This is a genomic window from uncultured Muribaculum sp. (genome assembly GCF_910583865.1).
GTDB lineage: Bacteria > Bacteroidota > Bacteroidia > Bacteroidales > Muribaculaceae > Muribaculum.
This window is the reverse complement of the sequence record NZ_CAJTYX010000021.1, coordinates 1-49416: the sequence shown is the minus strand read 5'-3', so window position 1 is coordinate 49416 and position 49416 is coordinate 1. Positions and strand designations below refer to the sequence as shown.

Sequence of the window (49416 nt, the reverse complement as noted above, 5' to 3'; positions counted from 1 at the left end):
GGAATCGGTCCTATTTTTCAATCGCCCTCTAAAGTTTAGCGGACAGTAATATATGGCAATTGTATTAAAATAGCCGGGGCTGATATCGTGCGATATCAGCCCCGGCTATATGGTTGGATGTCAGTAGACTTCCGCAATTACTTCTTCTTGCGGTTGCCGTAGCGGCTCATGAACTTGTCGACGCGGCCTGCGGTGTCGACGAGCTTCTGCTTGCCGGTGAAGAAGGGGTGGGATGAGCTTGTGATTTCAAGCTTTACCAGAGGATAGGTTACGCCGTCTACCTCGATGGTCTCCTTGGAGGCCACGGTCGAGCGAGTGATAAAGATCTCGTCGTTAGACATATCTTTGAACACTACTTCGCGGTAGTTGGAAGGATGGATGTCTGCTTTCATCGTGATGTCTGTTTTGTTGTGTACATTATTAGTTACGCCGTCAAGCGCCGGAGCGCCCACAGATAATGAGCTCCGATTCGTAATGGCGCGGCAAAGTTACGCATTAATCTCCGCTCCCACAAACTTTTTCACGCCTAATTTTCAGAATCAATAGCCGGTGTAGGTGTGGGGGGAGAGGCGGTGCAGCTCGGCCTTTACCTCGGGGGAGACGGCGAGGGTGTCGATGAAGGCGGCGATGCTCTCGGCGGTGACGGTGGTGTTGACGCGTGTCAGCTCCTTCAGGGTCTCGTAGGGCTTTGGGTAGCCTTCGCGGCGCAGGATGGTCTGTATGCCTTCGGCCACCACGTTCCACATGCCGTCGAGGTCGCGGTCGATGGCCTCCTTGTTGAGCAGGAGCTTGCCGAGGCCCTTCAGGGTCGATGCGATGGCGATCATCATATGGGCCATGGGCACGCCCACGTTGCGCAGCACGGTCGAGTCTGTGAGGTCGCGCTGGAGGCGGCTTACGGGGAGCTTGGCGGCGAGATGCGCGAGTATGGCGTCGGCTATGCCGAGGTTGCCCTCCGAGTTCTCGAAGTCGATGGGATTGACCTTGTGGGGCATCGCCGAGGAGCCTACCTCGCCTGCCTTGATCTTCTGCTTGAAGTACTCCATGGATATATACATCCACATGTCGCGGTCGAGGTCGAGGATGATGGTGTTGATGCGGCGCATGGCGTCGAAGATGGCGGCGAGGTTGTCGTAGTTGGAGATCTGCGTGGTGTACTCCTCGCGCTCTATGCCGAGGCGCTCGCTGAGGAAGGTTGCGGCAAACTTGCGCCAGTCGATACCGGGATATGCGGTGAGGTGGGCGTTGAAGTTGCCGGTGGCTCCGCCGAACTTGCCGCTGACGGTGGTGGCGTCGAGTATTTCGAGCTGCTTGCGCAGGCGGTAGCTGAACACGCGGATCTCCTTGCCGAGGCGTGTGGGCGACGCGGGCTGTCCGTGGGTCTTGGCGAGCATGGGGAGGTCGGCCCACTCGTCTGCGCGCGCCTCAAGGTGTTCGATAAGCTCCACGAGCATAGGACGGTAGGCCTCGGCTATAGCCTCCTTTATCGACATGGGCACGGAGGTGTTGTTGATGTCCTGCGAAGTGAGTCCGAAGTGGATGAATTCCTTCACGGAGGTTAGTCCGAGCGCGTCGAACTGCTCCTTGAGGAAGTACTCTACGGCCTTGACATCGTGGTTGGTGACCGACTCGATCTCCTTGATGCGTGCCGCCTGCTCCACGGTGAAGTCCTCGTAGATGGCGCGCAGCGCCGGGAAGATGGCGTGGTCGACTCCGGCGAGCTGGGGCAACGGAATCTCGCAGAGGGCGATGAAGTATTCCACCTCGACGCGCACGCGGTAGCGGATAAGAGCGAATTCTGAGAAATAGCGGTCGAGCTTCTCGCACTTCGAGCGGTAGCGTCCGTCGACCGGGGATATGGCTGTGAGCTGTGAAAGTTCCATTTTGTGATGTGATTGAGTGGAATGTTATTTGCGGGCGAGGTAGATGGTGCACACGCCGAAGGTGAGCGGCCGGAAAGAGGCAGAGGTGAATCCCGCCTCGCGCATCAGCGAGAGCATGGCATCGCCCTGCGGCACTGCCGCGATGCTCTCCGGCAGGTAGCTGTAGGCCCTGACGTCGCGGCTCACCAGACGTCCGGCGAGCGGGATGACATGGCGCGTGTAGAACTTGTAGAATGGCTTGACAAGCGGCGATGTGGGGGTGGAAAGCTCTATCACGCAGAGTGTGCCACCCGGTCGGAGCACCCGGTACATCTCGCGGTATCCTTCGAGCAGGTGCTCGAAATTGCGCACTCCGTAGGCGGCTGTCACTATGTCGAAGCTCCCCTCGGCCATCGGCAGGTCCAGGCAGTCGGCGCGCAGGAAATCGAGGCGCGTGTGGCCTTGCGGCTGCGCCTCGACGGCCTTGCGGCGCGCCACTTCGAGCATGCCGTCGCTGAGGTCGATGCCTGTCACCGTGTCGGGCCGCAACGAGCGTGCCAGCAGCAGGGCGAGGTCGCCGGTGCCGGTGGCCACGTCGAGGATGTCGGCGTGGGGCATGCGCGAGAGCATGCGCACGGCCTTGCGACGCCACAGCTTGTCGATGCCCAGGGTCATCATGCGGTTCATGAAGTCGTAGGCGGGGGCTATGGAGTCGAACATGTCGCGCACCTGCTCGGTCTTGCAGCGCGTGTCGCCGCGATAGGGATTGACGCGTTCGGCCTTTACGTCCATCTTACGGGATGTTTTATTTGCGGGCTTCGAGCCATGCGGCCACCGACTTTTCGATGCGCGCGGCAAGGTCGGAGGTGTCGGTGTCGCGGTTGAACTTCTCGCCGGTGATGTGCTCGTAAAGCTCGATGTAGCGGTCGCTCACGGAGTCGCAGTAGGCGTCGGTCATCTCGGGCACCTGCTGGCCCTCCTTGCCCATAAACCCGTGTTCGATGAGCCACTGGCGCACGAACTCCTTGGAGAGCTGTTTCTGCGGCTCGCCATTGGCGAAGCGCTCCTCATAGCCGTCGGCATAGAAGTAGCGCGACGAGTCGGGGGTGTGGATCTCGTCGATGAGGTAGACCTTGCCGTCGCGCTTGCCGAACTCATACTTGGTGTCGACCAGTATCAGACCATGCTTGGCTGCGATTTCAGAGCCGCGCTTGAACAGTTCGCGGGTATAGCGCTCCATCTGCTCGTAGTCGGCCTTGTCGACGATGCCCTGCGCGATGATTTCCTCGCGGGAGATGTTTTCGTCATGTCCGGCCTCGGCCTTGGTGGTGGGGGTGATGATCGGCTCGGGGAACTTCTCGTTCTCTTTCATACCGTCGGGGAGTTTCACGCCGCACAGCTCGCGGCATCCGGCCTGGTATTCGCGCCATGCGCTTCCGGTGAGGTAACCTCTGATAATCATCTCCACGCGGAATCCCTCGCACTTGAGTCCGACGGTCACCATCGGGTCGGGAGTGGCGAGCTTCCAGTTGGGCACGATGTCGGCTGTGGCGTCGAGGAACTTGGCTGCGATCTGGTTGAGCACCTGTCCTTTGAAAGGTATCCCTTTGGGGAGGATCACGTCGAATGCGGAGATGCGGTCCGTGGCCACCATCACCATGATGTCGTCGTTGATGTCGTAGACGTCGCGTACCTTTCCGTGGTACACGCTCTTCTGGCCGGGAAAGTTGAAATCGGTCGATGTAAGTGTCTTTGCCATTGCTGTATATTGTGATTGTTGTGATTGATTCCGGGGAGGGTAGGGTCAGTCGGACAGGTCGGACATGTCTGACCCGTCCGACGGGACTGACGAGGCCGTGCGGTCGGTCGCGGCGGCTTTCATCTCGTCGTCGTATTGCTGGTATGCTTCGACGATGCGCTGCACAAGATGGTGGCGCACTATGTCCTTCTTGCCGAACTCCACCATACCTATCCCGTCGACTCCTTTCAGAACGTGGAGCGCCTGCACGAGTCCGGAGCGCACGGAGCGCGGCAGGTCGATCTGTGTGATGTCGCCGGTGATTATCATCTTGGCGTTCATGCCCAGGCGGGTGAGGAACATCTTTATCTGGTGGGTAGTGGTGTTCTGTGCCTCGTCGAGGACGATCACCGCGTCGTTGAGCGTGCGTCCGCGCATGAAAGCGAGCGGGGCTATCTGGATCACGTTGTTGTCCATGTATTCCTTTAGCTTCACGGCGGGAACCATGTCCTCCAGGGCGTCGTATAGCGGCTGCAGGTATGGGTCGATCTTGTCCTTCATGTCGCCGGGGAGGAATCCGAGCTTCTCGCCGGCCTCCACAGCCGGACGCGAGAGGATGATTTTGCGCACCTCGCGGTTTTTCAGCGCGCGCACGGCCAGGGCGATGGCTATGTAGGTCTTGCCTGTGCCGGCGGGTCCGAGTGCGAATGTGAGGTCGTTGTGGATGAAGGCGTCGACGAGCTTCTGCTGGTTGGGGTTGCGTGCGGCTATGGGCTTGCCGTTTATGCCGTAGATTATCACGTCGTCATGCTTCACCTCCTTCGGGGAGTTGCCTTTCACGATGTCGAGGATCACGTCCTCCGGCAGGCTGTTGTAGCGCGCGCAATATTCTTCCAGCTCCTTTACGCGCTTTTCAAAGGCGGCGGTCTCCTCCTCCTCGCCGATGACTTTGATTACCTGTCCGCGTGCGGCCATGCGCAGTTTCGGGAACAGGTTCTTGATAAGGTGCATGTTGCAGTTGTTCACCCCGTAGAAGCTTACGGGATCCACGCTGTCGATAATTATTATACGCTCAATCATCCGGAATCGTGAAATATGGTTACAAAGTTACAACAAATCTATGATACCGGATGGTTTTTGATGGGGCAAATTTAGGGGAGGGAGATTAGGGCGGATAGGGAGATTAAGGAGATTAGGGATATTAAGGAGATTAGGGAGGATAAGGTCATTAAGGAGATTAGGGACAGTAGGGACATTAACGGGATTAGGGAGATTAAGGGCATCGGGGGCGCTAAGCTCCTTAATGTCCTTAATCTCCTTAATCTCCCTAATGTCCTTATCCTCCTTAATCGTTATCTTGGCTGTTATTTGGTAAGGGCGATGCCCCGGCGTATGGCCTGCTCGTTGAGGGGGAGCAGGTTGTGATGGCGCTCAGGAAGGGTCTTTTTGAGGCCACGGAGCACGGCATCGACGTCGACCACGGGCTTCATGCCGAGGATTGCGCCAAGCACGATCATGTTGTAGGTCTTGGAGTTGCCCATCTCCACGGCGGCATCCATGGCGGGAATCTCGCGCACGGTTATGTCGGTGCGCACGGGGCGGCGGTGTATGCCGTAGGCGTCGTAGATGAGGAGTCCGCCCGGTTTCACCTTAGGCTCGAACTTGTCGAGGCTCTGCTGGTTGAGCACCACGGCAGTGTCGTAAGTGTCGAGCACCGGCGAGCTGATGGGCTTGTCGCTCAGGATTACCGTCACGTTGGCGGTGCCTCCTCGCTGTTCCGGCCCGTAGGCTGGCATCCATGTCACTTCGAGGTCGTTCATCAGCCCTGCGTAGGCGAGAATCTTCCCCATCGACAGCACTCCTTGTCCGCCGAAACCCGATATGATGATTTCTTCTGTCATTTTTGCAATGGATTATTTTTCGACATTCGGGGTCAGTTCGTTCTTCAGGTCGCCAAGCGGATAGGCGGGGAACATGTTCTGCTCCATCCATTCGTTGGACTTCGCGGGCGACATCTTCCAGCCGGAGTTGCATGTGCTCACCACTTCGATGACCGATGTGCCACGTCCCTCCATGGCGGCGGCGAAGGCCTTGCGCAGGGCCGCTTTTGCCTTGCGGGTTGCTGCCGGGGTGTGTACGGCCTGGCGTGTCACGTAGCATGTGCCCGGCAGGAGCGCAAGCAGGGGGGTGATGTTGAGCGGATGCCCGTTGAGGTCGACGCGGCGTCCGTAGGGTGTGGTCGATGTCACCATCCCTTCGAGCGTGGTCGGCGCCATCTGTCCGCCCGTCATGCCGTAGATGCCGTTGTTGATGAAGATTATCACGATGTTCTCTCCACGGTTGGCGGCATGTATTGTCTCGCATGTGCCTATGGCGGCGAGGTCGCCGTCGCCCTGGTAGGTGAACACCATCTTGTCGGGGCTGAGTCGCTTCACGGCGGTTGCCACTGCGGGCGCACGTCCGTGGGCCGCCTCTATCCAGTCGATGTCTATATATCGGTAGGCGAACACGGCGCAGCCCACGGGGGCTATGCCTATGGTCTTTTCCTGAAGGCCGAGTTCTTCCACCACTTCGGCCACGAGCTTGTGCACGACACCGTGGCTGCAGCCGGGGCAATAATGCATGGTCTCGTCGGTGAGGAGCGCCGGACGCTTGTAGACGCGGTTCTCTTCCTTGATTATGTCGTTGAGTTCCATAATGTCAGTTCTGTGGAAAATGGTTGAAGAATGAATCAAGCACTTCCTGCGGGTTGGGCACGATACCTCCGAGGCGTCCGAAGTGGTAGACGGGCACAGAGTCGTGGCAGGCGAGGCGCACGTCCTCGATCATCTGTCCGGCGTTAAGCTCCACCACCATTATGCCTTTCACGCGGGCGGCGAGGCGTTCGATCTCAGCCGACGGGAAGGGCCAGAGCGTGATTGGGCGGAGCAGCCCGATCTTCACGCCCTGCTCGCGGGCAATCTCGATGGCTTTCTGCGAGATGCGCGCTATTGAGCCGAAAGCCACGATCAGATAGTCGCAGTCGTCGAGCCCGTAGGTGGCGAATCTCACTTCGTTGTCCTCGATTATCCGGTATTTCTCCTGGAGGCGCACGTTTATCTCCTCCATGGCCTGGGGCATGAGTTCGAGGGTGGTCATGATGTTGCGTTGGCGCGATGCGGGCTTTCCGGTGATGGCCCACGGGCACTGCTCGGCGATCTGCTCGGGTGTGCGGCGCGGACGCTGCGGGGGGAGCACCACTTTCTCCATCATCTGGCCCACGATGCCGTCGGCGAGGATTATGGCCGGAGTGCGGTATTTGAAGGCGAGGTCGAAGCCGAGGGCCACGAAGTCGGCCATCTCCTGCACGGTGGCGGGAGCGAGGGTTATCAGGCGGTAGTCGCCATGGCCTCCACCCTTGGTGGCCTGGAAATAGTCGGCCTGCGAGGGCTGGATGGTGCCCAGTCCGGGTCCGCCGCGCATCACGTTGATGATGAGCGCGGGCAGTTCGCCGGCGGCGATGTAGCTTATCCCCTCCTGTTTGAGCGACACTCCCGGCGACGACGATGATGTGAACACTGCATTTCCGCAGGCGGCGCCGCCGTAGACCATGTTGATTGCGGCCAGCTCGCTCTCGGCCTGGAGCACCACCATTCCGGTGGTGTCCCACGGCATCAGCTCCTCGAGGGTCTCGAGCACCTCGCTCTGAGGGGTTATCGGGTAGCCGAAATATCCGTCGGCACCGTAGCGTATGGCGGCATGGGCGAGTGCCTCGTTGCCTTTCATCAATTTAACTTCTTCGCTCATAAATGTGTAAGGGTAAGGTCAAGATTCGACATGAAAACGACACTACTTCTCGATGGCGCGATATACCTCGATGCACCCGTCGGGACACACCGTGGCGCAGTTGGCGCATCCGATGCACGCCTCGGGACGCGCGGTGTAGGCGAAGTGGTATCCACGGTCGTTTACATCTTTGCCCTGAAGCGCGAGCACGTCGACGGGACATGCCACCACGCAGAGGTCGCACCCCTTGCAGCGGTCGGTGTCGATAATCACAGCTCCAAATACTTTTGCCATATCTTTGATTATGTTTTATCCTTTCACGGGAAGCCTGTATGGCTTCCGGAATTCCGACAGCAAATATAATTAAATAATCGCATGGTAAATATATTTTAACATATACTTAACCTATGGCACATATACGTGCGAAATGTGCCAAAAAAACCGCAATAACGACAAATTGCAGTATGCGGGCGTGAAATGATTGCATATTCAAACCGAGGCGTGCTTTATGGCGATATGTTGGCATCGCCGACGCTCATGGCTGTCAGTATATGCGCCGGGGACGTGGGCGTCCGATGGCCGACAGGTCGACAGGCTCGGGAATCTGCGCCGCCACCCACAGGCCTATGGCCCGCGTCATCACGATGTCATCGTGGCAGCCCTGACGCGCGCCGTAGCGCCCTGACGGGTCACGCTCGTAGACGGCCAGCTCGTTGCAGGCGTCGGCGTCGCGCTCCACGTATGCCCCGTCGCGGACGAGGCTTATCAGATGGCTTATCACCATCGCCTTGGTGTGGCGGTTGGTGTGGAACCCGACGCGCTGCTCCAGCGAGCGCGTGGCCGAGTCGGGCGAACGGCGCCGGTAGAGGTTGGGGTAGTGGCGGTTGAGGGCCGACAGGAGTGTAAGGGAGTTGTCGGCATCCGGGCAGTCGGAGCTTTCAAGCGAGTTGCTTTCCACCACAAGAAGTGCGTTGCCGTACCATGCGGCTATGGCGGCGGCCTTGGCGGTGAGCAGGTCGTGGTCGATATGCCCGCGCCACTGGGCGGCTATGGCAGGGCGTCCGTCGGGAGCGCCCCGGTCGATGACGGCTATCACGGAGAAGTCGGCGCGGTCGGTGCGTCCGCCGATGTCGACCGCCACCACGTAGCGCTCCGGACCGGGTCCGGGTGGCGACCACACCTTGAAGTGTCCGCATGGGTCGTCGATGAATCCGCCGACCCGCATGGCGCCGGGCAGCAGCGGCGAGGCGGTGGAAAGCTCGCCGAGGCGGTAGCTGTCGGAACACCCCTCGCGCAGGGCCTCGATACCCTCGGTGGAGAACACACCCGAGCCTGTGTTGGCGAAGGCCTCGGCGGCGGTGGTGGGGAATTCGGCCTGCATCAGATGGTGGGAGGAGTATTCGCGCATCTTCTCGCGGTACCACTGTATCTGCTCAAGCGTGCATCCGAGCCGCCAGAGCCGCTTCTCGTAGTCGGAGAGCGTGGCCCACAGCTCCGCCGGGTCGGGCACGGGGGCTGCGTAGATGTCGATCTCGTACCAGGGGACGAATACCGCCACCTTGTCGGAGAGTCCCGCTTCGGAGCGCAGCCACTCGGAGTGGAAGTAGTTGCCAACGCCGTTGGCGGTGCTTTCGAGCACGATGAGCGTGTCGGGCTGCCGGGCGATACCGCCGCAGATGGCGCGGATGAATCCTTCCGGTGACTGCGACGGCGTGGCTCTCCAGAATGCCACCTCGCTGAGATGGGCCATGGCGAAGTCGGCTCCGCGCACCGCCTCCTGGCATTCGGAGGAGCCTACGGTGACGCGGCAGTCTCGCCCGGTGATGACGCGCGTGTTGGTCGAGCGCTCGAATGGGCGGAATTCGAGCGCCGTGTCCTCCTCGCGGTATTCGTCGGGGTAGGAGGCGAGCATCTTCGTGTACATGCCGCGTATGGTGGCGGCGGTGTCCTTGACGTGGGCGCAGATGAGCGAGTGCCAGTTGCGGTGGTGAATGCACTGGATCCAAGCCATGTACATCTGCACGAGGGTAGAGCCTCCCCACTGGCGCGCTTTCAGCATGATGAGGCGCACGGGACGCTGTGACAGGCGCATCCGCTCCAGTGTGGCGAGCACGCGGCGCTGCGGGCGGTTGAGCGTGAAGGGTATGTCGCGCCCGGTGAGCTTGTCCTTGATCCTGACGCATGTGGCGGCCCAGAACTCGAAATCGTGGCGGAAACGCAGCGAACACCATGCGTGGCGGTCGCGGATGGTGGTCGGGAGCGCCGGGTCGTCGGCCATCGCGGCGGGTATGCGGCAGAGGTTGCCGTCCGGGTCTGTGGCGGGAAGTCGTGTAAGCGGGCTTCCTTCGCCGGTGACCGGGTCGTAGGGGCATCGCGCGGCGGCTGTGCGCCGTGCGTTTTCGGCGAGTACGGCGGTCATGCCGCCGGGGTTGTCGTCGATGTCGGAGGCATTCATAGGAAGAATGATTTGGTGGTGAGCATGCGGAACGAGGTTATCGACGCGTCGGCCGACACGCGTCCGGAGAGGCGCAGGGTGACGTAGCGGTGGGGGTGCGCTATGACGGGGAGATAGAGCGGGGCGGTGATTTCTCCGGCCACCGACAGTCCGGCGAACCGGTGGGGCTTGGGTACGCCGTTGTCGCCGAGCAGGTCGATGGATATTTCGGCGTCGTCGGCGGCCATGAGAGCCGTCATGGAATGGACGCGCGGCACCGGAGCGTCGGGCATGCATATGCGCCGGCTCCAGACCACGGCAATCTCCTCGAAAGGGCTGTCACTCTCTACTGATGCGTCGGCGATGCCTTCGGCGTCGGCGACGAGGAGTGTCGATGCCGTGCGCGAGAAGGCCAGGGGGAGGATGTCTGTGCGTGTGTAGACGCCACCGTCGCGGGTGATTATCACCGGACGGGGCTTCGCCGCTCCGGAGGCCGGGAGGCACCACAGCTCGCGGAACGCCGGGGAGTAGCCGATGGCGGCGAAGCGGCCGGGGTGGACGGTTGTGGCGTTGATGCCGTTCATGCGTATGACGCCATGGCCGGTTGCCGCGTACACGCCGTCGTGGCCGGTGGCCACTGCCTCGGGCGATGTCACTGCCTCGCGGGCGACAAGCGATACGGCGAGGCGCATGGAGGCGCTGACGCTGACGGTATGGATGCCCTCGGAGGTGAACGCGTAGAGGTGGCGTCGTCCGAAAGCGAGTCCGGCTGTGGAGCGCGGGGCCTCGGTGATGGCTGCGACGGATCCTGAGCCTACGTTGCAGCAGCCGGAGGGTGAGAACGGCGACGTGGCGTCGGCCACGACCATCGTGGAAGGATGGCGCACGGGTTGGCGTAGGGTGGCGGGGCGCATCGTCGAGGATACCGGGGCGAATGTCGATATGTCGATCGGCGCGAGGGAGTCGGTGATGTGGCATGCCCAGAGCGATGCGGGCGTGGAGGTTAGCGGGAACGAGCGCTCTACCGTGCCGGCGGGTGTGGTCAGCTCGATGTCGATGCGGAATGCGCCGGGATGGGGGTAGGCCAGCAGGGGCATCAGGGCTGTGGGGAGTGGCCCTTCGCCTGCCGATTCGGAGCAAAGCTGCTCGGTGGATCCGTCGGCGGCGAGGAGGCTGACGCGCATCTTCGCGCGCCATGCGCCGTAGCCGTTGCCGGTGAGCCACAGTACGTGGGGCGCGGCGGGGAGGGCATGGACGGGGGTGATGTCGGCGAACGCGACGATGTCGCCTGCGAGCAGTGCGCGGGCCGCCGTGAAGGAGTGGGGAAGCGATGTCTCGCGGATTATCCCGGGTGTGGATGTGGCTTGTGGCGCACGTTTCAGTGCCCGCAGGATGATGGCCTGTGCCTGTTCGGGCGACAGGTCTGCGGAGATGTCCGGAAGGTGTGGCGACTCGGCGGCGAGCGGGCCGTCGGGGTCGAACGGGTCGGGCACCACGGCTACCGTCTCCGACAGTTCATCGAGGCGGTCGAGCAGCGCGGGCAGTATGGTCCGGTGGCGTGGAAGGCGCGGCATTTCGATGCGCAGGCTACCCTCGGTGGCGGTGTGCGACGGGCGGGTGATGTAGGGTGTGCCGGTGTAGTCGACGAGATCGAGTGGAGGGGTCATGAGCAGTTCGAGCGACGCGGCATGGCGGTGTGCCGCGAGGATGTCGGCGCGGTTGACGTGCAGGCTGATCCGGAAGCCGGTGACGCTTACCGGGACGGAGGCCACATGGCGGAAGGCGCCTGAGTCGACGCTCACTTTGGTGTCGACATGCTCCGGGCCTTGGAGGCCTCCGGTGGTCACGAGCACGGGGACGGAGCGGTGGATTTCATTGCCGGCACTGTCGCGCAGACGATACCATGCTATTATTGGTGCGGCGCAGCATCCGTCGGCGATGGTGTCGGCTTCGGCCCGGCGGAGGGTGTCGAGGAGGGCGTTGCCGAGCATGGCTATGTCGCTCTTGTCGAGCGGGCCGCTCCATGCGGGGTATGTGCCGCGGAGCGTCATGGCCGGGGTGTAGGCTGTGTATGTGCGTGCGGAGGAGGGGGCTATGGCCACTGCCGGATAGTCGGCGGCGGCGGGTGAGAGCGACCATGCGCCGTCGGTGGTGGGTCGGCAGATTATAGTGCCTCCGGGTGTGAGGATGCAGATGCCGCCGGGGATGGCGATGGCGGCTGTGGCGCGTCCCGGGAGCGGGCCGACGGTAGTCGGTGAGCCTCCGGAGGCGGGAATCGTGTGGAGCACGAGCGAGTCGGTCTGGAAGAAGTGGGTGACGGAGCCGTCGGCATGCGTCCACGACGTGAGCGGCATGCCGGTGTCGGGACAAAGGCGTTCGGGAGGGCCTACTGGCGTCAACGGTGAGCCGGGCGAGGATTGTCGCAGGTTCTGTGCCGAGCACTGCTCGTCGCGCGGCCCAGGCAGCGTTGCCTCGATTATGTGTTTTTTCATAAGTGTGATAAGATAAAAGTAGTTTTGTTTTTTTTGACTTTGCAAATATACAATAATAACAATCATGTATGCAAGTGAAATATCATGATTAACATGTGTTAAACTTGTAAGGGATACAAAAATCGCGTAGCCATGAAAAAAATAGTAGAAAAAATTTGGAGGATGAGAAATAATGCGTACCTTTGCAGTGTTGAAAGCAACAAACAAAACAAATGGTGATTTAGTGTAGTGGCCTAGCACGCCACCCTCTCACGGTGGAGACCCGGGTTCGATTCCCGGATTCACTACTCACCCAAGGCATCCCGCTCGACTGAGCGGGATGCTTTTTTATAGGAAAAGAACCGTCCTTCCGGTGCGCGGATGCACCGTGGAGCACATTATAAACCATCATATATAAGTAAGTCGTGGATATTGGTTTATATCAAGATTGGAGGTTGATATGGATGAGATTCCGGCTTACGACAAGGCGCATAGCCGTAGCTCTGTAACTGCGGAGTAAGGCGAAATATCGCCATAGCAACGACAAGATTGGTATAAACTAATATTTCACGACTTACTTATGTCAGTATCGCTTAATATGCCGGCGAAAGACCGTGTGGTTGCGTTCGTCTGGCAACATGTTCTACTGTTGTTCTCTCTTTTCCTTATGACTCTGGGAGTCGCGTTGTGCATAAAGTCGGATCTCGGCAGCAGCGTCATCTCGTCGTTGCCGCTGTCATGCTCGATAGCGGGCGCCGACGGTATCATGCCACCTCTTTCGGTGGGCGGCTACACCATAGTGATGAATTTCATATTCGTGTTCTTGCAGTTAGTCGTACTGCGTCGCCGGTTTGAGGCCGTGCAGCTGTTCCAGCTGCTGATAGGGTGGGTTTTCGGGTGGCTCATCGACCTCAACATGCGGCTGACGTCGGCTCTGGCGTGTGACACTCTGGCGGCATGCATACTCACCCAGCTGGCCGGGTGCACGGTGATGGGTATAGGTATAGCGTTTGAAGTGAGGTGCGGCTCGGTCACGATGCCCGGCGAGGGGCTGCCGGTGGCCATCAGCCGTGTTTCGGGCCGACAGTTCGCGCAGATAAAGATTTATGTCGACACCACCCTCGTCGTGTTGGCCGTGGCGAGCAGCTACCTCTTTTTCGGGCGCTGGGCATGGAATGTGATCGGCCCCGGCACGCTTTTCGCCATGGTCTATGTCGGCCTGGTCGTTAAGTTCGTCTGCTCCCACACGCCATGGTTCGACCGCGTGCTCGCCTACCGTCCCGGCTTCCGCCGCTACATCTTCGGCCTCGCCCGCTTCATCTACCGCCGCCGCGACTGACCCCTACGTAGCCACGGCAACTCTATTGCTCAAATAAAGAATTGTAATGTTTTTATACGGCATAGGCTACAACCTCAAAAAGATTGTAGCCTATGCCGCTGTGTAATAGGATTATAATATCGGTCTATAGCTTGACGACTTTTTTCACTATAGATTGGCCATTCGTTTTAACATTCAGGATGTAAACACCGGGAGTCAGAAATCCTACCTTCAAAGAAACTTGTTTTTCAGATTTATCTGAATGCAATATCATCTTACCATTTATGTCAAACATGGATACGGAATCAATCGCGATATCTCCGTTGGAAATATTCAGGTATTCGCCCAATGGCAGAGGATATATGCTTAAGTCGTTGTTAATTTGAATATCTCCAATTCCAGAGGGATTAACTGTATATTGGTATTCGGCGATTTCGCTTTCAATCATTCCGTCGGCTTCGGCGATGACTTTTAGTGTTACGTCCGTAGTTATCACAATGGGGGCACCGGTATACAATATCCTGTCGACATCGCATGGGCATGAACCATCGATTGTATAATATATCGATGCGTTTTCTGTCTCGCAGGACAAATAAACTTCTGTTCCGACCATAACTTCTCCTGATTCGATTGACGCACGGGGTGTCGCTACTTGCGGCTCCTCGCGAGGAGTCATTACGTTGACTCCGATCGTTACATCAATGTCATAATCTTCAATGGATAATTTGATTCCGGTACTTCCGATAATCAGTCCTGAGATATCAAAAGATATGTTTCCATTCCCACCTATTTCAACCTGCTCTATTGAAACAGTGGCAATAAGAGGATTCAGGGATTCGATAGTGACGGTTTTGCCTTGTGCTGCCGTGCTTGGGAGGATTGAGGCATCCACCGTCACTGTGGAGCCGCTATACACATCTATGTTCCTAATCACCTCAATATCGGAAATGCGAGGCTCAATTGAGAATGTCTGCATAAAATCCTCGCCCATATTTATGTTGGCATAGCTCTTGACTGCCTTGCTGACAAAAACGGTCGCGATTCCTTCTGCAAACGGTGTTGCCGGCTTGTATTCGATTTTTGAACAGAACGAATTTCCGTTAATATCCATCTCGATGTCTGAAGCGACAATGTTGCCGTCAATCATACGTCCATCTTGTGTGACAATGATGTTTCCTAAAGTCATTGTTGATGGCAGCATGAATTTATCAAACTCAATAGTCACGCCATCAGAATAAGCATGAACGGCTTTGACTTCCGGCTGCTTTGCTTGTGTCATGGCAATGTTCACATCAAGTTGAGGTGGCGGAACTGGCAACCACTCAGATTGAGCTGCCTCATAGCCATCCTTCTCAAACCGTACCTGCCACATGCCGGCAGGGACATCCCATGCATACATGCCTTGAGCATCAGTGGTAAGTGGGTTCTCTTGACCGAATGGCGCAGCATCCCACACGACCGCAGTCTCGGTGATGTCGCCATACATATCCTCATCTTGCTGCTTATAGTAGGCTGTTGCAGTCACTCCTGAAATACGATTTGAAGGTACAGCCTCATAGACATAGCCGGATGGGTCTATCGATGGAATGATAGGTGGAGTTGGGAAATCATCATCGTCGTTGCCTCCATCGTCATCATTGTCATCATCTTCCTGTTCATCTTCAGGACAATTATGATATGCACGTTTTATCTTTTCATCTAAATCGCTATATTCATTTGATATTGATAGGAATTCAGTATTAGACCATAACCACAACTTATCTCTGACTCCATCAAAATCATAGAAAGCCGGATTAATAGTTTCTGAAACTCCGTTTTGAACAGCATTATAGGCAATCCCTAACGAATTGGTCATTGTCTCTGCGACCACATCAGCATTAGCAGTATTATTGATATGTCTATTATACCATCTTATCACACACTCTCCCTTTCCCTTTATAAATTTGTCGGCTTTGCCTATCAATTTCCCCACTCCCAGTGACGCAATATTTCCGGCTACATTCCATCCTAACGCCCACTTATAATCGGTCAAATATTGGTAATACCTATCTGAAAATTCGGATGTTCTATCTCTTAGGTAAAGTCTGTCAATATCGGCCAATTGCATTTGGGTCCGCCCTAATCGATAATCTCCGTTCTTACATTGCGCCAAGATTAAATCTTTAGTATTGGCGTTAAGTTGTTCAAACTTATTGGCGTATTTGACGGCGTTATCCATCATGAGATTGAAATCGCCTCTTACGTTGATATACTCTGCCATACTGAAAATGTCTAATAGGATACCCATACCTCCGGAAAAATGGCGTAAGAATGAACCGTTATTAAATGATTCTCTCATTGGTCTAATCCAATCCCAATTAATAGCGCGTTTCATCCCATTATTTTGTACGTCATCCACTCCGACCATAATGCTTAATGCCATTTTTTCGTTGGAATCGGCAACAGTATATATCATTTTCGTATCGGTTGACTCAATATTGTAGAATATCTTGTCACCCTCAATTTCATACATATAGAATTGCTTCTCGTTCATCAGTCGGCCATATACATCGTCATAATCCAATGACATGACACTATACGGAAGTCTATAATTACCATACACCAAATAACCTTCAAATCTATCATCCTCATCGATATTTGCCGTTAAAGAGACATTATTCTCAAATTCTTCTAACAGATGATTTGTCGCATTAATCAGGCCGCTAATTTGATCGTTAAATGCTTCCTCGCAATATACATTTTCGTCAATTGCGACATCAAAATCGCATGCAACATTCACAGGCGCTTGCGTTTCTGAAAAAGATGATGTTGCCACCCAATTCCCGGAAATTTCGTTGTATTCGCCGGAAAGATAACGGATAGACCCATTAAGCATTTTGACTTTGAACAGAACGTTACTTATAACATCCAGATTGTTATTCGTGAAGTCTGCAATAAATGTAAATTTGGGTGTTGGTTGGTAACCATGTTCGTCGGGATGTACCCAATAAATGTAATTAGAGACATTTGTGCGTCCGTTGATTTGATCAAACACAAAACGCTCCTTGCCATATGCCATCGTTATTGTTGACAAGTCGGCGTAAGATTGGTTGTAATCTACGGTACGGGTCTCGGTCAGTAAGCGACGACCTTCGGAATTTGTAATCTCCGCATGAATATGATGCAATGAAAACGAATACGGTTTGACCAAAGAAATCTTCATAGCCCATTCACCGTTTGGCATACTGTAAGTAGTACCAACCAATCTGTCGTTGTCATATATTTTGACTTCGCTATCAGCTGTTGCGGTTCCTCGAACTGCAATTGTCGTTTTTGATGTCTTTTTCGGAGCCGCAAGGTTGAAGTTCTGTGCCTCAAAATATGCAGAACCTATTGGTTGTAGAACTTCCTGATTATCGACAATCAGTTTGACAAAAGCGTTAGGTTTGCATGTACCGCCTTCAATAGGAACTACGCAGAAGCGAACGGCATCGCTTAGATTCTGAATGGGGATAGTCAGTCGATTGTCTGCATATTCATATCCAAGATAACCGGAACCGGAAATTATTGAATTATCAACAAATTCACAATTCGACGGAATGTCGACGACAAGAGTAGCCGCATCAATCATATCGGCATACTCATCCTTGACAGTTATTTTTGTCTTTAATGTAACATAGTTGCCGATTGTCAGTTGTGTTTTGTTAGACATAAAATATGTCTCCCGATTATTCGTATAATACATTTTGGCTTCGTCCAAATCGGGTATGTTGCCAATAACGACATTTGAAATTTTTCCGCTTGTCACATCAACGTTGCTGAGCAGATAATCGCTGCCTTGCTCTAATTGTGTTTGCCGGAGTGACGATAGGTTCGTTACCGAACCAAGCAACTCGGATTTACGCATGGAAACGATTGAATATTTCCCATCCGGCAGATTGAAAAACGATGCGCTGTTATTCCGTAACGCTGCCTTGCCGACTTGCTTGCCATCTGCATTATACAGCAGGCAGATATTTGAGGTTGTCGCATCGCAATTGGCGGTTATATCAACACCCCCATATTTCACAATCGGAATTGTTACGTAAGTATTTTTTGAAGTGACAACTATGGACTGTCTGGTATCTTTGAACTGATTGCTTTTGCTGTACGCTACGATGTTTAATTGGTCACCCATATTGATGGATTCCGGCAAAACAATAACTCCCGATTGATAGACACAGCCGGGTATTTCATTCCCATCAGGATTTTCAACTCGATAAGCGACATTGGTATCATCAATAAGCCAATTTGAGTTTTGTGTTTCCTCTCCCTCGGTGTCAACTTTTTGTATACTATACGATGGGATTATTGTTATTCCGGTAATTTTCTCCAATTGAATATCTCCGAGGCCTATAGATGCGGCTTCCAATTCCTTGGTCTGGCTGATATGGCCATTTGCAGAAACGGTTACTTTCAGCGGTACATCAGGCACTTCGAGTTCATAATTGCCATTGTCGTCGCATTGGGCGATCTCCGAATTGGAATATGTCCCGTTTATCTTTTTAGAGATGGTAATAATGGCTGTATTTATAACATTATCGTCAGTGTCACATATCTTGCCTTTTAGGATGCTTTTGCCCAATTCCTCAAGTGTACAAGCCAGTGCATTTTGGCCTGACACCGTAATCGTTTGTGATGAAGGTTGTATGTAGAATTGCTGCAAGTGCTGCGGCAAAATCACGTCATAAGACACAACTGAATTTTCAAGCACACCCACAAGCGTTGAACCTTGGTGCAAAAGCTCGTTGGCATCATTGAACCATTTTATGGTAGTCTCCGATGTCACATCATTTCCCGCAGGAGTCATTACTTTAACCGATACATTCTGAGGCTGTCGCAAATTCCGGAATGCAACGGTCAAATCTTTATCAATAATTTCCAAGTCTGAAATCTCACCTAAAATTTCGTTCTTGGTATTTTTTACAGATACTGAATATTTGGTTGATGACAAGAGATTGCCAAAGACATATTCTGCTTTGTCTGTGATAAGATACTTATAACGTTGTCCATTCGATGTGTTCAGCAGTTCTATGCCCATATTCTTGTATCTGCCATCTTTGGCATCCTGTGGAAGGGACACGGATATTGAGAACACGTTGGCATCAGCAGGCAAAATGGTGAAATCCTTCCAACCTTGTGCGTTTTTATATAAATCCACTGATTGGGAAGGGACTTTAATCACGACAGAACGGTCAACACCATCAAACACACCATATTCTAAAGATGGTGGTATGACAGCGTAGCAAGTGATTACAGACAGATTTTTACAGTCTTGGAATGCGTAACGCCCAATCGAGTTGATGCATGATGGGAGCAAAAGATCGGTAAGTGCTGTCATTGATTCAAATGCATACGAGGGGATTCCGGCATAGCCGTTTGTCCGGCTCAAATCAATAACCGCACAGTTTGACAAATTATACATCACACCGAAGTCCGAACCATCCATCATTCCACTCACCAATAATGATTGAATGGAAGAATACTCGTAGTCATCATTCAAAAGACGAGAGATAGCGCTCGATAGGTAACCTTGCTCAAATCTGTCTACCACCATTTCACCCGTGCCGGGATTGAAAAGGTTGACAGAGGGGTCGGTCGGATTAATCGGATTATAGGAGAAGCGGGCGGTATAGTGCAGATCCCTATCTGTCATTTTAATCTGTAGGGGATTTTTTGTCGATACCAATGCTCCATCCAAAAGCCATTCTTCAAATCTGTAACCCTCATTGGGATACGCGTAGATGTGGGCTGTATCTCCTTCACACAGTTTAAATACCGGACTATTGAAGCGACCTCCCTTGCCAGGGGAAGCGGTCAGGGTTATTCTGTGGCTTGGTCTGGCTTCCTGCGGGTCGTCGGGACTTTCAGGATTATAGTGCAGTTCAAACACGGCTACTATTTCCACATTCTCATCCGGCATGACAAATGAGTAGTTGGATTCGGTAGAAACTATTTCTCCATTCTTAAGCCAATGAACAAAATCATAGTATTTGTTTTCATTGGCGTAACAAGAAACCGTTTGTCCTACACCGACTTGGGAATCATTGTACGTCCCGACAGATCCTCCGGCTTTCGGAGAGGCAAGGACCGTGAGTCTCCGATAAGGATTGGGATCTCCGGGATTCTCAGGGTCGTACCCACCTTGGGCAAATCCTGTCACGCAATACAGGATTGCCACGATGAATAATGCAAGATGCTTCATATTAGGTGTCTACTTGATTGCGATTTTATGAGTTGTGTTGCTGATGGAAAGCAGATAGATTCCTGAAGATAGTTCAATGGGATCATCCACTATACCATGGTATATGAGCCTTCCGTCAATAGTGTATATTGAAATCGGAGTGTTATTATCGACTGATAATTTATTGCCGTTGACGGTAAAACCGGCATTATTTGCTGATACACCACCAATTGAAGAGAGTCCGCCTCGTGGCATGACTTTTAATGCAAAACGATTATTGGCTGTTTGAGAAGCGGACTTAAAGGAATAAGTCTTTTCATTCAGTTTTGTTGTTTCATTGGCTTCTTTGTCTACGAGGAAAATATCATACTCTGAATTATTGGCATTCAGCGCGATTTTATAATCGCCTTCTGTGCCAATGTAGACTCCAAGAGAATATTCTCCTGTACCTAACGGTCGCTCATCAATGGCATAATGGACACCATTGTCAATTATGTATATCTGTGGAACATTCTCGTTGCTGCTCATGAATTTGCTTGCATCTTTCTCGATTTCGTAATCGTATGAAGCCGATTCATTCAATACAAGGCGCGTTCTGTCCGAATATTTTTCATTGGAAATTATGAAGTTCAGTATGGATCTGCTATTCGATGCCTGCGCCCTCGAACGCAGATAATCAGGTATTGGTGAGGACGTGTAATTGTGCGTCCTGCCATCTTTGTGGAACTTGACTTGGTTTGTATTTAACGGACACTGCACAAAGAATGCTTCATTGGGCCGCAGCACATATTCATCATCAGCCAATGAATAAGCCGTGTAACCATTGCCATTCCATACTGTAATTGGGGCCGCGAAATCGACATATCTACTGTTTAAATATGAAGGATATGGATTGCCTATCAGATTCCAGCCTCTATTGTGCGAAAATTCTGCGGGATATTCCTTGATTGTCCTTAAGACATCATTGCAACTGAATATATTGTTCTTGTTTGAGTTGTTGATTGCCGGGAATTCAAATTCAACATAATCAGTATCCCACGAATTACCGTTCCCGTTTATACAATGGAAGATATACCCTTCTCCGGCATTCAATGTCTGTCCTGAAGTTGCGTTTTCCCATGTCTCACCTGACATTGAAGCGCGATTTGAACCGTTATATTTACGGACAACCCACATTGTCCCTTCGGGAACAACTATGCTTGACACATTTACATCGTATGGCAGCGAGATGAATGACCAACGGTTTGTCGGCAACAAGATTTTGGTTGTCACATTATTGGCACGAACCTCATTATTTGTAATCAGGGTTGTGCAGTATGGATAGCTATAGCGGTACGTATAATGGTTATTCTCATCATAATAATCATCACGTTTGGATTCAAAGTTTTGGTTTTGGGTGAAATTATCAAGAGACAACGTTCCATCTCCACTGATCGTAAGGTGGCCGGCAGTCTGTGAGGATGTCAATGTAAGGTTTGCGTTGTTGGCAAGGCCTGTGTAATCGATGATTGTAAACGTGTTGTTTATGGTTATATCGGTCAAATCCCCCTCCAATGCTTCTATTTTATTGAACATGTACCAGTTGTCATCAAGTTTGTACGCTGAGATGCTGAAAGCGGGTACATGGAGAGTTGCTCCCTTTGCCATGTCGTTATTGAAAACCGAAGTGACAATAGGTGCTACGCTTTTGCAATAAACGTCTTTCAAAACATATGTGTAGGAATAGTTGCCGGTTGATGAGTTGTAGTTCTCTTTACGATAATAGAAGGCATCATTTGCGATGCTTTCCAATGTGGAAGGTAGGGCTATGTTTTCAAGTGGACAACCACTAAAGGCTTCTTCTCCAATCGTTTTTACGCCTTCCGGAATATCAATTGAAGATAGCTTGGAGACCTCAAACGCACTATTTCCGATGGCTTTTAATGCTGAAGGCAGCTTGATTGTCTTAAGGCCGGTAGAACAAAATGTTTCATACGGAATAAATTCCAACTCGTCAGATAATGTTACAGAAGTCAGGTTTGAACAATAACGAAAACAATCCCCTCTGTAAGCGTTTGTTATGTCGTCATTACCGAGGTATGTGCAGTTAGGAATATAAATTGATTGGAGTTTACTGCAATACTGAAATGCTCCTGCACCAATGGATGTTACATTCGGGAGATTTACCGCTGTGAGCGAACTATTGGAATTGTTCATGGAGAAAGCATAATCGCCGACTTCTGTGACTACCGGCATTTCAACTGTTGTTATACCAGAACAATTACTAAATGCTTGTGCTCCAAGTGTCATTAGATTGTTAAGTGTTAAATCACCTGTCAGGTTGACGCATTTATAGAATGATGACGAACCGATTTCTGCGATGTGGCTAAGATTTATTGCCGATAAGGAACTACAATTCTTAAAAGCGTTATCTGCAACTTTTGTAACTGATTCGGGTAAAACTACGCTTTGTAATGCACCAAGTCCCTCGCAACCCGAAACACAAGTGATGTCAACCTGGCTTAAATCCAGTTTTGTCATGTTCTGCATTCGGGAGAAATATGCCATGTCTGTTTCGTTCAAATATCCCGAAACGGTCAGCTCGACTACATCCGACCAGTTATCCACCGTTTTAAGTATTACCTGTCCAAATGTGCCGGGTGTGTTTACATTGACAGTATAGACCCCTGTGGCTGTTTGAGCTGCCGCCTGGAACTGGCCGACAGCGGTAAATTGCAGTAGCTCAATGAGCATACATACAATGAGGAGCTTGATTTTCTTCATGATTTGTGATAAGTAAGTTTATTGTTGAATTTGTTTAGATGTCGGTTATTAATAAAAAAGCGGGAGCCGTACCGTTACTCGCTCTCGCATAGTGGCATCTGGCATAGCCCAACTCCGTAGAACGAGCAACGCAGACTCCACGCCGATATGTAATACCTAAAGGTAAGTATACATACCCGTGGCATCTGCCGTTGCTTCATTTTGACGGAGTTTGAAAACTGCCAGATTTTCTATGCGTCAAGACAAAGCGCAGCACACGCTTCATTTATGTAATGACCTCCCACTACCTGTCGTATGTTACGACAACTCAGCGTGGAAATCTACGCAAAATTACACATTTTTTCAAACCGGCAATAAAATATGCTGAAAAACATAATAATATTGCTCCGATAATTAGCTGTTTAGATGCAATAAAAGCACCCGGGAGGCATATGATACACCATTGCTCCCAAATGTTTATCCAGCCAGCCCATAGAATGGCATGAAAAAGTCAAGGAGCCAAGCGGTTGTCGCTTGACTCCTTGATCGGTGTTGTCTTACCAGGATTCGAACCTGGACAGGCAGAACCAAAAACTGCAGTGCTACCATTACACCATAAGACAATCCTTTTGCGCCCAACCCCGTGCGGGGCTTAAGCGGTGCAAAGATAGGGATAAATTTGGAAATCGGCAAATTTCGCGCGATAACGTTGCGAAATTTTCGCACAGAGCATACAGAGTACGCACGGAGCATACAGAGTCAGAGCACACGGAGAAAAAGGTGATTTCATCTCCGTGTGCTCTGCGCGTTTAATTCGGATGCTTCGGGAAGCATCCCTACGTAGGATGCCTTGCCGGGCGTTTGATTCTCAGATGGCGTCCTCCTCGACGGTCTCAAGCGCGTCGACATCCTTGGCGGGAGCGTCGGACGTTGCGGCTTCGAGCTTCTTCATTATGGAGAATATGAACAGTGCCGAAAGCATGCAGAGGGCGATGAGGATAGACCATATGGCCCATACGGGTATTTTACCCCATAGAATCATAGGGATGCTGACAAGATAGTTGCCCACGGCGGTGGCTGCGAACCATCCACCCATCATCGCACCCTTGAGTTTTGGGGGTGCGACCTTTGACACGAACGATATGCCCATAGGCGAGAGGAGCAGTTCGGCGAAGGTAAGGAGCAGATAGGTTGAGATGAGCCAGTTCGGCGACATGGAGCCGTTGGTGCCTACGAGAGACAACGAGCCCATCACCATCACGCAATAGGCGATGCCGGCCATTACCATGCCGTAGCCGATCTTGCGCGGTGCCGAAGGCTCTTTGCCTTTCTTGGCGAGCCATCCGAAGAGTGCGAGCGAGAACGGTGTCAGGGCCACCACGTAGAAGGGGTTGAACTGCTGGTAAGCGGCGGGGTCGATGTCGGTGACTTCCGAGGGGATCACGTCAATGGCGAAGTATGCCACCACTGCCACGCATATGGCGAGAATCACGCCGCTGACCGCACGGGCCTTGGCTGTGGCGCTCTGGATCATGCTGAACAGCGCGTAGACACCGATCCATATGGCCGTGAGGGCGCCGAGGTTGAATCCGATGCGGGTCCAGCTCGACGAGAAGTTGGCGGTACAGCTCTTGGCGAACTCCGTCAGTGTCTGGCCGTTCTGGTGGAATACCATCCAGAAGAAGATGACCACGGCGAACACCAGCAAGAGGGCCACCACGCGTGCCTTGGTCTGCTCCGGGGTCAGTTCGGGCTGCTTGGGAGCGGGGGTGCCGCTTTTGGCTTCGGCGGGGATCGCTTTTTTATCCTTGATGATATGGGCGTAGGTGCGGCGTCCGAAGAAATAGATCAGGAAGCTGATGATCAACGACACGCATGCCAGGGAGAAGGCATAGCTGCACCCTGTCGAGAAGGCCGTGATATAGTCGGTGGCAAATTGTGTCAAAGACACTCCCGCCTGTCCGCATGCCGAGGCGAAGTCGCTGAGATAGCCGGACAGGAAGGCCGCTACGTCGCCACCCTCGGCCATGCCTTTCTCGATGGCGAAGTCGGTCATGGCGGTAAGCTTGTCGGAGCCGGCTGCCGGCATGTTGACGAAGTTGTCGGTGTCGAGACACCAGTTGCTGACGGTGGCGGCCATGGGGTCGGAGGTCAGGAAGCCGCCGTTGCGCAGGGCCACGTTCTTGAGGGCTATCGCGGCTCCGGGAGCATACATCGAGCCGAGGTTTATGGCCATGTAGAAGAGCGAGAACGCCGTGTCGCGCTTGCCGGCATATCGGGGATCGTTATAGAGGTCGCCGACCATCACCTGCAGGTTGCCCTTGAAGAGCCCTGTGCCCACGGAAATGAAAAGCAGCGCGGCGAAGAGCACCATCATGGACATGTCGGAACGCACGGGGGTGGGCGCGGACATCAGGGCATAGCCGATAAACATCACGGCGATGCCGCTTACCACGCATTTTGAGAAGCTCCATTTGTCGGCAAGCCATCCACCTATGAGCGGCATAAAATAGACTAATGCAAGGAAAATGGAGAAAATCTGGCCTGTCCAGGTGGAGTCGAAGCCGAACTTCGCCTGGAGGTAGAAGAGGAAGATGGCAAGCATCGTGTAGTAGCCGAAACGCTCGCCGGTGTTGGCAAGCGAGAGCACGTACAGCCCTGCCGGTTGGTTTTTAAACATAATGACTGGTTTATTAAATTGTTTCTATTCGTTTCGCACCCGATGTGTGGGGTGGGGTGATGGTGTTGCGGCGGGAGGGTGTTGTAAGATGAGCCATTATGACACACCCTCCTGGATCACTTTCCTTCGCTCTCGAGTTTTGCCTTGTAGGCCACGGCATATAGCTTCATCTGCTTGACGAGTGCGGTGAGGCCGTTTGAACGTGTGGGCGACAGATTCTCCGCGAGCCCTATCTTGTCGATGAAATAGAGGTCGGCATCGGCTATCTCTGGGGGGGTGTGGTCGTTGAGCACTTTCAGTAGCATGCTGATTATGCCTTTCACGATGATGGCGTCGCTGTCGGCTGTGAAGTGGATGAGTCCGCCGGGAGTGAGTTCGGCATGCAGCCATGCGCGGCTCTGGCATCCTTCGATGAGGTATTGGGGTGTCTTGTATTCTTCGGGCATCGGAGGGAGTGTGTTGCCCATGTCGATGATGTAGGCATAGCGGTCCATCCAGTCGTCTATGTCGGTGAACTCGTCGATGATGTCGTCTTGTAATTCGTTGATAGTCATGATGCGGAGATGATGTTATATGTTGTTGTGCGCGCCTGGGTCATTCGGATTTCTCCGAGTAGACCACGTTGGCCACGGTCTGTCCCACGGCCTTCAGCGTGGAGGCGGATATGGCCGGTAGGTCGTCGGCCACGGTGTGCCATTGCGGGGGGAATGAGCCGGTGGCGGGATGGGCGGCGTCGATGATGTCGACGGCAGGTATGCCGGCCCGGTTGATGAACAGGTGGTCGTCGGTGACACCTCCTCCGGGGGCGTTGACGAACCGGTCGGCATATCCGGATGCATCGGCCACGGCCCATATGCGGTCGTTGACGCTGCGGGCGAAATAGTCGCTGACGATCTCGCGGCGGAACACGGCGCCTTCGCCGCCTACCATGTCGAGGAGTATGGCGTAGGCCGGGCGTACGCTCCCGGCGAACGGGTCGGAGCGCAGCCACTGCTGTGTGCCCAGGCACCACGACGTCTCGTCGCCGTCGTCCCCTCCGTCCTCGGCGTCGACCATCAGTATGTCGACCCCGGCGGCAGGTGATTTTTGGCCGAGCTGCCGGGCCAGTTCGAGGAGCACGCCCACGCCGCTTGCCCCGTCGTTGGCGCCGGGCACCGGTTTGTGGTGGTTTGACGGGTCGGGGTCGTTGTCAGCCCACGGGCGCGTGTCGTAGTGGGCAAGCAGGAGCACCCTATGGCGCGCGTCGCTGTTGTAGCGTGCGAATATGTTGGCCACGGGCACGGAGCCTCCTCTGTGGTCGTCGACGGTGGCGCGCTGTATGGCCACGGTGTCAGCTCCGTATGAGCGCAGCTTCCCGGCGATATAGTCGGCGCATGCCGCATGGGCGGGTGTGCCGGGGATGCGCGGGCCGACGCCAACCTGTGCCGCCACATGGCTGTAGGCCGAATCGGCGTTGAAGTCCACCGCGTCGAGCGTGCGTGCGGTTGAGGTCCCGGGGGCGGCTGCCTGCTGTGACGATGCAGTGCGGTTGCCATGGCCTGTGCAGGCCATGGCAACCGGTATGATTACTGCGAGCAGGATTTTTTTCATCCTCACGTGTATGCGTGTTTAGCGGGTGGCGAGCATGGCTGCCGAGGCGGCCTGCTCCTGGTAGGCGAGTACACCCTGTGCGTCGAGGCTTACGCGATGCATCTCGCCGTCGATGCCGATCATGTCCACGCTGTTGTCATCGATCATGGTCATGAACACCACAGGCTCGTCCATCGATGGGGTGCGCACGCTCCATGTCTGCGCGTCGGCGTTGAAGTCGAGGCGCACCGTGCTGCCGTCGTTCTCCGAGGTGATGGTGTAGCCGTTCTTGTCGCAGTCCACGAGGTAGCGTCCGTCCTGTCCCTCGATGACGCTGCGTCCGCATGCCACGGGGTTGTTGCCGCTCCAGAACTCGATGCTGTTGATGACGAGCACGTCGGCGAGAGCCGACACCTCATAGACGGGCACGATCCAGAATGCGATGAACACAAGTTCGTTGACGAACTTGTTGCCTACGGAGTGATTCCACGACAGGATCTTGTTAGTGAGGGCGAAGCTGCCGATGCATGATGTGGTCAGCATTGAGCCTGCGAGCGCAAGCACCATTCCTACGAGAAAATATTTTCTTTTCATAATCTTTAGTTTGGAATTTATAGATTGTTGATATGGTTGATTTTTGTTCAGGGTTTGACATGTTTCCGCGAGTTGTTGTAGAACTCCATCACCTTGCGCACGTAGGCCGTGGTCTGCTTCCCTCGGAAATATCCGTAGCGGCACACCGGGTCGTTGTAGTACTCCGGATTGGCCTTCATAAGCAGGGCGTCGGCCACGTTGCCGTCCCACACCTGCGGGTTCTTGCCGTATTTCCCCGCAAGGGCTATGGCGTCGTAGATGTGGGCGAGTCCTGAGTTATAAGCCGCGAGGGTGAACTTGCGGCGTTCCTCCGGGTCGGGCACCTTCTTCGCCAGCGAGGAGTCGAGCGACTTGATTATCGCGGCGGCAGTGCGTATGTTGGCCTCGGGATTGGTGATCATCGACATGGAAAGCCCGTGGGCGCGCGCCGTGCGCGGCATGATCTGCATTATCCCTCTGGCGCCGGCCCAGCTCACCACCGTAGTGTCGAAACGGCTTTCGGTGTAGCCTTGTGCGGCGAGTATGCGCCAGTCCCATCCGATATCCTTGGCGTATTTGCGGAAAAGCGGATCGTAAGGCGATATCTTCCCTTTCGAAAAATCGATCCTCACGGCGGGTGTCTCCTTGCTCAGCTCGAAATAGCGTTTGAGCAGACGTGCCTGCGCCTTGCGTGGTTCGCTCTGTGCCATCCATGCGGTGATGCTGTCGGCGAGCCAGGGTTTTGCCGGCGACACTCCCCATGCCGAGCGCTGCTCGAAGCTTACGGGAAGCCCGATGTCGAGGGTGTTGTAATATGTGCGGTTGATGCGGGCTATGTCGCTGTCGACGATGGTCAGCGGAATCTCCCCCGTGGCCACCATCTCGATCAGGTCCTCGGTGATGAGCGTGTCGCTCTTCACCTGGTGGATCTTTATGCCTCCGCCAATCTCGTCGTTGAGGTTTTCGAGGCGGTAGAGGTACTTGGACCCGGCCTCGACGTATACTTCGCGTCCGGCGAGCTGCGTGACGTCGGTTATCCTCTCCCCCTCCTTGGGCTGGACGAGCACCTGCGTGGTGATGTTCTCGTTGCCTGCCGGGACCACGTGGGGCTTGTATTCGGCTGTGACGGGTATCTCGTAGGCGGCCACGTCGATAAGCCCGCTGTCGAGCATCTCGATAAGGGCGTTGAGGCCGGGCGCCACGTGCAGGTCTATGGCTATACCCTTGTCGGCGCCGAAGCGCTTCACCATGTCGTAGTCGTAGCCCATCTCCTCCTCGCGGTAGATGAAGTAGGAAGTGGGACTGTAGAGCGTGCCGACACGCAGCGTGTCGGGCAGACGCCGTGCGGCACTGTCGGCATCGCCGGTGCGTGTTGAACCGTTCCCACCTCCGCACGACCATGTCGTGAAGAGGGAGAGCAGCAATATCGCTACCGCAGGTATGCCGGAGATGCTCCGCATAGGCTTCTTGTGCTTCGGAGGGTGGGGGATATGCCTCTAATATTCGAAAGTGCCTTTTTCCGAGATGATGGTCAGGCGGTTGGCGGGAGCGTCATCGACGCGTCCTACGATGCGCGCCGGTATGCCCATCGATTCGGAGATGGCGATCACACGCTCGGCCATCTCGGGCTTCACGTAGATTTCCATGCGGTGGCCCATGTTGAACACCTTGTACATCTCTTTCCAGTCGGTACCCGACTCGCGCTGTATCAGGTCGAAGAGCGGGGGCACCGGGAATAGGTTGTCCTTCACCACATGCTTCCCTTCCACGAAGTGCATCACCTTGGTCTGCGCTCCCCCCGAGCAGTGGACCATGCCGTGGATGTCGGGGCGCATCTCGTCGAGCAGCTTCTTGATGACCGGGGCATAGGTGCGGGTGGGCGACAGCACGAGCTTCCCGGCGTTGACGGGCGAGCCTTCGACGCTGTCGGTCAGGGAGCATGTACCCGAGTAGACAAGTTCTGCGGGCACTGCGTGGTCGTAGCTCTCGGGGTATTTCTCGGCAAGGGCGTGGCAGAACACGTCGTGGCGTGCCGATGTAAGTCCGTTCGACCCCATGCCGCCGTTGTATTCATGTTCGTATGCGGCCTGGCCGTAGCTTGCGAGGCCCACGATCACGTCGCCTCCGGCTATGTTGGCGTTGTCGATCACGTCGGCGCGGCGCATGCGGCATGTGACGGTGCTGTCGACGATGATGGTTCGCACGAGGTCGCCTACATCGGCTGTCTCGCCGCCGGTGCTGTAGATGCTCACGCCCATCCCGCGCAACTCGGCGAGCAGCTCCTCGGTGCCGTTGATGATGGCGGCGATCACCTCGCCGGGGATGAGCATCTTGTTGCGCCCGATGGTGGAGCTTACGAGTATGTTGTCGGTGGCGCCCACGCACAGCAGGTCGTCGATGTTCATTATCAGCGCGTCCTGTGCGATACCTTTCCAGACGCCGAGGTCGCCGGTCTCGCGCCAGTACATGTAGGCCAGCGCCGATTTTGTGCCCGCACCGTCGGCGTGCATGATGTTGCAGTAGTCGGGATCGCCGCCGAGATAGTCGGGGATGATCTTGCAGAACGCTTTGGGATAGAGTCCCTTGTCTACATTCTTGATGGCGTTGTGCACGTCCTCTTTCGAGGCCGACACGCCGCGTAGGTCATAGCGTTGGTTGCTCATAGGTGTATCTTGTGAGAGTTACTTTGTTTCGTGGAGAATCGTGAAGAAGAGGGATCAGATAAACAGGAGGTAGGCCAGGGTGGCTATGGATACGACAAGGAGAGAGTCGATGCGGTCGAGTATGCCGCCATGGCCGGGGAGCAGCTTCCCGGAGTCCTTTACCCCGATGGTGCGCTTGATGAGCGACTCTATAAGGTCGCCCCAGGTGGCGAACACGCAGGTGATTATGCCCAGACCGACCATCAGGCCCATGTCGAGATAGAAGTATTCCGGCCAGATGAGCTTTGCGGCCACGCTCGCCCCGATGCAGAAGGCCATCCCTCCCCAGAAGCCTTCCCACGACTTCTTGGGGGATATGCGCGGGAAGAGGCGGTGGCGGCCGATGGCCGAGCCGACGAGGAACGCGCCGGTGTCGTTGAGCCATATGAGGATGAACATCATAAGCACGAGGTGCGCGCTGATGCCGTAGACATATTGCAGGGCCATAAGAGGGAGCGCGATGTAGATCTGCGCCATAAGCGACTTGGCCAGGGAGTAGAGCGGGCGCTCCTCCCTGGAGTAGAGGGTGTAGACCATGCGGAGCAGCAGCAGCGAGAGCCATATCCCCCATGCCGCCATGCCGCCGCTGTAGCGCATCGACATCCATCCCGCCGTGATGAGTGAGAGGGTGGTGGCCACGTCGATCCATGTCGAGGGGGATGTCCACACGACGGGGGCGGTCTTGGGCGCGCCGTCAGAAGGCGTCCGCGTGTTGCCCAACGAGGTATATTCTATGATTGCCGGGCCTCCGAGGAGCATGCACAGTATCCAGAACGATACCGGGCCAAGGAGCACGCCGGCAAGTATTATCGCCACATATAATGCACCCGTGATAGTGCGCAAAATGAAATTTTTCATCTTTCAGTTCTTGACACGCAAATTTACGAAACTTTTCTGTAAAAGTACCGACAAGAACCTCCCAAACTGCCCTTCTTCCGTAGCCCGGCTACCCATTATTCAAGATGGGATATCAGTTTCGGTATGACTTTCTTTAGTGGGTCAAGGTCGTTATTGACCACATCGAATACGAAGTCGTCGTCAATATCGAAATATCCATGGGCGATATGGTCACGCATGCCCATTATGCTTTTCCAAGGTATCTCAGGGCATGCATGATTGAGGAATTCATTGTTGGTGTGCCGATTAATCTTCTTTACACTTTCTCCGATGGCCTCAAGCAACATACATGTTGCCGCAAGGGTTTTCATACCGTCAGGAGTGCATCTGTAGTTGTCGGCTGAGGTTATTTCTTCGCTCCATATCTCAATTTGTTCGATTGCATCTTTGATTTGGATCAGGGCATCGACAATGATTCCGTTATCGTATGACATATATTGCGTCTTTCTCTATTTGTGACAAAAAGAACGGGCGTATATTCTTATGTCGGCGTATAAGGTCTACCGGATTTTCCAACAGGCTTTCAAGAAACAATTTCAGTCCTACGACAAGTGTCATTCTGGATGGCATATCCACGAATACGTCTACATCGCTGTCCGGCCTGTTGTCCCCTCTGGCCATCGAACCGAACAAGCATAAGGATTTTACTCCGAACTCTTGCCGTATGTAGGGAGCTGCTTCGTTAAGTCGGTTGATACATTGCTGTAACGTACACATAACCACGATAGATTATATTATGTCGCAAATATACGGATAAGTCGAGCGTAAAAGCAAATTTATTTGCTTTTACCGAGCGTGAGTATATAGCGTTTACGCAAATATACGGATAAGTCGAGCGTAAAAGCAAATTTATTTGCTTTTACCTGGTGTGAACCGCTTGTAACCGGGAAATAATGTCCGTGGCTGTCAGGACCGTTGTCAGCGGAGGTAGGGGTTGGAGCGCTTTTCGGCACCGATGGTGGTCGGGGCGCCGTGGCCCGGGTAGACTACGGTGTCGGCGGGGAGGGTAAGCAGTTTGGCGCGTATGCCGTCGATGAGCAGGCTGTGGTTGCCCGCCACGAGGTCGGTGCGCCCGATGCTGCCTTGGAAAAGGACGTCGCCGGTGATGACGAATCTCGACTCCGGGAAGTATAGTACGACGCTCCCGGGGGAATGGCCCGGAACGGCGAGCACCACGGCCTCCTCGCTGCCTACAGTGATGTGGTCGCCGTCGCCGATCTCCACGTCGGCCTCCACCGGCTCGACATTGCTGCCCGAGAGTCCGAACATACGGGCCTGCGCGGGCGTCTGGCGTCCGAGGAAGGTGTCGGCTGCAGAGGCTTTCAGCTCCACTCCGTAGCGGCTGCGGATATGTGGCACGCCGAACACGTGGTCGACATGCATGTGGGTGTTGATGAGCTGCGTCACGTTCAGCTTGTTTTTCTCGATGAAGGAGTCAAGAACGGCCTCTTCCGACTTGTCGATCATGCCGGGGTCGATGATGACGGCGTCGAGAGTCACGGGATCCCACACGACGTAGGTGTTGATGCCGAACATGTTGAACTGGAAAACCTTGATCTGTAGCATGGTGGATTTGATTTAGATTTGTGCGTAGATGAGTTTTTTCGTGAGGAAAAACTCTTCGTCAAACCATGTCGAGAGCGATTCCTCGATTATGGGACACCGCAATCCGGAAAGTTCACCCTGCAAGTCGCCGCCTTTCAGCACGATCACTCCGTTGGGATACCCGTTTTTGCCACCCTGGGAGATGTTTTTCTTCACAAGTGGTATCATGTCGTCGAGGCGCATCACGGCGCGGCTCACCACGAAGTCGTAGCGGCGTCGGCACTCGCCGATGTCGCCATGCTGGAATGTGACGTTGGTGAGCCCGATCTGCGCGGCGATGTCCTCGGCCACGCGTATCTTCTTGCCGATGCGGTCGATGAGGTGGAAGTTGCATTCCGGCCACAGGATGGCCAGGGGTATGCCGGGGAATCCGCCACCGGTGCCCATGTCGAGAAACGTGGTGCCGGGGATCGGGTGGATGAACTTCGCGATGCCCAGTGAGTGGAGCACGTGGTGCTCGTAAAGGTTGTCGATATCCTTTCGCGAGACGACGTTGATCTTCTCGTTCCATTCGGGGTACAGCCTCCCGAGCGCTTCCATCTGCGACTTCTGGCGCGGGGTCAGGGTAAAGTATTTTTCGATTATTTCTATGCCCATGTAATGTACAACAGCTTACGTGGTGAAAAGTTAGAATGTGTCGGTCGGCGCGGCTGATGACGTGCCTGATGATGCCGTGTCGGACGATGTGCCGTCGGCGAGGAGCATGTCGGCCTCAGGCTCGGGCAGCGGCGACCCGGCCTTCTCCTTGGCGCCCATGTCGCGCAGGCGTCTGGCGGGCACCATCAGGCTCTGCCGTCCGTTGACGAGCTTGTTGGCGCTGTCGGTGAAGGCCTCCTTGGCCTTGTCGATGCGCGCGCCTATGTCGACGAAAGTCTTGTAGAAGTCGCCCACGCGGCCTATGAGCAGGTTGGCTTCCTCAAACACCTTGCGCTGGCTCTGTGCCTGCACCTCCTGGCGCCATGCAAGGTGGATTATGCGCAGGGCCGCCGTGAGGTTGCACTCGCCGGAGATGAACACTCCCTCCTTCATGGCGTCGCGCCACAAGGTAGGCTCCACGCTCATGGCGAGCTGCAGGGCAGCCTCGTTGGGGACGAACATTATCACGTAGTCGAGTGACTGGCGAGGATGGAGTATGTAGCGCTTGTAGTCCTTGGCGGCGAGCTCGCGCACGTGGGCGCGCAGGCTCTTCACATGGCGTCGCAGGGCCTCCTCGCGTACTTCGTCGGTGTCTGCGCCGTTGTAGTCGAGATAGGCCGAGAGGCTCACCTTGGCGTCGATTATGAGGTCCTTGTTGTCGGAATAGTGGAGGATCACGTCGGGTATCATGCGCTTGTCGGTCGACTCGTTGAGCACGGGCTTGCCGTTCTTGTCGGTGATGGTCGACTGCACCTCGTAGTTGATGCCCCGGCGCAGCCCCTGGCTGTCGAGTAGTTCCGACAATATTACCTCACCCCAGTTACCCTGGGTCTTGTTCTCGTGGCGCAGGGCGCGTGCGAGCTTGTCGGCCTCCGCGCCTATGCCTGCCGTACGCTCCATTATGTCGGTGATGGCCTGGTGGAGCGAGGCGGTGTTGCGGATGCTGATGTCGCGCGAGGCGTCCATGGCCTCTTTCATCTCCTTGATGTGCTGGCGCAGCGGCTGCAGCACGTTGTCGATGTCGCGCACGTTGGCGCGGTTGAGGTCGGCGGTGCGTGCGGCAAGCAGGTCGGCGGCGGTGGCCTTTAGCTGTTCGCGGGCCATGTCGAGCTGTTCGCGGAACCGGCGCGCCTGCTCGTCGCCGCGCGCCTCGGCGGCCTTCATCATGGCGTCGCGTTGTTCAAGCTCGCGGGCGTGGGCGGCACGGTCGTCGTCAAGACGGGTGCGCAGCATGTCGTTCTCGGCCTTGAGCGCGGCGACCCGGCTCTCGGCCTCGGCCTTCTCGACGGCAATCGCCGTACGGGCCGCCGCCGTGCGTGAGTGCCCCCATAGCAGTCCGATGGCGAGTCCTGCCGCTATGCCGATGATAAGGAATAAGAGGTAGGTGAACACGCTATGTCAGTCTTTTTTCGTTGGCACGGGCTGGGGCATGGCAGGCTTCGTCGGCTCGATGCCGTCGCGTTCGAGGAGGGCGTCGATGGTAGGCTCCTGGCCACGGAAACGCTTGTAGAGCGTCATGGGATGCTCCGTGCCGCCGCGCATCAGTATGTTGGTGCGGAACGAGTCGGCGGTCTTTTTGTCGAATAGCCCGTTGCGCTTGAACACCGAGAAGGCGTCGGCGTCGAGCACCTCGGCCCACTTGTAGCTATAGTAGCCGGCGGCGTATCCTCCGGAGAATATGTGGCTGAACTGGGGCGAGAACATGCATCCTTCCACTTCGTCGAACATGGCTACAGGCTCCGTGGCGCGGCGCTCAAGCTCGGCGGGATCCTCTACACGGGTGGTGGCGGTGTGCCATGCCATGTCGGTTAGCCCGAAGGCGAGCTGGCGCAGGCATGCGTAGCCGGCTCCGAAACGCGAGGTGTCGATGATCTTCTCGACAAGGGCGGCGGGGATAGGCTCGCCGGTCTGGTAGTGGCGCGCGAACCCATCGAGGAATTCCTTTTCGGTCAGGTAGTTCTCGTTGAACTGCGATGGAAGTTCCACGAAGTCGCGGTAGACGTTGGTGCCGGAAAGCGAGGCGTACTTGGTGGAGGCGAACAGCCCGTGGAGGGCATGGCCGAACTCGTGGAGGAAAGTCTCTACCTCATAGGGGGTGAGCAGCGAGGGCTTCGTGTCAGTGGGCTTGGTGAAGTTCATCACTATTGTCACCTGCGGGAGCACCGTGTCGCCCTTGGCGTCGATATACTCTTCACGGAAGTTGGTCATCCATGCGCCGGGGCGCTTGGTCTCGCGCGGATAGAAGTCGGTGTAGATCACGCCCATCACCTTGCCGGCGGGGTCGAGCACTTCGAACGCGCGCACGTCGGGGTGGTACACCTCTATGTCGGTGTTGGGACGGAATGTCACGCCGTAGAGCTTCGTGGCCAGGCCGAACACGCCGTCGATCACGTTGTTAAGTTCGAAGTAGGGGCGTAGCGCCTCCTCGTCGTATTTGTATTTGGCCTCTTTGAGCTTGTTGGCCCAGTAGCTGTAGTCCCACGCGTTGATTTTCACGGGCTTGCCGGTACTTTTGGTGGCGAACTCTGTTATCTCGGCAAATTCGCGCTGCTGCGCGGGGCGGTAGGCCTCGGCGAGGCGGTTGAGGAGGTCGTAGACGTTGGCGGTGTTCTCGGCCATAGTCTTTTCAAGTCCGTAGTCGGCGTAGGTCTCTTTGCCGAAAAGGTTGGCCATCTGACGTCGGGTGTCGGCGATGTCGCTCATTATCTCCATGTTGGAGTATTCTCCCTTGGTGTTGCGGGAGTTGTAGAGGCGATAGAAGCGCTCGCGCACGGCGGGCGAGTCGGCATATTTCATCACGGCCATGTAGGTGGGCTGGGCGAGGGTGAAGCGGTAGGCCCCTTCGCGTCCTTTCTCCTTGGCCGACAGCGCCGCCGCTTCGAGCACGCTCGCGGGGAGTCCCGACAGTTCGTCGCCTGAGAGCCATATCTCGTAGGTATTCAGCTCTTTAAGCACATTCTGCCCGAACCGTGTGGTGAGGTCGGACAGGCGCGAGGCCAGACGGCGGTATTCCTCGCGCTTCTCGCCTTCAAGGCCGGCGCCGCTGCGCACGAACGAGTCGTAGGTGCGCTGCAGCAGCATCTCGTCCTCGGGGTCGAGGTTGAGCGAGGCTCGGTTGTCATAGACCTCCTTGATGCGCTTCCACAGGCCTCGGTTGAGGGTGATGCCGGTGGAGTGGTCGGAAAGTTTCGGCGACAGGCGCATGGAAATCTCCATCAGCTCGTCGTCGCTGTCGGCGGAGAGTAGCGGATAGAAGGTGCTGAGCACGCGGTTGAGGTCGGCGCCCGAGCGTTCGAGGGCCACGATGGTGTTGGCGAACGTCGGGGCATCGGGGTTGGCGACGATCGCGTCGATCTCCTCGTTCTGGAGCTTCATGCCGCGGTCCACGGCAGGCTCGTAGTCGGCGTTATGCACGCGGCTGAAAGGTATGGTGCCGAGCACGGTGGTGGTGTAGTCGGCGAAAAACGGGTTGTTGGCCGCAGGGGTTTCGGCGGCCGCCTGGTTCTGGTTCATAAGCATGAGGGTTGAAGCCATCAAGGCTGCGGTAAGCTTTTTCATATGCAGCTCGGAGTTGTTTAGGTCGATTTTTTTATTGAAATGATTTACATCAGTCCGGGATTTGACATTTTGTGATAAGATTAAATCAGTTCATCCCACACAAAGTTACGCTTTTTCATGCAGTTTTGCTACCTTTGGCCTCATGAAACATCCATTTGAGGAAAAAGTGAGGGGAGCTATTGCCCGCGAGGGGTTGCTGTCCGATGGTGAAAAAGTGATTGTGGCCCTTAGCGGCGGGGCCGATTCCGTGGCGTTGCTGTCGGTCATGACGGCTTTGGGTTATCGCTGCGTGGCGGCCCATTGCGACTATCATCTGCGCGGCGAGGAGTCGGAGCGCGACCGCATGCATGCCGAGGAGATGGCACGGCGACATGGTGCGGAGTATGTCGAGAAGCATTTCGACGCGTCGACATATTGTGCCGAGCGCGGTGTGTCGCTCGAGATGGGATGCCGCGACCTGCGCTATGAATGGTTTTCCTTCCTTTCGAAGCGAAATGGCGGGGCGCCTGTGGCCGTGGGCCATCATAACGACGACAACATAGAGACCCTGTTCCTCAATATGTTGCGTGGCACGGGGCTGACCGGTATGACCGGCATGAAGCCGCGCCACGGACTGGTGGTGCGCCCGATGCTCGACGTTACGCGCCGCGAGGTGCTCGGCTATCTCGCCGACAAGGGGCTGACCTATGTCACCGATTCGACCAACCTGCTCAACGACGTGAAGCGCAACCGCCTGCGCAACGTGCTCTTACCGGCCATCAGGGCATACTTCCCCGACGCGCAGACCACGCTGACGCGCTCGGTGCGCAATCTGTCGGGAAATCTTGCGCTCTATTCCGAACTGATTGAGCGTTGCGGCGCAGCATATCGCGGGCATGGAGGGAGCATCGACGTGGCCCGCATGAGCGCTGACATGTCCAACGCCCAGATGATGCTCTACGAGATGCTTCGCGGCTACGGCTTCAATGCCGGACAGTGTGAGGAGATGATAGCAGGGGCAGCCTCGACCGAGGCCCTGCGATTCTATGCGGGCGATCATGTGGGCCTCCTTCACCGTGGCACCCTCGTCGTGCGGTCGAAAAGCGGTGATGCCGCTCCCGGCGAGGAGAGCTACCTGATGGAGCCGGACGATCCGTCGACGTGGCCCGAAGGGTTCATGATAGAGCGCATCGCGCCCGGGGATGTGGTGTACGACAGGAGCGGGCTGACACTTTTCCTCGATGCCGACAAGCTCGGCGGCCGACGTCTGGTGGCCCGTCGCTGGCGCATGGCCGACAAGATCGCGCCTTTCGGCATGAGCGGCACGCGCCTCGTTAGCGACCTTTTCAGCGACGCCCACTATTCCCCCATCGACAAGGAAGAGGCCTGGATAGTGACCGCCGGAGGCCAGATAGTCTGGGTAGTCGGCCTGCGTACCTCGCGCCACATGACCCTCGGCAAGCACTCCTCCCGCGCCCTCCGCATCTCCTTCTCCAAACCTTAGACCCCGCTCCTCCCCCGCTTCCCTGCCGGATGATCCGGCGCAGTCATGGTTGGCAGGCCATTGTCACTCTCTCTCAATCTGAGAATGGTTTATAGTCTCTTCAACATAGAAAAGGTCTCGCTAATGGATTTGTTGCGTGTGAATATGCCCCTCAATGGATCATGCCGGAATCCACTGGTGTTTCAAGTTCGTCACCAACTTGGTGACGAATTATATCATCTTGATTATAAGACTTATGCTATGCTTAGTATGAGCTATATTGCTGTCTGAAAAGCCAGAATGCGCTGGTGTAACCTGCATCATGCCGTTACTCGGTGGGGAGGGTGACCCAGGTGTGGGTGTGGCCGGTGGCGGGGATTACCTTGTCGAGGAGGTCGGAGAGTAGGAGGGCGATGGAGGCGGTGTTGACACACGGATGGCAGGCGTAGGTCTCTATGCCGCGCAGGTCGCTGTCGATGATGAGGCGCACCTTGCACCCGGTGTCGTGGATGAGTCCCATGGGCGATACTGCGCCGGGGGAGATGTGGAGCAGTTCCATCATGGCCTCGGACGAGGCGAAGGACAGCCGCGCGCACCCGAGCTGCGAGGAGAGGTATTTGGTCTTGAAGGGCTTGTCGGCGGGTATCATCAGGAGGTAGTAGTCGGTCTGCTGCCGGTTGGTCAGAAACAGGTTCTTGAACACCGGGGCGTCGAGGCGCTTGCGCACCGCCTCACACTCCTCCATGGTGAACGCCGCAGGATGGCACAACGTGGTGTAGGCGATGCCGAGCCGGTCAAGAAGGTCGTAGACGGCGGTCTCCGCGTCGCTGCGCACGGTGTCATCAACGGGACGCCCGACATATCGTGTGATGTCGGGCGTCTGAAATGATGGGTTTACAGAGTTTTCCTCCATATATTCTATTATGAGTAGCGAAACCTTTATGCGAGGCTGGCCATCACGTTCTTTATGTCGAGGGCCAGGGCATCGGCTTCGGCCATCGTGGGGGCTTCGGCGTAGATGCGGATGATAGGCTCGGTGTTGGATTTGCGCAGGTGCACCCAGCGGTCGGCGAAGTCGATCTTCACGCCGTCGATGTCGGTGATTTTCTCAGAGGCGTATTTCTTCTTCATCGCGTCGAGGATCGCGTCGACGTTGATGTCGGGGGTAAGCTCGATCTTGTTCTTGGCTATGGCATACTGCGGGTAGCCGGCCTTCAACTCGCTCACTTTCTTGCCGCTCTTGGCCAGGAGGGTGAGGAAAAGGGCCACGCCCACGAGGGCGTCGCGGCCGTAGTGGGCCTCGGGGTAGATGACTCCGCCGTTGCCTTCGCCGCCGATTACCGCGCCGGTCTCCTTCATCTTGGCCACCACGTTGACCTCACCTACGGCTGCCGGCGAGTAGCTGCATCCGTGGGCTGCGGTTACGTCGCGCAGGGCACGCGACGAGCTGAGGTTGCTGACGGTGGCGCCGGGGGTGTGCGAGAGCACGTAGTCGGCCACGGAGACGAGGGTGTACTCCTCGACAAACATCTCGCCGTTCTCCATCACGATGGCGAGGCGGTCTACGTCGGGGTCTACGACGAAGCCCACGTCGGCGCGTCCGTCGCGCATGAGGTCGGCGATCTGCGTGAGGTTTTCGGGGATAGGCTCCGGGGTGTGGGCGAACTTGCCCGTGGCCTCGCAGTTAAGCTCTATGATGTTGTTGACGCCAAGGGCGCGCAGGAGCTTGGGTATGATGACACCGCCTACGGAGTTGACCGCATCGACAGCCACGGTGAAGTCGGCCTTGCGGATGGCGTGGGTATCGACGAGCTTTAGGTCGAGCACCTGCTCGATATGGCGGCGTGTGTAGGTATCGTTGGTGTAGACATGCCCGAGATTCTCCACGGTGGCGAATACATAGTCGTCAGCGGCGGCATATTCGAGCACTTTCTTCCCCTGTGCGGCGTCGAGAAATTCGCCATGCTCGTTGAGGAGCTTCAGCGCGTTCCATTGCAGGGGGTTGTGCGATGCTGTAAGGATGATTCCTCCGCAGGCCTTCTCCATCACCACGGCTATCTCCGTCGTAGGCGTGGAGGCGAGACCGATGTTGACCACATCGAATCCCATGCCGGCGAGAGTGGCCGTGACGAGGTCCGACACCATGGGTCCGGAGAGGCGTGCGTCGCGACCCACGACGATTACGTTCGATGTGCCGGTGGTGGTTTCCTTGATGAAGCGGGCGTAGGCTGCCGTGAACTTCACTATGTCAAGCGGGCTTAGCCCTTCTCCGGGACGGCCGCCGATGGTGCCTCGTATGCCGGAAATGGATTTAATAAGTGACATTGGCTGTTTGTGATAAGATAAGTGTGAAAGTATGAATGTCGTGCCGGGACATGCTTGAAAGTTCGTGAAAAGCTCTCAAGCTCCCGGTCAGATATTGCTCTTGTAGTAGCGCACGCGGTACATGTAAGGAGTGACGGCGGCAATCTCGCTGTTCATCCCCACCTGCGAGCGTATCACAAGCTCCACCTCGCAGTCGTAGTGGAGGTAGTCGAGCGGGCGCTGTAGCCCCTCGCCCCATTGCGTGGATGAGGTCGACTCCATGTTCTGGTAGCGGAAGTTGAACTGGCTCAGAGGGCTGTCGTCGTTCCCCTCGCCGTCGGGGAGCTTGCCGTCGGCGTAGGAATAGAGGTTGTAGCGTGTGAAGCGCATGTAGACCAGGTCGTTGTATTTGGCCTTAGGGCGCGACGGGTCGTCCTTGATCACGCGCATGTAGACGTTGCCGTCCTCGTCCATGCGGTAGTAGGGGGCGTTCTCGCCCTGGATGAATATGCTGTCGGCGGGCACGTCGCCTATTATGCGCTGGTCGGCGAGGTAGGCGTTGATGTACTTCGTCTCGTCGTTGAGCAGTTCGGCGTAGCTTTTTGTGTGGCTGCATGCGCTCAGTGTTGCGAGAGCCGCGAGGGCCACAGGGAGCATGAGCAGGATATTGCGGAGTTGCTTCATATGTTTCTGTCGGTCGAAAATATGTTGGATTTATTGTTGAAGGTACTTCTCAATGTCGGGGAATGTGGAGCGGAACACCTCGATGGCTTCTTCGAGGGTGCACTTCAGCTCGCCGCCGGCGGCGTTGACATGTCCTCCCCCGTGGTAGTATTTCGTGCAGATGAGGTCGGCGCGGAAATTGCCGGTGCTGCGTGTCGACACCTTGATCTGGTCCTTGTCCTGGCGCAGGTACACGGAGTAGACCATGTTCTCGATGCCCAGGGGGGTGTTCACCAGGCCCTCGTCGTCGCCCGGATGGTAGTCGTAGCGCTTAAGCTCCTCCTGGGTGAGCACGATCAGCGCCGTGTGCAGCTCGGGGAATATCTCCATGCGCTCGGCGATGGCGTAGGCGTGGAGCTTGAGGGTGGAGGTGCTGCGGGTGTTCATCACCTTCTTGTAAAGCTCGTCCTTGTTGATACCCTTGCGGAGCAGCTCGGCGATGATGATGTAGAGGTCGGGGTCGTTGGAGTTGTAGGTGAAGTTGCCTGTGTCGGTCATCATGCCGGTGTAGATGCATGTGGCGGCCTTGCGGTCGATGCGGTCGAACAGCTCCAGGCGGCACAGCAGCCTGAACACGAGCACCGACGTCGACGATTGCTCGGGGTGCGATATGGTGACTGCCGTGAACGGCTCCGGGTCCTCGTGGTGGTCGATCATTATCTTCGGCGCGGGTGACGAGGCAAGCTCGTCGCGCATGCGGTCCACGCGGTAGAGAGCGTTGAAGTCGAGGCAGAACACCAGGTCGGCGTCCTGCAGCAGTTGGTGTGCGAAGTCGGGGTAGAGCGTGTAGGGCACCACCTCCTTCACCCCCGGCAGGAACCGGAGATTGCGCGGCGGACGGTCGGGGGTCACCACCTTCGCCTCCTTGCCTATGTTGGCAAGCGTGTGGGCCAGGCCGAAGGCCGAGCCTATGGCGTCGCCGTCGGGCGACTTATGGCATGTGATGACGATGCGCTCGCTCTCTTCCAGAAGCTTGCGCACTGCCTTCACGTTGTCCTCGTTTATGACGGATTTTAGCATAACTCACAAAGGTACGCAAAAAACCGCTATCACCCCAAACCTCCCTCCCGATTTTAGTATTTTTTCAGTGGCGCTCCATTACGCGTATGATTACGCGCTCGTGGGCCCACGCTCGATAACGGCTGTCGGGGAGCGGAGCCGTAGATTCGAGAACTAACTGCGGATTCCATAGATTCCGTGGATTCAAAAACGAAGCGAAGATTAAAGAACAAAGTCCGTTTTTCATTCCCGGTTGCGTAATTCCTCGATTTTATTCCTTAATTTTGCTATTATAGGTGAAACCTGAAATGTTAGACTTTGGTAATAATGGGATTATGGAAGATTTAACCCCTACATATGGTTTGGAAACGGCCCTCTATGATGATGTTTGCACCATCATTGAAGATACTCGCTACCGTGTTGCCGTATATGTCAATTCGGAAGCATGTTTGATGAATTGGCACGTCGGTAAGCGTATCAAAGAGGACGTTTTATTCAATAAACGAGCAGAATACGGGAAGCAAGTCATAAAGCGGCTTGCAAAAAAATTGAAAGAGCGATATGGTAGCGGGTGGGGGTATGAAAAGCTCAAACATTCGGTACGCGCTGCGTACACTTTCTCGGAAGATGAAATTAGGTACGCAGTGAGTACCCAATTAAACTGGACTCATCTCCGTTCTCTCATGTCAATAGATGATCCTCTGAAACGGCAGTTCTATATGGAAATGTGTCGTATCGAGAGGTGGAATACAAGGACATTAAATGAAAAGATTGACGAACAGCTATACGAAAGAACAGCTATAAGTCGCCGTCCGGAAGAAATGATTAAAGCAGAACTCCGGCATGTCAAAGAAACCAATGAGCTTCTTCCCGATATTGTATTCCGGAGTAGTTACTTTCTTGATATGCTCGGTCTGCCCGATGTGTTTTCCGAGTCCGAACTCGAAGATGCCATACTTACACAAATCCAAGAGTTTCTCCGTGAGTTTGGTACGGATTTCGCTTTCTTAGACCGCCAGAAACGGATACCGGTTGATGGGGTGACTTATCGCCTTGACTTATTGTTTTACCATCGCGGGTTGCGCAGGCTCGTTGCTGTTGACCTCAAATTAGGCCGCTTCAAACCTGAGTATGAAGGGCAGATGCTGCTTTATTTGCGATACTTGAACCATCACGACCGTAAGGAAGGTGAAGAATCACCCATAGGATTGATACTTTGTTCGGAAGGCAATACGGAACATATTGAATACCTTATGCTTGATGAGACCTCGACTATCAAGGTGGCTCAATATTATACCAAATTACCCGATAAGAAACTGCTGTCGGAGAAACTTCAGAGAGCTATTGCCGTGGCAAAAGAGCATTATAGAATCGAGAAAGAATAGAGAATACCCTTTTTATTTCATTGTGCATATCATTTGTTAGAAATACTGAGGGGTTGTTTTTGCGGATTTAAGTACTTTCTATAGCATAGTTGAGGATGTTACAAAACAATGTATTGGAGCGTATTGTTGGATATCGGGTTATAGGTCCTGCGGTGAACCACGCCCTTCCCGGGCTGCCAGCAAAATCGATATTCGCTTTTCCCGGGCTGCGCTACGCTACGCCGGGGGCTAACCGGACCATCGAGCCTCCGGCTCTCCCATGGCGTATCATTCTTGGCTTCTGTTATTCAGACAAACCCTAAAGTTCTGTATGGCTTGTCTTTGGTGTGCGTGTTGTGGCTGTGAGAATAAGTGTGGTATATAAATAACGACCGGATGTGGCAGTGGATTCTGCGGCATCCGGTCGAGTATGATTGTGGGATTTGCCGGTTTTAGCGGACGATGACTTTGGCCACCGATGTGCCGCGACGGACGATGTATATTCCGGCTTCGGAAGGCTCGGCGATCCTTACTCCACGGAGATTGAAGTATTCGGCAGGAGTGTCGGTAAGCCGTGCGTCATCGATTTCATCGATAGCGCTTGACGAATTGGATTTTACCGAGATATTGTCGATGTATACGTTGGTGATCGGGCCTTCGTGGCGCGTTGCGTCGATTTTTACTTTCAGTACGTTGCATTTTGCGCCAAGTGAAACCGGGATTGACACTTCATGCCACCCCGGCACGGTCTCGGAAGATGGTTCTGAGGCATATACATTTTCCCATTCCCCACCGTCGCGGCTTATGTAGGCGGTCACTGTATTCTTGGTCGCTTCGGCGCATACGTCATAGAGATGGAATTTGAAATCAACACCATCCACACCCTTCGTGTCAATTGCAGAGGAGATCAGGCTCTCCGTCTGTCCGTCGGCAGAATGTCCGTAGAATTTACATGAAGCCATTCCGCCGTCGTTGTCTTGCGGTGTTACGTCGAGATAATCATCCGAGGGGAAGTAGTACATCAAGGCGTCCGGAATGAACTCCCACGCTTCATATCTGTAGTATGGGTCATCCTGCGTACTTTCGAGAATCCATCCACGGTGGGCCAGCTTCTCCGAAGCAAAGGATTCGCAGAATGGAAGCTTTGCAGGTGCGCCTACGCTGACGGGCTTGTGCTCGGCTGCCGTCATGCTTGTGCCGGCATCGTTGACTGCCTCGATGACATATGTGACTGTAGCCGCTTCGGCAAAATCAGGCTTGTCGACATACTCCGTGCCCCGGACTCCGGAGATGGCGGTCTCGGTTGTGCCGTCATTGAATTTGCGAGTGATATTGTAGGTGGTCGATTCCGGATCGAAGCATCCTCCACGGTAGCCTTTCTCCGGCATATCCCAGGTCATACGCGCGGTTTCATCCTCTACGACACATTTGAAGTTGCGCGGAGTGCCTGGAATGTCGAGTCCGGTATATGTGTCGGCTTCAAGCCCTTCGCCCACGCCGGCGCTCCCGGATCGGGCTACAGCCCGGTAGTGCAACGATTTCCCGAGGGGAATGTCGGTGAGCTGCCATGTGACGGTGGTGCCTGGCTGCACATCTTCGATGGAATGTATTGCCGTCCATGTCCAGTCGATGGACTCCTGGATTTCGATGGTGAGCGGCGATGTGAGCGTCACCCCTTTGTCGCTGAGGGAAGGTGCGGTCACCGAAAAGTTTACAGTGCCCGTAAGATGGTCGGGCGTAGTGGCGGAGAAAGCGGTGATCTGCCCCGGGTTGATTCCGGTATATATGGTGGTATATGACGAAGTGCCGTGCTCGTCATCCACGTAGCATGTCAGCTTGTACTCATATTTGCGGTCTGCTTCTACCTCCTTGTCGATGAATTGGAATTCTTTCCCGGGAGTTACATCTGTCACTCGTCCTATTTCATAGTCATTGTCATACCATGATGTTCCGGAAATGTGCCGCTCTATGAGTACGTAGGAGATGTATGGCAGGTCCTCCTGAAGAAATGTCTCCCAGTCGAATTCCGTTTGGGTAGGTGCTGTCGCCGAAACCGTGACAGTGTTTGCCACCGCGTCGTATGTCGACTTCTGTCCGCGTGGCGATTCCGGCGTGTAGGTTTTGGCGAATGCCGTGCCCCCACAGATTGCAAGCATCAACACGAAAGGTAAAAATTTGATCATAATGAAATTGGTTTTAGTGAATGTATCGCAAAGTTAGTGTTTGGCGCGATACGATACAAACATTTTGCCAATTATTCAGATGCTACGGTTGCATTATGTCAAAAAGTTTTGCCTTGTTGATGGGGTCTTATATTTCCGTCGCGGGGAGTGGGATGCGGTGTCAGAGGTCGAGGATGCCGTCGGGGAGCGACATGCAGAGGGTGCGGGTGTCGGTGTCGATGGAGGTGATGAATTCGTCGGCCACGGGGAGGTAGACGGTGTCGCCGTCGGGGGTGGCGATGATGAAGAGGACGTTGTCGGTGGAGTCGTCGATATCCTCTACAGTGCCTATTGTATGGCCGTCGGAGTCGTCGGTGACGTTGTATCCCACAAGGTCGGAGGCGTAGAGTCCGTCGGGTTCGGCATCCGCCTCGTCGTCAAGGAGCACGCCGTCGGCTTTCAGCACAAATATCTGCCGGTTGGTCAGCTCGGATGCCTCATGCTCGTTGCTGATGTCGTCGAGCGCCACTATGAATGTGTCGTGGCGCTTCTGCCTGATCGAGCCTATGAAAAACGGCACATATATGCCGTCGATCATAAGCACGATGCGCTTCATGGCGTCGGCGTCAATGTCGGCATCGACGTATGCGTTCAGCTCCCCGTTTATGCCGTGGGGCTTTCCGAAGTGGCCTATCTCTATGAGTTGGTCTGCGGTGATCATGGAGGACATGTGTCTCAGTCGGTGACGCGGATTATCTTGGCTCCTATGGCGTTGAGGCGCTTGTCGATACCTTCGTAGCCACGGTCGATCTGGTCGATGTTCTGGATCTGGCTCGTGCCTTTCGCGCTCATGGCGGCTATCAGCATGGCTATGCCGGCGCGTATGTCTGGCGACACCATGGTGGTGGCCCTGAGCGAATTGAGCCTGCCCGAGCCGATGACTGCGGCGCGATGCGGGTCGCAGAGTATGATCTGTGCGCCCATGTCGATGAGCTTGTCTACGAAAAACAGGCGGCTCTCGAACATCTTCTGGTGGATGAGCACGCTGCCACGCGCCTGTGTGGCCACCACGAGAAACACGCTCAACAGGTCGGGCGACAGCCCGGGCCATGGCGCGTCGGCGAAGGTCATGATCGAGCCGTCCATGAATGTCTCTATCTCGTAGGAGCCGCGCTCGGGAATCACTATGTCGTCGCCATGTCGCTCGATGGCCACGCCAAGGCGGCTGAAACTGTCGGGGATTATGCCGAGGTCGTCATACGACACGTCGCGCAGGCGTATCTCGCTCCCGGTCATCGCCGCCATGCCGATGAAGCTCCCCACCTCGATCATGTCGGGGAGCACACGGTGGGAGGCGCCGCCGAGCGAGTCCACGCCGTGGATAACGAGCAGGTTGGAGCCTATCCCCTCGATTTTCGCTCCCATGGCCGTGAGCAGGCGGCACAGTTGCTGTATGTATGGCTCGCACGCGGCGTTGTAGATGGTGGTCGTGCCTTTGGCGAGCACCGCCGCCATCACGATGTTGGCCGTGCCGGTGACCGACGCCTCGTCGAGAAGCATGTAAGCGCCCTGCAGCCCGTCGGCCTTCACCTCGTAGGCCTTTATGTCGGAGCGGTATTCGAGCGACGCGCCGAGCTTCTGTATGCCGATGAAGTGGGTGTCGAGGCGTCGGCGCCCTATCTTGTCGCCGCCGGGCTTGGGGAGCACGGCGTAGCCGAAGCGGGCCACGAGCGGGCCGAGCAGCATGACCGACCCGCGCAAGGCGGCCGCGCGCCGCCGGTATTCGGGCGTCGACAGGTAGGCTATGTCTACATTCCCGGCGGTGAACGCGTAGGAATGCGGCGAAAGCCTTTCGACCTTGCATCCCATCTCGGCCAGGAGCGAGATGAGGTTGTTTATGTCGAGTATGTCGGGGATGTTCTCCACCACCACGCGCTCGGGCGTGAGCAGGGTGGCGCAGATAATCTGTAGCGCCTCGTTCTTGGCACCCTGCGGCGTGATGTCGCCATGCATGCGGTGGCCGCCTTCGACTATGAACGTGCTCATTTCTTTTTCTTTTTCTTCTTGGACGGGGTGGGTGGGGCCACTACCTTGAACTGGTGTAGCCGGCATGTCGACGGGTCGAGGCGTATGGCCCCGTGGCTGTAGTGGGCGAGGTCCTTGAACACCTTGGCGTCATCGACACCTTCGGGGTTTATGGCCAGCAGCATCTTCTTCATATGGTTGGCCAGCAGCATTATGAGCGCGTCGCGCTCTTCGCCCGGCTCCATGTGGGAGGCGGTATCAATCATAGCCTCAAGGTTGTGGCCGTAGTGGCGGCTGTTGATCCCCTTGCCGGGGTAGAATACGGGCTGCGGGCGCGACTCCAGGCTGTCGGGGCGGATCACCTCGAAAGGATAGTCGATGTCCAGGCGGAAGCCCGACATTATCGCCAGATGGTCCCACAGCTGTTGTTCGTACCCTTCTTTCTGCTTGATTTCGGGGAAGAGGTTGAGCATGCACTCGACAATCGTGCGGGCGCAGGCGTTGCGCTCGTCGCGGTTCTCTATAGTGAGGCAGTGCTCCACCATCTGCTGTATGTTGCGGCCGTACTCGGGGAGAATCAGACGGCTCTGCTGGGTGTTGTATGTAAGCATTCGCAAAAGAAACTTTTCCTCAAAGATACTGCTTTTTTCCCTCCGGTGCAAATGCCGGACTGAATTCCCGGTATGTACACATGATGTCAGGAGGGGATTAATCCAAGGCGTGTCGACATCCGCGTTATCAGCTCGATATACTGCTCCTTCATATCCTCCGGAAGAAACGAGTCCTTGATAAGTCTTTCCCATGCCGGCATGGATCTTTCAAATTTTTTGAAGAGATTGCCTATCGCCTTTTCGTCCATGCCGCTGTCGAGCATCGCCTTTTCGAAATCCTCGCGTTTTATCCGTTTCTTTTTGCCGTTTAACGTCAGCGCAAGTTCCTCGTCATCCTCCGGCATCACAATTGCCGTTGAAAGGAGGTCGTATGCAGGCGTGAGCATGTAATCGCCGGACGGACGATACAGAGAAAAGTTTTTGAGATGCATGTCGGCGTTGCCGGTAAGCCATGAAAATATTACAATCTCCCAGAAATTAACGACATCAAGAATCGGGGCTGAAGAATATTTACGTATAAGCTTTGCAATCCGTTCATATGATCCTTTATATTTGTACTCGGTCAGCCTTTCGGATAGCTGGCACATATCCTCCATGGCTATTTTTGCCTCCTTTCTTGTCCTGTCGATACGCCGGGTGATATAGCATAGCTCGCCGTCGGCGAAACGGATCAGCGAGTGTGGAACGGTCTTTATTCCTGACGCTTCGGCCATATGCATGGTCACATCCTCTATCTCGGGGAGATTGGGGAAACGGTCGGTCTGGGGCTTCAGGATGAAACGTCCCCAAAGTCCGACTATGGTGAATCTCTGGGGCGTATTCTTTCCGCCATGTGCGATGTCGAGCGATATTTTTGCTTGTACTCCGGTCACGGTGGTGCTTGCCCTGACAATTTCTCTGGCAAGCTCCTTGATATTGTCGCGGGTATATGGCAGATCCGGAACGGAAGCGGATTCGAAAATATTACTGTCCGCTAAACTTTAGAGGGCGATTGAAAAATAGGACCGATTCCAT

37 protein-coding genes, 1 tRNA gene and 1 pseudogene are annotated in these 49416 nt (G+C 55.2%); 4 read left to right on the top strand and 35 right to left on the bottom strand.

Annotated elements, in window-relative coordinates; translation table 11 throughout:
* Positions 1 to 137 precede the first annotated feature (137 nt).
* From QZ303_RS06430 to QZ303_RS06380, 11 genes are all read right to left on the bottom strand, one after another.
* Positions 138 to 392 (bottom strand): type B 50S ribosomal protein L31, encoded by a 255-nt coding sequence (locus QZ303_RS06430; RefSeq protein ID WP_068960063.1) that lies wholly within the window; start codon positions 390 to 392, stop codon positions 138 to 140.
* Between the two features lie 147 nt (positions 393 to 539).
* Positions 540 to 1883 (bottom strand): adenylosuccinate lyase, encoded by a 1344-nt coding sequence (purB, locus tag QZ303_RS06425; protein WP_295730759.1) that lies wholly within the window; start codon positions 1881 to 1883, stop codon positions 540 to 542.
* Positions 1884 to 1907: 24 nt separating this feature from the next.
* The gene (gene ubiE / locus QZ303_RS06420; RefSeq protein ID WP_295730757.1) at positions 1908 to 2654 is read right to left on the bottom strand and encodes a bifunctional demethylmenaquinone methyltransferase/2-methoxy-6-polyprenyl-1,4-benzoquinol methylase UbiE; all 747 of its coding nucleotides are present in this window, start codon (positions 2652 to 2654) and stop codon (positions 1908 to 1910) included.
* A 13-nt stretch (positions 2655 to 2667) separates the two neighbouring features.
* Positions 2668 to 3621: a phosphoribosylaminoimidazolesuccinocarboxamide synthase gene (locus QZ303_RS06415; protein ID WP_295730754.1), complete on the bottom strand. Its 954-nt coding sequence runs from the start codon at positions 3619 to 3621 to the stop codon at positions 2668 to 2670.
* Positions 3622 to 3666: 45 nt separating this feature from the next.
* Entirely contained in the window at positions 3667 to 4680 is a 1014-nt protein-coding gene (locus QZ303_RS06410; RefSeq protein ID WP_295730751.1) for a PhoH family protein, read from the bottom strand.
* Positions 4681 to 4964: 284 nt separating this feature from the next.
* Positions 4965 to 5501 (bottom strand): 2-oxoacid:acceptor oxidoreductase family protein, encoded by a 537-nt coding sequence (locus QZ303_RS06405; RefSeq protein ID WP_295730749.1) that lies wholly within the window; start codon positions 5499 to 5501, stop codon positions 4965 to 4967.
* A gap of 12 nt (positions 5502 to 5513) precedes the next feature.
* Positions 5514 to 6296: a thiamine pyrophosphate-dependent enzyme gene (locus QZ303_RS06400; RefSeq protein WP_295730746.1), complete on the bottom strand. Its 783-nt coding sequence runs from the start codon at positions 6294 to 6296 to the stop codon at positions 5514 to 5516.
* A gap of 4 nt (positions 6297 to 6300) precedes the next feature.
* Positions 6301 to 7386 (bottom strand): 3-methyl-2-oxobutanoate dehydrogenase subunit VorB, encoded by a 1086-nt coding sequence (locus QZ303_RS06395; RefSeq protein WP_295730743.1) that lies wholly within the window; start codon positions 7384 to 7386, stop codon positions 6301 to 6303.
* Positions 7387 to 7428: 42 nt separating this feature from the next.
* The gene (locus QZ303_RS06390) at positions 7429 to 7659 is read right to left on the bottom strand and encodes a ferredoxin family protein (RefSeq protein WP_295730740.1); all 231 of its coding nucleotides are present in this window, start codon (positions 7657 to 7659) and stop codon (positions 7429 to 7431) included.
* A 250-nt stretch (positions 7660 to 7909) separates the two neighbouring features.
* Positions 7910 to 9820 (bottom strand): hypothetical protein, encoded by a 1911-nt coding sequence (locus tag QZ303_RS06385; RefSeq protein ID WP_295730737.1) that lies wholly within the window; start codon positions 9818 to 9820, stop codon positions 7910 to 7912.
* The gene (locus QZ303_RS06380; RefSeq protein ID WP_295730735.1) at positions 9817 to 12291 is read right to left on the bottom strand and encodes a hypothetical protein; all 2475 of its coding nucleotides are present in this window, start codon (positions 12289 to 12291) and stop codon (positions 9817 to 9819) included. Before QZ303_RS06380 ends, QZ303_RS06385 begins: the two co-directional genes overlap by 4 nt.
* 214 nt (positions 12292 to 12505) lie before the next feature.
* Between QZ303_RS06380 and QZ303_RS06375 the strand changes: the two genes are divergently transcribed.
* Both QZ303_RS06375 and QZ303_RS06370 read left to right on the top strand, forming a co-directional pair.
* Positions 12506 to 12578 (top strand) — tRNA-Glu (locus tag QZ303_RS06375).
* 272 nt (positions 12579 to 12850) lie between these two features.
* On the top strand, positions 12851 to 13609 hold the full coding sequence (locus QZ303_RS06370) for a DUF6198 family protein (protein ID WP_295730733.1): 759 nt from the start codon (positions 12851 to 12853) through the stop codon (positions 13607 to 13609).
* 124 nt (positions 13610 to 13733) lie between these two features.
* Here QZ303_RS06370 and QZ303_RS06365 read toward each other — a convergent pair whose 3' ends face one another.
* The 15 genes from QZ303_RS06365 to QZ303_RS06300 all read right to left on the bottom strand — a co-directional run bounded on the left by QZ303_RS06365 (position 13734) and on the right by QZ303_RS06300 (position 36707).
* Positions 13734 to 19811: a chitobiase/beta-hexosaminidase C-terminal domain-containing protein gene (locus QZ303_RS06365; protein ID WP_295730731.1), complete on the bottom strand. Its 6078-nt coding sequence runs from the start codon at positions 19809 to 19811 to the stop codon at positions 13734 to 13736.
* Positions 19812 to 19820: 9 nt separating this feature from the next.
* Positions 19821 to 22553 (bottom strand): leucine-rich repeat domain-containing protein, encoded by a 2733-nt coding sequence (locus QZ303_RS06360; protein ID WP_295730729.1) that lies wholly within the window; start codon positions 22551 to 22553, stop codon positions 19821 to 19823.
* Positions 22554 to 23400: 847 nt separating this feature from the next.
* On the bottom strand, positions 23401 to 25212 hold the full coding sequence (locus tag QZ303_RS06355) for a peptide MFS transporter (RefSeq protein WP_295730726.1): 1812 nt from the start codon (positions 25210 to 25212) through the stop codon (positions 23401 to 23403).
* Positions 25213 to 25328: 116 nt separating this feature from the next.
* On the bottom strand, positions 25329 to 25766 hold the full coding sequence (locus QZ303_RS06350; RefSeq protein ID WP_295730723.1) for a SufE family protein: 438 nt from the start codon (positions 25764 to 25766) through the stop codon (positions 25329 to 25331).
* A gap of 40 nt (positions 25767 to 25806) precedes the next feature.
* A complete protein-coding gene (locus tag QZ303_RS06345) occupies positions 25807 to 26802 on the bottom strand; it encodes a M28 family peptidase (protein ID WP_295730720.1) in 996 nt (331 codons plus the stop codon).
* Positions 26803 to 26820: 18 nt separating this feature from the next.
* Positions 26821 to 27375 carry a DUF3332 domain-containing protein gene (locus QZ303_RS06340; RefSeq protein WP_295730717.1) on the bottom strand — a complete coding sequence of 185 codons (555 nt, stop codon included), beginning with the start codon at positions 27373 to 27375 and terminating at the stop codon, positions 26821 to 26823.
* Positions 27376 to 27422: 47 nt separating this feature from the next.
* Positions 27423 to 28814 carry a transglycosylase SLT domain-containing protein gene (locus QZ303_RS06335; protein ID WP_295730714.1) on the bottom strand — a complete coding sequence of 464 codons (1392 nt, stop codon included), beginning with the start codon at positions 28812 to 28814 and terminating at the stop codon, positions 27423 to 27425.
* A 36-nt stretch (positions 28815 to 28850) separates the two neighbouring features.
* On the bottom strand, positions 28851 to 30017 hold the full coding sequence (locus QZ303_RS06330) for an AIR synthase related protein (RefSeq protein WP_295730712.1): 1167 nt from the start codon (positions 30015 to 30017) through the stop codon (positions 28851 to 28853).
* A gap of 54 nt (positions 30018 to 30071) precedes the next feature.
* Positions 30072 to 30914 (bottom strand): phosphatidate cytidylyltransferase, encoded by an 843-nt coding sequence (locus QZ303_RS06325; protein WP_295730709.1) that lies wholly within the window; start codon positions 30912 to 30914, stop codon positions 30072 to 30074.
* A 95-nt stretch (positions 30915 to 31009) separates the two neighbouring features.
* Complete coding sequence (locus QZ303_RS06320) at positions 31010 to 31387, bottom strand: HepT-like ribonuclease domain-containing protein (RefSeq protein ID WP_295730706.1); 378 nt, start codon at positions 31385 to 31387, stop codon at positions 31010 to 31012.
* On the bottom strand, positions 31374 to 31574 hold the full coding sequence (locus QZ303_RS10615; protein WP_367268130.1) for a nucleotidyltransferase family protein: 201 nt from the start codon (positions 31572 to 31574) through the stop codon (positions 31374 to 31376). The genes QZ303_RS06320 and QZ303_RS10615 overlap by 14 nt, the downstream gene beginning before the upstream one ends.
* Before the next feature lie 297 nt (positions 31575 to 31871).
* On the bottom strand, positions 31872 to 32519 hold the full coding sequence (locus tag QZ303_RS06315) for an MBL fold metallo-hydrolase (protein ID WP_295730703.1): 648 nt from the start codon (positions 32517 to 32519) through the stop codon (positions 31872 to 31874).
* Positions 32520 to 32531: 12 nt separating this feature from the next.
* Entirely contained in the window at positions 32532 to 33149 is a 618-nt protein-coding gene (gene rsmG, locus QZ303_RS06310) for a 16S rRNA (guanine(527)-N(7))-methyltransferase RsmG (RefSeq protein ID WP_295730768.1), read from the bottom strand.
* A gap of 36 nt (positions 33150 to 33185) precedes the next feature.
* Positions 33186 to 34586, bottom strand: a complete 1401-nt coding sequence (rmuC, locus tag QZ303_RS06305) for a DNA recombination protein RmuC (protein WP_295730699.1) — start codon at positions 34584 to 34586, stop codon at positions 33186 to 33188.
* A gap of 6 nt (positions 34587 to 34592) precedes the next feature.
* Complete coding sequence (locus QZ303_RS06300; RefSeq protein ID WP_295730765.1) at positions 34593 to 36707, bottom strand: M3 family metallopeptidase; 2115 nt, start codon at positions 36705 to 36707, stop codon at positions 34593 to 34595.
* A gap of 187 nt (positions 36708 to 36894) precedes the next feature.
* Here QZ303_RS06300 and tilS point away from each other — a divergent pair, with 187 nt between their 5' ends.
* Positions 36895 to 38235: a tRNA lysidine(34) synthetase TilS gene (gene tilS, locus QZ303_RS06295; protein WP_295730696.1), complete on the top strand. Its 1341-nt coding sequence runs from the start codon at positions 36895 to 36897 to the stop codon at positions 38233 to 38235.
* Positions 38236 to 38542: 307 nt separating this feature from the next.
* Here the strand turns inward: tilS and QZ303_RS06290 are convergent, their stop codons facing one another.
* The 4 genes from QZ303_RS06290 to QZ303_RS06275 form a co-directional block, all read right to left on the bottom strand.
* A complete protein-coding gene (locus QZ303_RS06290) occupies positions 38543 to 39127 on the bottom strand; it encodes a prolyl-tRNA synthetase associated domain-containing protein (protein WP_295730693.1) in 585 nt (194 codons plus the stop codon).
* Positions 39128 to 39153: 26 nt separating this feature from the next.
* Positions 39154 to 40539, bottom strand: a complete 1386-nt coding sequence (glmM, locus tag QZ303_RS06285; RefSeq protein ID WP_295730690.1) for a phosphoglucosamine mutase — start codon at positions 40537 to 40539, stop codon at positions 39154 to 39156.
* A gap of 87 nt (positions 40540 to 40626) precedes the next feature.
* On the bottom strand, positions 40627 to 41202 hold the full coding sequence (locus QZ303_RS06280) for a DUF4827 family protein (protein WP_295730687.1): 576 nt from the start codon (positions 41200 to 41202) through the stop codon (positions 40627 to 40629).
* A 30-nt stretch (positions 41203 to 41232) separates the two neighbouring features.
* Entirely contained in the window at positions 41233 to 42261 is a 1029-nt protein-coding gene (locus QZ303_RS06275) for a DHH family phosphoesterase (protein ID WP_295730684.1), read from the bottom strand.
* Between the two features lie 314 nt (positions 42262 to 42575).
* Between QZ303_RS06275 and QZ303_RS06270 the strand changes: the two genes are divergently transcribed.
* Entirely contained in the window at positions 42576 to 43625 is a 1050-nt protein-coding gene (locus tag QZ303_RS06270) for a PDDEXK nuclease domain-containing protein (protein WP_295730681.1), read from the top strand.
* Between the two features lie 431 nt (positions 43626 to 44056).
* On the opposite strand, the gene QZ303_RS06265 is transcribed toward QZ303_RS06270, so the two are convergent.
* From QZ303_RS06265 to QZ303_RS06245, 5 genes and pseudogenes are all read right to left on the bottom strand, one after another.
* Positions 44057 to 45787, bottom strand: coding sequence for a hypothetical protein (locus tag QZ303_RS06265; protein WP_295730677.1), 1731 nt, complete (start codon positions 45785 to 45787; stop codon positions 44057 to 44059).
* Positions 45788 to 45947: 160 nt separating this feature from the next.
* Positions 45948 to 46487 (bottom strand): ribosome maturation factor RimM, encoded by a 540-nt coding sequence (gene rimM, locus QZ303_RS06260; RefSeq protein ID WP_295730674.1) that lies wholly within the window; start codon positions 46485 to 46487, stop codon positions 45948 to 45950.
* A gap of 14 nt (positions 46488 to 46501) precedes the next feature.
* A complete protein-coding gene (gene murA / locus QZ303_RS06255; protein WP_295730671.1) occupies positions 46502 to 47812 on the bottom strand; it encodes a UDP-N-acetylglucosamine 1-carboxyvinyltransferase in 1311 nt (436 codons plus the stop codon).
* Positions 47809 to 48402 (bottom strand): DUF4290 domain-containing protein, encoded by a 594-nt coding sequence (locus QZ303_RS06250; RefSeq protein ID WP_295730669.1) that lies wholly within the window; start codon positions 48400 to 48402, stop codon positions 47809 to 47811. Before QZ303_RS06250 ends, murA begins: the two co-directional genes overlap by 4 nt.
* Positions 48403 to 48488: 86 nt before the next feature.
* Positions 48489 to 49416: pseudogene (locus QZ303_RS06245) on the bottom strand (HipA domain-containing protein).

What these genes read in the sequence shown, in the direction of transcription:
- QZ303_RS06370 (WP_295730733.1), top strand. Translation starts at nt 12,851, where the DNA reads ATGTCAGTATCGCTTAATATGCCGGCGAAAGACCGTGTGGTTGCGTTC.
- QZ303_RS06355 (WP_295730726.1), bottom strand. Translation starts at nt 25,212, where the DNA reads ATGTTTAAAAACCAACCGGCAGGGCTGTACGTGCTCTCGCTTGCCAAC.
- glmM (WP_295730690.1), bottom strand. Translation starts at nt 40,539, where the DNA reads ATGTCACTTATTAAATCCATTTCCGGCATACGAGGCACCATCGGCGGC.
- QZ303_RS06380 (WP_295730735.1), bottom strand. Translation starts at nt 12,291, where the DNA reads ATGAAAAAACACATAATCGAGGCAACGCTGCCTGGGCCGCGCGACGAG.
- QZ303_RS06340 (WP_295730717.1), bottom strand. Translation starts at nt 27,375, where the DNA reads ATGAAAAGAAAATATTTTCTCGTAGGAATGGTGCTTGCGCTCGCAGGC.
- QZ303_RS06430 (WP_068960063.1), bottom strand. Translation starts at nt 392, where the DNA reads ATGAAAGCAGACATCCATCCTTCCAACTACCGCGAAGTAGTGTTCAAA.
- QZ303_RS06325 (WP_295730709.1), bottom strand. Translation starts at nt 30,914, where the DNA reads ATGAAAAATTTCATTTTGCGCACTATCACGGGTGCATTATATGTGGCG.
- QZ303_RS06345 (WP_295730720.1), bottom strand. Translation starts at nt 26,802, where the DNA reads ATGAAAAAAATCCTGCTCGCAGTAATCATACCGGTTGCCATGGCCTGC.
- QZ303_RS06290 (WP_295730693.1), bottom strand. Translation starts at nt 39,127, where the DNA reads ATGGAGGAAAACTCTGTAAACCCATCATTTCAGACGCCCGACATCACA.
- QZ303_RS06350 (WP_295730723.1), bottom strand. Translation starts at nt 25,766, where the DNA reads ATGACTATCAACGAATTACAAGACGACATCATCGACGAGTTCACCGAC.
- QZ303_RS06390 (WP_295730740.1), bottom strand. Translation starts at nt 7,659, where the DNA reads ATGGCAAAAGTATTTGGAGCTGTGATTATCGACACCGACCGCTGCAAG.
- QZ303_RS06320 (WP_295730706.1), bottom strand. Translation starts at nt 31,387, where the DNA reads ATGTCATACGATAACGGAATCATTGTCGATGCCCTGATCCAAATCAAA.
- QZ303_RS10615 (WP_367268130.1), bottom strand. Translation starts at nt 31,574, where the DNA reads ATGGCCAGAGGGGACAACAGGCCGGACAGCGATGTAGACGTATTCGTG.
- QZ303_RS06385 (WP_295730737.1), bottom strand. Translation starts at nt 9,820, where the DNA reads ATGAATGCCTCCGACATCGACGACAACCCCGGCGGCATGACCGCCGTA.
- QZ303_RS06395 (WP_295730743.1), bottom strand. Translation starts at nt 7,386, where the DNA reads ATGAGCGAAGAAGTTAAATTGATGAAAGGCAACGAGGCACTCGCCCAT.
- tilS (WP_295730696.1), top strand. Translation starts at nt 36,895, where the DNA reads ATGAAACATCCATTTGAGGAAAAAGTGAGGGGAGCTATTGCCCGCGAG.
- QZ303_RS06410 (WP_295730751.1), bottom strand. Translation starts at nt 4,680, where the DNA reads ATGATTGAGCGTATAATAATTATCGACAGCGTGGATCCCGTAAGCTTC.
- QZ303_RS06405 (WP_295730749.1), bottom strand. Translation starts at nt 5,501, where the DNA reads ATGACAGAAGAAATCATCATATCGGGTTTCGGCGGACAAGGAGTGCTG.
- QZ303_RS06280 (WP_295730687.1), bottom strand. Translation starts at nt 41,202, where the DNA reads ATGAAGCAACTCCGCAATATCCTGCTCATGCTCCCTGTGGCCCTCGCG.
- QZ303_RS06265 (WP_295730677.1), bottom strand. Translation starts at nt 45,787, where the DNA reads ATGATCAAATTTTTACCTTTCGTGTTGATGCTTGCAATCTGTGGGGGC.
- QZ303_RS06360 (WP_295730729.1), bottom strand. Translation starts at nt 22,553, where the DNA reads ATGAAGAAAATCAAGCTCCTCATTGTATGTATGCTCATTGAGCTACTG.
- QZ303_RS06250 (WP_295730669.1), bottom strand. Translation starts at nt 48,402, where the DNA reads ATGCTTACATACAACACCCAGCAGAGCCGTCTGATTCTCCCCGAGTAC.
- rimM (WP_295730674.1), bottom strand. Translation starts at nt 46,487, where the DNA reads ATGATCACCGCAGACCAACTCATAGAGATAGGCCACTTCGGAAAGCCC.
- QZ303_RS06415 (WP_295730754.1), bottom strand. Translation starts at nt 3,621, where the DNA reads ATGGCAAAGACACTTACATCGACCGATTTCAACTTTCCCGGCCAGAAG.
- QZ303_RS06330 (WP_295730712.1), bottom strand. Translation starts at nt 30,017, where the DNA reads ATGAGCAACCAACGCTATGACCTACGCGGCGTGTCGGCCTCGAAAGAG.
- ubiE (WP_295730757.1), bottom strand. Translation starts at nt 2,654, where the DNA reads ATGGACGTAAAGGCCGAACGCGTCAATCCCTATCGCGGCGACACGCGC.
- murA (WP_295730671.1), bottom strand. Translation starts at nt 47,812, where the DNA reads ATGAGCACGTTCATAGTCGAAGGCGGCCACCGCATGCATGGCGACATC.
- QZ303_RS06400 (WP_295730746.1), bottom strand. Translation starts at nt 6,296, where the DNA reads ATGGAACTCAACGACATAATCAAGGAAGAGAACCGCGTCTACAAGCGT.
- QZ303_RS06335 (WP_295730714.1), bottom strand. Translation starts at nt 28,814, where the DNA reads ATGCGGAGCATCTCCGGCATACCTGCGGTAGCGATATTGCTGCTCTCC.
- QZ303_RS06275 (WP_295730684.1), bottom strand. Translation starts at nt 42,261, where the DNA reads ATGCTAAAATCCGTCATAAACGAGGACAACGTGAAGGCAGTGCGCAAG.
- purB (WP_295730759.1), bottom strand. Translation starts at nt 1,883, where the DNA reads ATGGAACTTTCACAGCTCACAGCCATATCCCCGGTCGACGGACGCTAC.
- QZ303_RS06270 (WP_295730681.1), top strand. Translation starts at nt 42,576, where the DNA reads ATGGAAGATTTAACCCCTACATATGGTTTGGAAACGGCCCTCTATGAT.
- QZ303_RS06365 (WP_295730731.1), bottom strand. Translation starts at nt 19,811, where the DNA reads ATGAAGCATCTTGCATTATTCATCGTGGCAATCCTGTATTGCGTGACA.
- QZ303_RS06300 (WP_295730765.1), bottom strand. Translation starts at nt 36,707, where the DNA reads ATGAACCAGAACCAGGCGGCCGCCGAAACCCCTGCGGCCAACAACCCG.
- QZ303_RS06315 (WP_295730703.1), bottom strand. Translation starts at nt 32,519, where the DNA reads ATGCTACAGATCAAGGTTTTCCAGTTCAACATGTTCGGCATCAACACC.